The sequence below is a fragment of the Desulfosarcina sp. BuS5 genome (genome assembly GCF_028752835.1).
Lineage (GTDB): Bacteria > Desulfobacterota > Desulfobacteria > Desulfobacterales > BuS5 > BuS5.
This window is the reverse complement of record NZ_CP087952.1, coordinates 288358-346028: the sequence shown is the minus strand read 5'-3', so window position 1 is coordinate 346028 and position 57671 is coordinate 288358. Positions and strand designations below refer to the sequence as shown.

The 57671-nt window shown below is 41.4% G+C and carries 53 protein-coding genes (1 of these 53 running past the window's edge); 20 read left to right on the top strand and 33 right to left on the bottom strand.

What is annotated here, in order from left to right:
* Positions 1 to 107: 107 nt before the first annotated feature.
* The 3 genes from BuS5_RS01650 to BuS5_RS01640 all read right to left on the bottom strand — a co-directional run bounded on the left by BuS5_RS01650 (position 108) and on the right by BuS5_RS01640 (position 4323).
* Positions 108 to 1196, bottom strand: a complete 1089-nt coding sequence (locus tag BuS5_RS01650) for an IS1 family transposase (protein ID WP_274427956.1) — start codon at positions 1194 to 1196, stop codon at positions 108 to 110.
* A gap of 105 nt (positions 1197 to 1301) precedes the next feature.
* Positions 1302 to 1664 (bottom strand): sugar phosphate nucleotidyltransferase, encoded by a 363-nt coding sequence (locus tag BuS5_RS01645; RefSeq protein ID WP_274427955.1) that lies wholly within the window; start codon positions 1662 to 1664, stop codon positions 1302 to 1304.
* A gap of 22 nt (positions 1665 to 1686) precedes the next feature.
* The gene (locus tag BuS5_RS01640) at positions 1687 to 4323 is read right to left on the bottom strand and encodes a 1-acyl-sn-glycerol-3-phosphate acyltransferase (RefSeq protein ID WP_027354207.1); all 2637 of its coding nucleotides are present in this window, start codon (positions 4321 to 4323) and stop codon (positions 1687 to 1689) included.
* Between the two features lie 715 nt (positions 4324 to 5038).
* Between BuS5_RS01640 and BuS5_RS01635 the strand changes: the two genes are divergently transcribed.
* On the top strand, positions 5039 to 5317 hold the full coding sequence (locus tag BuS5_RS01635; RefSeq protein WP_027354206.1) for a hypothetical protein: 279 nt from the start codon (positions 5039 to 5041) through the stop codon (positions 5315 to 5317).
* Between the two features lie 51 nt (positions 5318 to 5368).
* Here BuS5_RS01635 and BuS5_RS01630 read toward each other — a convergent pair whose 3' ends face one another.
* From BuS5_RS01630 to rho, 21 genes are all read right to left on the bottom strand, one after another.
* The gene (locus BuS5_RS01630; protein WP_084446037.1) at positions 5369 to 6055 is read right to left on the bottom strand and encodes a ribonuclease HI; all 687 of its coding nucleotides are present in this window, start codon (positions 6053 to 6055) and stop codon (positions 5369 to 5371) included.
* Between the two features lie 11 nt (positions 6056 to 6066).
* Positions 6067 to 7251, bottom strand: coding sequence for an exo-beta-N-acetylmuramidase NamZ family protein (locus tag BuS5_RS01625; RefSeq protein ID WP_027354204.1), 1185 nt, complete (start codon positions 7249 to 7251; stop codon positions 6067 to 6069).
* Positions 7251 to 7454 (bottom strand): hypothetical protein, encoded by a 204-nt coding sequence (locus BuS5_RS01620; protein WP_027354203.1) that lies wholly within the window; start codon positions 7452 to 7454, stop codon positions 7251 to 7253. The genes BuS5_RS01625 and BuS5_RS01620 overlap by 1 nt, the downstream gene beginning before the upstream one ends.
* A 7-nt stretch (positions 7455 to 7461) precedes the next feature.
* Entirely contained in the window at positions 7462 to 7662 is a 201-nt protein-coding gene (locus BuS5_RS01615) for a hypothetical protein (RefSeq protein WP_027354202.1), read from the bottom strand.
* A gap of 8 nt (positions 7663 to 7670) precedes the next feature.
* A complete protein-coding gene (locus BuS5_RS01610; protein WP_027354201.1) occupies positions 7671 to 8360 on the bottom strand; it encodes a tetratricopeptide repeat protein in 690 nt (229 codons plus the stop codon).
* Between the two features lie 2 nt (positions 8361 to 8362).
* Positions 8363 to 9343 (bottom strand): adenosine kinase, encoded by a 981-nt coding sequence (locus BuS5_RS01605; protein WP_035265608.1) that lies wholly within the window; start codon positions 9341 to 9343, stop codon positions 8363 to 8365.
* A 17-nt stretch (positions 9344 to 9360) separates the two neighbouring features.
* Positions 9361 to 9819 carry an SH3 domain-containing protein gene (locus tag BuS5_RS01600; protein ID WP_035265606.1) on the bottom strand — a complete coding sequence of 153 codons (459 nt, stop codon included), beginning with the start codon at positions 9817 to 9819 and terminating at the stop codon, positions 9361 to 9363.
* A 16-nt stretch (positions 9820 to 9835) separates the two neighbouring features.
* On the bottom strand, positions 9836 to 10471 hold the full coding sequence (locus BuS5_RS01595; protein WP_027354198.1) for a metallophosphoesterase family protein: 636 nt from the start codon (positions 10469 to 10471) through the stop codon (positions 9836 to 9838).
* A 56-nt stretch (positions 10472 to 10527) separates the two neighbouring features.
* On the bottom strand, positions 10528 to 13527 hold the full coding sequence (locus BuS5_RS01590; RefSeq protein ID WP_027354197.1) for an AIR synthase-related protein: 3000 nt from the start codon (positions 13525 to 13527) through the stop codon (positions 10528 to 10530).
* A gap of 8 nt (positions 13528 to 13535) precedes the next feature.
* The gene (gene rseP, locus BuS5_RS01585; RefSeq protein ID WP_027354196.1) at positions 13536 to 14609 is read right to left on the bottom strand and encodes an RIP metalloprotease RseP; all 1074 of its coding nucleotides are present in this window, start codon (positions 14607 to 14609) and stop codon (positions 13536 to 13538) included.
* Entirely contained in the window at positions 14606 to 15760 is a 1155-nt protein-coding gene (locus BuS5_RS01580) for a 1-deoxy-D-xylulose-5-phosphate reductoisomerase (protein ID WP_027354195.1), read from the bottom strand. The genes rseP and BuS5_RS01580 overlap by 4 nt, the downstream gene beginning before the upstream one ends.
* A gap of 6 nt (positions 15761 to 15766) precedes the next feature.
* Positions 15767 to 16582 carry a phosphatidate cytidylyltransferase gene (locus BuS5_RS01575; RefSeq protein WP_035265605.1) on the bottom strand — a complete coding sequence of 272 codons (816 nt, stop codon included), beginning with the start codon at positions 16580 to 16582 and terminating at the stop codon, positions 15767 to 15769.
* Between the two features lie 163 nt (positions 16583 to 16745).
* Positions 16746 to 17516, bottom strand: coding sequence for an isoprenyl transferase (locus BuS5_RS01570; protein WP_255342821.1), 771 nt, complete (start codon positions 17514 to 17516; stop codon positions 16746 to 16748).
* The gene (gene frr, locus BuS5_RS01565; RefSeq protein ID WP_027354192.1) at positions 17506 to 18063 is read right to left on the bottom strand and encodes a ribosome recycling factor; all 558 of its coding nucleotides are present in this window, start codon (positions 18061 to 18063) and stop codon (positions 17506 to 17508) included. Before frr ends, BuS5_RS01570 begins: the two co-directional genes overlap by 11 nt.
* 7 nt (positions 18064 to 18070) lie before the next feature.
* Positions 18071 to 18784, bottom strand: coding sequence for a UMP kinase (gene pyrH / locus BuS5_RS01560; protein ID WP_051374844.1), 714 nt, complete (start codon positions 18782 to 18784; stop codon positions 18071 to 18073).
* Positions 18785 to 18817: 33 nt separating this feature from the next.
* A complete protein-coding gene (tsf, locus tag BuS5_RS01555; protein ID WP_027354190.1) occupies positions 18818 to 19414 on the bottom strand; it encodes a translation elongation factor Ts in 597 nt (198 codons plus the stop codon).
* A 36-nt stretch (positions 19415 to 19450) separates the two neighbouring features.
* Positions 19451 to 20329, bottom strand: a complete 879-nt coding sequence (rpsB, locus tag BuS5_RS01550) for a 30S ribosomal protein S2 (protein ID WP_027354189.1) — start codon at positions 20327 to 20329, stop codon at positions 19451 to 19453.
* 163 nt (positions 20330 to 20492) lie between these two features.
* On the bottom strand, positions 20493 to 21395 hold the full coding sequence (gene prmC, locus BuS5_RS01545) for a peptide chain release factor N(5)-glutamine methyltransferase (protein WP_027354188.1): 903 nt from the start codon (positions 21393 to 21395) through the stop codon (positions 20493 to 20495).
* The gene (prfA, locus tag BuS5_RS01540) at positions 21370 to 22449 is read right to left on the bottom strand and encodes a peptide chain release factor 1 (protein WP_027354187.1); all 1080 of its coding nucleotides are present in this window, start codon (positions 22447 to 22449) and stop codon (positions 21370 to 21372) included. Before prfA ends, prmC begins: the two co-directional genes overlap by 26 nt.
* 24 nt (positions 22450 to 22473) lie before the next feature.
* Positions 22474 to 22686, bottom strand: a complete 213-nt coding sequence (gene rpmE, locus BuS5_RS01535; protein ID WP_027354186.1) for a 50S ribosomal protein L31 — start codon at positions 22684 to 22686, stop codon at positions 22474 to 22476.
* Positions 22687 to 22696: 10 nt separating this feature from the next.
* Positions 22697 to 23944: a transcription termination factor Rho gene (gene rho, locus BuS5_RS01530; RefSeq protein WP_027354185.1), complete on the bottom strand. Its 1248-nt coding sequence runs from the start codon at positions 23942 to 23944 to the stop codon at positions 22697 to 22699.
* A gap of 573 nt (positions 23945 to 24517) precedes the next feature.
* Here rho and crcB point away from each other — a divergent pair.
* From crcB to BuS5_RS01515, 3 genes are all read left to right on the top strand, one after another.
* Positions 24518 to 24901, top strand: a complete 384-nt coding sequence (gene crcB / locus BuS5_RS01525; RefSeq protein ID WP_027354184.1) for a fluoride efflux transporter CrcB — start codon at positions 24518 to 24520, stop codon at positions 24899 to 24901.
* Positions 24902 to 24906: 5 nt separating this feature from the next.
* Entirely contained in the window at positions 24907 to 25269 is a 363-nt protein-coding gene (locus tag BuS5_RS01520) for a DUF190 domain-containing protein (RefSeq protein ID WP_027354183.1), read from the top strand.
* Positions 25270 to 25374: 105 nt separating this feature from the next.
* On the top strand, positions 25375 to 27102 hold the full coding sequence (locus tag BuS5_RS01515) for a YcaO-like family protein (protein WP_027354182.1): 1728 nt from the start codon (positions 25375 to 25377) through the stop codon (positions 27100 to 27102).
* Positions 27103 to 27116: 14 nt separating this feature from the next.
* On the opposite strand, the gene galE is transcribed toward BuS5_RS01515, so the two are convergent.
* Positions 27117 to 28100 carry a UDP-glucose 4-epimerase GalE gene (gene galE / locus BuS5_RS01510; RefSeq protein WP_027354181.1) on the bottom strand — a complete coding sequence of 328 codons (984 nt, stop codon included), beginning with the start codon at positions 28098 to 28100 and terminating at the stop codon, positions 27117 to 27119.
* Between the two features lie 310 nt (positions 28101 to 28410).
* Here galE and BuS5_RS01505 point away from each other — a divergent pair, with 310 nt between their 5' ends.
* From BuS5_RS01505 to BuS5_RS01455, 12 genes are all read left to right on the top strand, one after another.
* A complete protein-coding gene (locus BuS5_RS01505; protein WP_274427951.1) occupies positions 28411 to 29313 on the top strand; it encodes an IS1 family transposase in 903 nt (300 codons plus the stop codon).
* A 398-nt stretch (positions 29314 to 29711) separates the two neighbouring features.
* Entirely contained in the window at positions 29712 to 29846 is a 135-nt protein-coding gene (locus BuS5_RS20310) for an AAA family ATPase (protein WP_198012161.1), read from the top strand.
* The gene (locus tag BuS5_RS01500) at positions 29815 to 30051 is read left to right on the top strand and encodes a hypothetical protein (protein ID WP_274427950.1); all 237 of its coding nucleotides are present in this window, start codon (positions 29815 to 29817) and stop codon (positions 30049 to 30051) included. The genes BuS5_RS20310 and BuS5_RS01500 overlap by 32 nt, the downstream gene beginning before the upstream one ends.
* Positions 30052 to 30141: 90 nt before the next feature.
* Entirely contained in the window at positions 30142 to 31863 is a 1722-nt protein-coding gene (locus tag BuS5_RS01495; RefSeq protein WP_027352658.1) for an FAD-dependent oxidoreductase, read from the top strand.
* A 17-nt stretch (positions 31864 to 31880) separates the two neighbouring features.
* On the top strand, positions 31881 to 32507 hold the full coding sequence (plsY, locus tag BuS5_RS01490) for a glycerol-3-phosphate 1-O-acyltransferase PlsY (protein ID WP_051374504.1): 627 nt from the start codon (positions 31881 to 31883) through the stop codon (positions 32505 to 32507).
* A 292-nt stretch (positions 32508 to 32799) separates the two neighbouring features.
* The gene (locus BuS5_RS01485; protein WP_027352660.1) at positions 32800 to 33645 is read left to right on the top strand and encodes a hypothetical protein; all 846 of its coding nucleotides are present in this window, start codon (positions 32800 to 32802) and stop codon (positions 33643 to 33645) included.
* A 5-nt stretch (positions 33646 to 33650) separates the two neighbouring features.
* Positions 33651 to 34949 (top strand): BREX system ATP-binding domain-containing protein, encoded by a 1299-nt coding sequence (locus BuS5_RS01480; protein WP_027352661.1) that lies wholly within the window; start codon positions 33651 to 33653, stop codon positions 34947 to 34949.
* Positions 34950 to 35218: 269 nt separating this feature from the next.
* The gene (locus BuS5_RS01475; protein WP_198012162.1) at positions 35219 to 35626 is read left to right on the top strand and encodes a HEPN domain-containing protein; all 408 of its coding nucleotides are present in this window, start codon (positions 35219 to 35221) and stop codon (positions 35624 to 35626) included.
* Complete coding sequence (locus tag BuS5_RS01470) at positions 35605 to 35904, top strand: nucleotidyltransferase domain-containing protein (protein WP_027352663.1); 300 nt, start codon at positions 35605 to 35607, stop codon at positions 35902 to 35904. Before BuS5_RS01475 ends, BuS5_RS01470 begins: the two co-directional genes overlap by 22 nt.
* 103 nt (positions 35905 to 36007) lie before the next feature.
* Positions 36008 to 37276 (top strand): BREX system ATP-binding domain-containing protein, encoded by a 1269-nt coding sequence (locus BuS5_RS01465; RefSeq protein WP_027352664.1) that lies wholly within the window; start codon positions 36008 to 36010, stop codon positions 37274 to 37276.
* Between the two features lie 5 nt (positions 37277 to 37281).
* Complete coding sequence (locus BuS5_RS01460) at positions 37282 to 43266, top strand: DEAD/DEAH box helicase (protein ID WP_027352665.1); 5985 nt, start codon at positions 37282 to 37284, stop codon at positions 43264 to 43266.
* A gap of 107 nt (positions 43267 to 43373) precedes the next feature.
* Positions 43374 to 43655 carry a TIGR04076 family protein gene (locus BuS5_RS01455; RefSeq protein WP_027352666.1) on the top strand — a complete coding sequence of 94 codons (282 nt, stop codon included), beginning with the start codon at positions 43374 to 43376 and terminating at the stop codon, positions 43653 to 43655.
* 531 nt (positions 43656 to 44186) lie between these two features.
* On the opposite strand, the gene BuS5_RS01450 is transcribed toward BuS5_RS01455, so the two are convergent.
* A complete protein-coding gene (locus tag BuS5_RS01450; protein ID WP_027352667.1) occupies positions 44187 to 44744 on the bottom strand; it encodes a nicotinate-nucleotide adenylyltransferase in 558 nt (185 codons plus the stop codon).
* Positions 44732 to 46132 (bottom strand): alkaline phosphatase family protein, encoded by a 1401-nt coding sequence (locus tag BuS5_RS01445; RefSeq protein ID WP_274427948.1) that lies wholly within the window; start codon positions 46130 to 46132, stop codon positions 44732 to 44734. Before BuS5_RS01445 ends, BuS5_RS01450 begins: the two co-directional genes overlap by 13 nt.
* 174 nt (positions 46133 to 46306) lie before the next feature.
* Here BuS5_RS01445 and BuS5_RS01440 point away from each other — a divergent pair, with 174 nt between their 5' ends.
* The 4 genes from BuS5_RS01440 (at position 46307) to BuS5_RS01425 (ending at position 50744) form a co-directional block, all read left to right on the top strand.
* Positions 46307 to 47092: a sugar phosphate isomerase/epimerase family protein gene (locus BuS5_RS01440; RefSeq protein ID WP_027352669.1), complete on the top strand. Its 786-nt coding sequence runs from the start codon at positions 46307 to 46309 to the stop codon at positions 47090 to 47092.
* Positions 47093 to 47454: 362 nt separating this feature from the next.
* Positions 47455 to 48993 carry a serine/threonine-protein kinase gene (locus BuS5_RS01435; RefSeq protein ID WP_051374505.1) on the top strand — a complete coding sequence of 513 codons (1539 nt, stop codon included), beginning with the start codon at positions 47455 to 47457 and terminating at the stop codon, positions 48991 to 48993.
* 16 nt (positions 48994 to 49009) lie between these two features.
* Complete coding sequence (locus tag BuS5_RS01430) at positions 49010 to 49951, top strand: GGDEF domain-containing protein (RefSeq protein ID WP_027352670.1); 942 nt, start codon at positions 49010 to 49012, stop codon at positions 49949 to 49951.
* Between the two features lie 76 nt (positions 49952 to 50027).
* A complete protein-coding gene (locus BuS5_RS01425; RefSeq protein WP_027352671.1) occupies positions 50028 to 50744 on the top strand; it encodes an alpha/beta hydrolase in 717 nt (238 codons plus the stop codon).
* A gap of 9 nt (positions 50745 to 50753) precedes the next feature.
* Here the strand turns inward: BuS5_RS01425 and BuS5_RS01420 are convergent, their stop codons facing one another.
* The 6 genes from BuS5_RS01420 to BuS5_RS01395 form a co-directional block, all read right to left on the bottom strand.
* Complete coding sequence (locus BuS5_RS01420) at positions 50754 to 51971, bottom strand: aspartate kinase (protein WP_027352672.1); 1218 nt, start codon at positions 51969 to 51971, stop codon at positions 50754 to 50756.
* A 25-nt stretch (positions 51972 to 51996) separates the two neighbouring features.
* The gene (tsaE, locus tag BuS5_RS01415) at positions 51997 to 52467 is read right to left on the bottom strand and encodes a tRNA (adenosine(37)-N6)-threonylcarbamoyltransferase complex ATPase subunit type 1 TsaE (protein ID WP_051374506.1); all 471 of its coding nucleotides are present in this window, start codon (positions 52465 to 52467) and stop codon (positions 51997 to 51999) included.
* Positions 52427 to 54031, bottom strand: a complete 1605-nt coding sequence (locus tag BuS5_RS01410; protein ID WP_232222991.1) for an NAD(P)H-hydrate dehydratase — start codon at positions 54029 to 54031, stop codon at positions 52427 to 52429. Before BuS5_RS01410 ends, tsaE begins: the two co-directional genes overlap by 41 nt.
* Positions 54028 to 55923 carry an ATP-binding response regulator gene (locus tag BuS5_RS01405; protein ID WP_051374507.1) on the bottom strand — a complete coding sequence of 632 codons (1896 nt, stop codon included), beginning with the start codon at positions 55921 to 55923 and terminating at the stop codon, positions 54028 to 54030. The genes BuS5_RS01410 and BuS5_RS01405 overlap by 4 nt, the downstream gene beginning before the upstream one ends.
* A gap of 14 nt (positions 55924 to 55937) precedes the next feature.
* Complete coding sequence (locus tag BuS5_RS01400; RefSeq protein ID WP_051374508.1) at positions 55938 to 57194, bottom strand: histidine kinase dimerization/phosphoacceptor domain -containing protein; 1257 nt, start codon at positions 57192 to 57194, stop codon at positions 55938 to 55940.
* Positions 57195 to 57261: 67 nt separating this feature from the next.
* On the bottom strand, positions 57262 to 57671 hold the 3' portion of the coding sequence (locus tag BuS5_RS01395; RefSeq protein WP_027352675.1) for a pyridoxine 5'-phosphate synthase. It continues 310 nt past the right edge of the window; only the last 410 of its 720 coding nucleotides appear in the window; the start codon falls outside the window, past its right edge — the gene reads right to left on this strand; it ends in the stop codon at positions 57262 to 57264.

Genomic DNA, 57671 nt, shown 5'->3' with positions numbered 1-57671 from the left:
GATTTATTAAATCAATTAGTTAAGTTGTTTATGAACATTTTTATGATAAACAGAAACATATTTTTTTTATTTACTATTATTTTTTAATTTTCAGGATTATTTATAGCTCAAAAGCGCACCTTAAAAAACCTTGTTTTTTGTCTTGACAATGGGGAGTACCTTAACTTACAAGGTATTGGGACTGTAATGAGATATCTCCAGTTTAGTGGAGAATTCGTAAGTCCCATCTGCATTGATAGTGTATTATGGTTATACTTTTTTATAAATTTCTCGTTTTCATTGTTAATTCGTATTCGTAAGCTCTTATGAAATTGTATGTAATTATAGTTGAATAAGTTAATCCACATTACATTACTAAAATTCAGCTTGTTCTTGCAATACCCCAGGGTTTTTCTCTGAAGATAGGAGATATGTTGCCTTAGGGTAAGGTTCAGTCTCTCAATAAATGAGGTGTTTTGGCTTTTTCCGGGGAAATCTTTTACAGTACCTTTCACAAAATATTTTTTAACTGTTACAAGCCGACGCTTTATTCGGCGCTTAACAATTTGCAGGTAAGCATAAGGAATCTCAGGCATAATGTTTTCGAGCGCATTTTTGTAAGCCGCTAATTTATCTGTAGCGACCTTTAATATATTATCTTTTCCCCATTTGCCCAACTTTTTAACGCCCTTTACTAAACGGTTTGCAGTGTAAGTTATTCTTGAACCCAACTCGAAACCGATCCAGAATTTTGTTGCTGATTCAAGAGCGATAAAAACCCATAATTGTTGACTTTTATTTTTAAGGTAAGACCATAGTTCATCCATTTGGAGAAATACAATGGTAAGTCCGATAGTAAAACAAAGAAATAGGTGAAATTGCTGGCCTTTTTGTCCAATAGCTTTTTGCCATTGTTCAATTGTCCTTCGATCTTTTTGAAGTACATCGGCAATTGCATCAGTGCCAAGGCCGTAAGAGTTTAGCTTTGCCGTTTGATCATACTCTTTAAAGCTGCCATGCTTTCCAAAAAGATCGGAATATCCTGTTTCTGAGAATCTATGTTTGCCACCATTGCAGTAAAACATTTGTCTTGGCTCAAAATCGGATTTTGTTATGTAAACTCCATCCTTGGTGATTTTGTTCTCGGTTGATTGATAACATTTGCAGCTTTTCCTGGGACAAAAAAGTGTTAGGGCTGTATTTGCTGTATTTTGCATGATTGCGATCCTTTGAATAGAGTTTTAACCATGCTTCTACAAAATATATTGCTTTTGGTCTATAACAATCTTAATTTTTAGTAAAAATCTTTTTTATTCATGTTTTCAGAGACACTTTTTAATCACCTGCATTGTTTTGTAGGGACTACCTGAACTGTTAATAACCATAAAAGGGCCGCTGTCCCAGAAATCCTCAACATTCTTTATGGCGCCGCCGGTGCCTAAAATGGAGGATTCATGCCGAGTGTACACAGGAATAAAGTAATTCTGTGATAATATGTAAGATTCAATCGTTTCATGCAGATGATGGGTATTAACTATTATCGCTTCGCACCCTGCTTTTTGCAGATTGCGGATGGTGATATCAAGCAGGGGGTTTTGAGAAATTGTAAACAGGGGTTTGGGTATATTTTCAGTAAAAGGGCGCAGACGTGTACCGAAGCCGGCGGCCAGGATCATAGCTTTCATATTCAGTTCCAAGCTTTTCAAATCAAGACAAATAGTTCATATAATTTTGAATTTTTTCGGAATAAAAATCTATTTTCTCCTGATCATCCGAGCCCCTTATACCATGCTGAATAAAATAATCGGATGCGTTTTGAAAATTAACTCTTGAGACCGCTTCATGTAATTTGATTTCTTTTTTTTTGTACATGCGGTTGCCTAATGACTGTATTTTTTTTAAGCGATCTTTAGCTTTAACAGAGTTGTTGGGATAACGATTAAAGTAAGCTAAGACTACCCAGTATGACTCAAAATAAGCCTTTAGAAATCCGGAATATAATTTTAACTTCCTTAAACCTGAAGAAGTAATATTATATGTGTCGGCAAGAGTGGGATGCGGCATTAATATAGCGTCATCGATAAAAGCTTTAATATTTTTTCGTACATGGTTTTCCGGTGTTTTTAAGGGATCAGGTGTAAATTCATTCTTGAAAAATTCCTGGAAGAATTTGTAGCCGGAGTGAAGATCGACTGATGAGAATTGGAATGCATCTTTTTCAAGTATTGCCAGGGCTGTAAATGCGGCCGGAATAAAAAAAGCAATACAATTGTTTTTATAATATTCCATAGCAGATCTTTTATTTTCATTAACTTTAAATTGAGATTCTGCGGATAGAGTCTTTTCCCCCTTTGATACTGTTTCGATAAATTTTCTTTGCATATATGAATCTACAACCTGATCAATGACATGAGTCTGATCAAGCAACAGGGTATCTGCAAGTGTCGCTTCCTGGAGAGAGAGGTACCTGATATATGTATCTACAATCGATAGCAGGTGATCATAAGAAAAAAGATTTTTTGTACAGTTAAGTATGGCGGATGCCACAAGTGCATGGGGAGTAACAACAGTAACCTTATCTATGGAATGTAATAACCATGTACCGATTTTTCGACAGAGCGCGTTCTGTTCTTTAGAAGTCATCGTCCCAAGAGGCATGTCGTTTTCATTGACAAATTCCTTTAGGGTGACGGCTTCGCTAAATTTAATATATATTTTCCCGTACCTTTTTTTCAGAAATCTTCTTGCTTTTATAACCTGCTTAATGTTCTCATCTTCCTTTGATCCGCCTTCAATTTCATTAATATAAGCACTTTCCTCAAGCACCCTGTCATAACCTATATAAACAGGCACTAAATTCAGATCCTTACATGCTCCGTTTTTGCAGGCATTAATTATAATTGACAGGAGTCCGAGCTGTGGCCTGAGCAGTTTTCCGGTGCGGCTTCTGCCCCCCTCTATAAAAAGCTCGAGATTAAAACCTTCTTCAAGCAGCTTATATATATATTCTGTGAAAATTTTAGAATAGAGTACAGCCCCTTTGAAGCTGCGCCTTATAAAAAATGCCCCTCCTATTCTGAATAACGGCCCTAAGGGCCAAAAAGAAAGATTCTTGCCGGCGGCAATGTGAGGGCCCGGCATATTTTTCTTCAGCATGATATAGGATAATATAAGGTAGTCTATATGACTCTTATGGCAGGGAATAAAAATAAGCGGACCCTTTTGAGAAGCAGCCTTAATCCTGGCCAGCATTTCATAATTGACTGTAACGCCATCGAACATGAATCTAAGTATCCACCTTACAACTATGGCAAATAAACCCACCAGGTTTGAATTGTATCTTGCCGCAATCTCCTCAATATGCGAATCAGCCTGTTTATGCACATCCCAAATTTTCTGTTTATGCTTTGCTGCATATTGTTTCATGAACCCCTGCAGTCTTTCACCCGTCAGGATATTCTCCTTAATTTCCTGTTTCGACTTTTGCACAGGGCCCGTTATACTATGGCGATGACGATTTATTTGGCGCATAAGCTGCCGCCTCAATAGAATCGCCCTTTGATCTATACTCAACTCCTTGTTTTCAGTAAGCTTTATAAATGAGTTTAAATTGACGGGCTCGGATATTTCTACAAACGGCCTGTTCTTGTTGTTTAACATGGCCGCTAATCGCCTAATTTTTCCTGGTTTCTCTTTGGTCCCAAAGAGTATGTCCAAAAATGTCGGATGTGATTTGGGTGGTTTTTTACTGAAAAAAATAAGTTGCGGGACTAAATAGATCGGTCTGTTTATAGATGACTGCATCTCTATCAGATAATGAACAGGATCATATTTTGCCTTAACGAACCTTTTGTAAAAACCTTTTTTTTCCACAAGAGACAGCAGGGCTGATCTGCCGTTGACAAGTTCATCTTTAATGTACCCACTTTCATAAGGATTCGGAAAGACTTTTTCGTGAAGCAGATAATCTGTAAAAGCCAGAATTATTTTAAACAATCTCTTAACCGGCTGCCAGATTATAACTTTATAACCAAAACCTATTGCCGGAAACCTGACGCCTGCCTGTTTATATCGTGTGTAATAAAAAAGATACTCAAAATAACTTCTATATTGATTTACATAAACGACAATAGCATTTTCAGGAATTTTCCGAAGGACTGAATATTGATCCTCATCTATTTTTATACCTGAAAAAAAAAGCTTAAGAACCAGGGAAGAGAAAGAACCTGTTCGCTCGGGCATTAAGCATATATAGTGATTATGGGTATTTCCAAGGGTAGAGTCAATCCATTGCCTGATTTTTTGTCTGATTGTTCTGTGGTTTGATATTTGCTGTTTCGCCATGATTTGCTATATTATTTATTGTTTCCTAATTTTCATCAGGGTATTTGAATTATCAGAATATAATTTTCATTGCAATAACTTATTATACATGTTTAAAGACTATCCCCTGCGGGTGCAATATGAAAAAATTATTTTACCTTCGTTCCCAGGCAGAGCCTGGGAACGAAGGTAAAAAATGCTGCTTGTCCTGGATAAAAGAATAAAGGGTGCAATATGAAAAAGTTATTCGATTATCAGCCCTGAAAGGGCTATACATACCAGCCCAGGGCAACGCCCTGGGATTTGAATATCCTATAACCAATCAGCCCTGAAAGGACGTGACATATATTTATTTTTATGTATCGCCCTTTCAGGGCTCTTGGGGAATATATAATCTTTTCCTGGGGCGTTGCCCCAGGCTGGTATATATCGCCCTTTCAGGGCAGTCCGAAGAAGAAATACCCATATTAATTTGTGTAACTTTTTTGTATTGCACCCTCCCCTGCAGACTGTGAATGGATACAATAAATGTGAGGTGAAAATAATAAATTAGTCTTGCCTTGCATCATTTGCTGTGATAATATAAAAATTTATTATACAGGGTATTATTTAAACATCCTTGGCTGGCTCCCTAAGGGGTGTATTTTGCTTTCTGTTTATCACTGTAAACCTATAAACTATTTTTTCAAAAAATTTAAAAGATCAACTTATTTAAGTTAAAGGAGGATGTTTGTTCATGAAAACATTAATTGGTGGAGCGGTAGCAGCCGTTTTAGGGCTTATTGGAATATCTATTTGGTGGCAACCTTTTTTTAACCTTCTAGCCGGCACAATCCCTGTATTGCTCCTGGCCGGAGGCGGACTGGCTCTTTACCTGGGCTTTGATGAACTAAAAGATACATGGAAAAAAGGTGATGACACTGAGGCAACAGAAGATGATGACGCCGGTTCATACAAACAGAAGATAGACGAACTTGAAAAAAAAATAAAAACATTAGAATCAAAAGAAGCATAGCATTCTTCTAATCTCCATAAGAAACCCTGCATCTTAACATCGCAAGGTTTCTTATGGAAAATGCACGTTTTGATCCAATCCCTTTTTTATTGCTGAAGTTGCAAGATAATCAGCCCTTTCATTTTCGGCCATACCGGAATGACCTTGCACTTTGATAAATTTAATATTTTTGAATTCAGAAATTTTTTTTTGTATTTTTTCAACCAGTTGCACGTTCTTTTTTGCTTTCCAGCCGCTGACAAGAACGCCAAGGGCATAGCTGCTGTCAGTAAAGACTATCACCGAAAGGTCTTTTTTTTTTAAAACTGACAGTCCGGCCTCAATCGCTTTAAGTTCGGCAATGTTGTTAGTCGCATTTCCAATATATTTTGAAATCTCCTTTTCATGTTCTTTAAAACGCAACAAAACTCCTATCCCCGACGGCCCCGGATTTCCTGAAGACGCCCCGTCGGTATAAAGGCAAATTGCATTATCTAATTCAGCAGCATCATAATCTTCATATTCTCTTTTTGAACCGGTCTTTTTGCTTTTCCCTGATTTTTTATACTCACCTTTTTTTAATTCGCTCAAAGGGAGTAAACTCTTTTTGTTAACCCAGTACTCATAATCCTGATCAGTTTGGTACTTGATTAAAAATTTATCGTTTTTGACTAAAGGGTCTCCATTTTCTTCAAAAGCCTGCCAAACCTTGTTCCCTTTGAAAGCCATCCTTTTCCAGGATAATTCATTTTTTGCCAATTGAGAATACCTTAATATAAATGAAAAATGCGGCTGATTTTATCAAATTGTCTGAGATCATCTTCCCATGAATCTACTATCGTCTCAATTCTTTCACAATTCTCAATCATATATCTAATCCTGCTGTCACCTGTTATAAGATCTATGGGAAGTCTGTCAAAATCATACTCATAAGGAGGTTCCGCCCATTTAAACTTATCCTTGTGAATACAAGAAACCGCCTGCATCAGCTTTAATGTTGTCAAATAGGGCTGAAATAATTCAGCATTGGTTACATGAATTTGAAATCCATTGCATATAAACCCCATCCATTTATTCGAAGTCGGTTCAAAGGAAACTTGTCTGAGGTGTACTCCCGGTAAATTGTTTCCACCAATAAAAGAAAGAACTTTTTCTGTGTCGATAAACGGCGCTCCAAAAAGTTCAAAAGGTTGAGTTGTGCCTCTACCTTCAGAAATATTCGTACCTTCCCATAAAACCTGACCCGGATAAACCATTGCCGATACTGGAGTAGGGAGATTGGGAGAAGGCGGGATCCAGGCAAGACCTGTATCTGTAAAATACATACCTCTTTCCCAGCCTTTCATGGGTATCACCTCAAGATCACAGCCTATACTAAAATGTTCGTTGAATAGAAGCACCAGCTCCCCTATGGTCAACCCATGGCGCATGGGCAGAGGATATCGCCCCACAAATGAACTGTTCTCAGCTTTCAAGCAATTACCTTCCATGACATTGCCGCATACAGGATTGGGCCGGTCAAGCAGAATAACAGACTTGCTGAATTTTTTTGCCGCCTCAAGGCAATGGGAAATTGTATATATAAATGTATAAACACGTGTCCCCGCATCCTGCAGATCTACAAAAAGTAAATCAATATGGTCAAACATCTCTTTTGTGGGAATTCGTGTTGTGCCGTAAAGGCTGAAAACAGGTATATCCAAAACCGGATCAAAGGTATCATCAGACTCTATCATATTATCCTGTTTTTCAGCACAAAATCCGTGCTGTGGGGAATAGAGAGAAGTCAATTCAACTGGGAGCCTGCTTGATATCAATCCCCTGGCATGCCGCAAATGTCTGTCAACGGAAGCAGGATTGCACAAAAGTCCTGCCCGCTTCCCGAATATCCGTTTTGGCGGATCGTTCAGCAAATTCTCAAGGCCGGTTTGAACAACAGGGTTATCCGGCAGCATTATAATCGTCCAAGCCCTGCGTCAGCAGCTGCCGCCAAAGCTTCCTGAATTTCTTTTTCTGAAGGATAACGGGAAAGCTCTTTGACATTGTCAGCTTTTCCGCATGGTCGGTACTGGGGCATAATATTGACGTAGCTGTTTGGTGATATTTCTTTTGCTATAAATGACATTATTTCAGATGTGACGGCAAAATTTCCCGGCATGATAAGGTCATCTTATCCATAAACCACATGAGGATACAACGGCATTATGAGCTGTTTTACAAATACCGGTTTCCCCGGAAAGTCGATTAACAGCACATTCCCTGGGGCAAAGCATACAGGCTTGCAGGATATGGCGGGCTGTTTCGGCTCTTTCCTTAATCACGCCTTTTTTAAAAGATTCAACATAAACTGGTTCAAATCCGGACATATCTTAAATTACAATCCCTTTGCCTTGACAAGCCCAATATACAAAGAATCTGGATAGTTATCCCTTATACTCGCAAATGCGTTTCTACTCTTATCAGGCTCACCCATCGCCGCATAGAGGCGGCCCAGGTTGAACAAAGCCTCATCCTTCATAAATACATCATTCCCGGATACTATCATTTCAAAATATGAAACCGCTGATTTGTAATTATTTTTCTCTTCACATGAGCAGGCCAAGCTGTTTAGCATTAAATTATTTATTAAAGGATCATCACTAAAATCCTTAATCGCATCGGCATATAGTTCAATAGCCTTGTCAAAATCTCTATTTTGAAAATATATATTCGCCAAGTGAACTTTTGCAAATTTTTTGGCATGCATTACTGAATACTTATCCAGTATTCCGTTTAAATTATCATCAACTTGCTGCAATTTTGAATTGTTTTTATTCTCTTTCAGGGCAGCCCGATATTCAGCCATCGATTTAGCCATCAATGTAAAAGCTCTTTTTTCGGATTTAATGAAATATACCCTTATACCCACAAACATACTTATTATAATCAGAAAAGCTACAGAAATTAATAGTACCTGATTCTTGTTTTCAGCAACAAAGTTCAATATTTTTGCAGAAAATGCAATAAACTCATCAGGTTCTTTCAACTTTTTTTTTCTTGCCCGCGATATTCGTTTTTTTGCCATTATTACTCCAGTATTCCCTTAATCCTTTGCCAGCCTTTTTCAGGAATATCCGCCCCCATTACCTGACAGACTTCATATCCGCAGGCAGAAGCCAGTTTCCCGCATTTTTCAAGGGGATATTCATTTAATAAACCAAAAAGAAAACCTGATGCCCATAAATCTCCTGCTCCGGTTGTATCAATAGCCCCACCTGACCCCACAGACTCAATCTTTATTATATTACCTGTTCCGGCAATGTAACTGCCCCGTTTTCCAACCTTTAATACAGCAGTCCCGGCTTTTTCAGCAAGAGCTTTAATAGCTTTATGCTCATCCGCATAGCCGGTAAATGCCCGGGCTTCATCTTCATTGGCAATAATAATATCAACAAAATCATGCACAATCCGTTCAAACATATCATGAAATTCTTCAACCACGGTAAAACTTGCAAGATCGAGTGATATAAGCGCACCGACCTTTTTAGCATGCTTTAATGCCGTCATCATTAAATCGCCATTAAATATCAAATATCCCTCAAGATGTACTATGGTCGCATCCTTAAAGCATGCAACGCTTATATCATCCGGTTCTGTTTCTGAAGATGCACCCAGGAAGGTTAAGAGTGAACGCTGTGCATCGGGTGTAATAATTGAAAGCACCCGTCCTGTTGGTGATGACGACTTGAAAAGCAGCGGCTCGACTTGATTTTTTTTCAAATCATCCTCAAAAATACTGCCGTATTCATCCTCACCGCATTTTCCGATAAAGCGGGCCTGACCGCCAAGTTTGCTTACGCCTATAACAGTATTGCAGGCTGATCCACCTGGAACTAAAACCGGCTGCACGGGTGTGTTCTGCAGAACTTGATCTATAACATCATTCTCCACAAGTTTCATCCCGCCTTTTTGAATCTCTGCCTTTTTCAAAAAATCTTCGCTTTCCTGTAAAAGCAGATCCATCAACGCGGCGCCAATTCCCGCAATAACACCTCTATTATCTGTCATTTCCATATTTCATAACCTCACCATACGAGTCCATTATATATCCAGCCCTGATCTCCATCAGCATGCCTGATCTTAATCCACTCTCCCTGGCGTTTCAAGAGTCTGAAAGGAATCCCCTTTTCAACGGTGAAAATAATTTTATACTTGGTGCCAGGACCGGTTCTGATATTGCAATTATCTTTTTTTGTAATAACGGTTTTTACTTTCCCCACAAGGGATTTATGAATCCAGCCTTCATCTTTCTCGAAATCCCTAAAATGGTACCAGTTACCTTTTTTTTCTATAATTTCAAGTGGATGATCCTTTTCAACTTTCCAAATGATTACATTGTTTGTACCAGGACCGGACCGTATATTGGCAATGGAATCAGTAACCGCCAGACGTTCGGCAAATATATCTTCCGGGTGGAAGGCAAAAAAAACAATCATTAATAAGATAATTTGAAAAACCAGCAGTATTTTAGCGTTATGAAACATTTTTATTTCCAAGCCCTTACACCTGATAAAATTTCATATCAGGCAGCTCGATACACGTAAGCTTGTTGCCGTAAACAGCTCCGGTATCAATTCCGATTTTGTTTGGCTGTATTAAAGGTTCCTTAAAATATGTGTGCCCGAAAATAACCCGCTTTCCGAACTTGTACCTTGTACGGATAAAACCGTTGCGTATCCAAAGCAGGTCGTCAGTTTTTTGCTTTTCAAGGGGAACGCCTTTTTGTAAACCGGCATGTACAAATATATAATTTTCTGTTTCATAAAAAAGAAGAAGCGATTGAAAAAAATCGAGATGGCTGTGGGGTATCAAGTCTGCATCGTTCTCCCCGGAATGTAGCGAGTAACTTTCCAGCGTATTGTGACCGCCGTTCCTAACAAAATTCATTATTTCCATACCTTTGAGATATAGTTCCAGCATCTCCTCATGATTACCTTTTAAAAAGACTGTATTGCTGTATTCTTTTTTTAAATTTATAAGGTATTCGACAACTTTGAATGAATTCGGCCCGCGGTCGATATAGTCTCCCAGAAAGACAAGCCTGTCATGTTCAAAGTCTATTGGAACCTTGCCCATAAGCGCCTGGAGTTTATCATAGCATCCATGTATGTCTCCTATGGCAAAAATTCTGTTCATAGGCAATACCTTATTTGGTCCGGTCTCAAGCGAAGGGGAACTCCAACCCGCAACATTTACATCCTGTCGAGAAAAGGCTTTTTCCAGGAATCTTTCAGCCTTTTTACCGGAACTGAAATAATCGTATCACCCCTGATTCCCCTGATAACCAGGCTGCCGTTTTCTCCGGTCACTTTGCCTATACAGACACAATCCGTTCCTTTAAATATTTTATCAACCTCACTTCTTTTTTCAGGATCAATGGTTATTATAAAGCGCCCGGCCGATTCTGAAAAAAGGATATAATCATCGCGGAGATTTTTTTCAGCAGGCACAAGCCCCAAATCCAAATCCATGCCAAGGTTGCCTGCAAAGGCCTTCATGGCAAGATGCACACCCAGACCACCCCGGTAAATACCATGAGCTGAAGCGATCAATTCTTTTTGAATGGCAAGGGATAATAATTTATAAATAGCGGAAAATTTTTCAGGAAAAACTTCAGGCAGATTCAGCCCTGTATATCCGAAACAGTCATAATACTCGGAACCTCCGAGTTCGTTTTGTGTAAGCCCGACAATATAGACGAGATCCCCGGAAATTTTGCTATCCATGGTAACTGCTTTGGTTATATTATCCATAACACTTATGGCGGAGAACTGGAGTGTTTCCAGCGCTGAAACTTTATGGGTATCACCGTATCTGCCGGCAAGATAACCGTCCACATACATACTGTCCTTGCCTGAAAGCAAAGGGATCCCATATGCCATGCAGATATCACGCAACGCCCTGCAGGAACGTACAAGCTGAGCCGCCTTGAATTCACTGTCGGGATTTTTTTCAGGATGAAACTGAATATCAGGCCAGCAAAAGTTGTCAACTCCTCCGATATGTTCAAAATCCGCCCCAACTGCTATGAGCCTGCGAACTGCTTCATCAATAGTACATGAAGTCATATGATAAGCATCTATGGCGGAATAAAATGGAAGAAACGCCTGGGAAAACAGGAGCCCCTTTTCGGATTCCAGCACAGGTCTGATTACTACGGCGTCATTGTTAACATCCCGCGCGACGCCCGCAAGAGGCTTGACAACACTGGTGCCCTGAACTTCATGATCATACTGCCTGGTTATCCATTCTTTGGAACATATATTCGGCCGGGCAAGAATATCCAAAAGAAGCGAGTCGTAGTCATCCGGTTCATTGAATACTGGTTCAAACAGTCCGCGTTGGCCGGGTGTCGCCCATTTTGCGTCAAATTCCCACTGGGGGAAACCGGAAGCCAAAAAATCAATATCAATAAAAGCGCATGTTTCGTCTTTATATAAGATATGAAGTTTGCCGGTATCAGTATAGCGGCCTATAACAGTGCTCTCCACAGCATGCTTTGATGAAATGGCCATAAAATTTTCTAAATGTTCCGGTTTTACAGCTACTGTCATACGTTCCTGTGATTCGGAAATCCATATTTCCCACTGATCAAGGCCTTCGTATTTTAAAGGAACCTTCTCCAGATTAACTTCGCAGCCATTTGAAAAACGCGCGGATTCTCCTATGGAAGATGAAAGCCCGCCGCCGCCGTTATCGGTAATAAAGGTTATAAGCCCTTCATCACGGGCTTCCAGGATAAAGTCATGCATTTTTTTCTGGGTATAGGGATCACCAATCTGAACATGACCGGCAGGAGTATTTTCAGAAAAGACCTCGGAAGATGCCGTGACACCATGGATTCCATCTTTGCCTACTCTTCCACCGCACATTACTATCAAATCTCCGGGAGAGGTCTTTTTTGTCTCCGCCGGGCTGCCATTAACAAGCGCAGGCATTATGCCCACACAGGTAACAAATACGAGAGATTTTCCCATATAGCCGGGATGAAAGCAAACCTGGCCGAATGTTGTGGGAATCCCGCTCTTGTTCCCGCCATCACGAACGCCCTCCACAATGCCGTCCAGAAGACGCCTAGGATGCAGATGCGGAGCAAGATCGCCTGCATAATCCTGCATTCCGGTGCAAAAACCGTAGCTGCCCATAACAAGTTTCGAGCCCTTGCCGGTGCCGAGGGGGTCGCGGTAGACCCCGACTATGCCGGTTATGGCCCCGCCGTACGCTTCCATGTTGGAAGGTGAATTGTGAGTTTCGCCTGTAATTACATAATAGTGATCATTATCGAAACACCCTGCTCCGGCATTATCCCACAGAACAGATACAACCCAGTTTTTCTCTTCCTTAAGAGATAATGTGGGCGTCTCTATACATGTCTTAAAGAGATTATCAAAGGTCTCGGCCCTTCCTGTTGAAAGATCAGTATAATGAAAAAGTCCTCTGAATGTATTATGGTTGCAATGATCGCTTCTGGCCTGTGATATATATTCCAGTTCTATGTCTGTAGGATCAGACAGCCCTACCAGGGCACGTCCCTTTTTAACCTTATCATTTAAGAAATATTCTCTTATCACAGGTATATCATTGGAATTAAGCGCCAGGCCGCGTTCTTTGCTTATTTTCGCAAGCTTTGAATCGCTTTCCACTGTTATAGATGTAACGGAAGGATTATGATCAAGCATTACCTTGGGTATGATAAAACCTGTCCCTTTTGCCGAATTCCATTCATTCTTTGAAAATATTTTCCATTGCTCAATTATATCATTGGCAAGAAGTTCACCTGCTATCAAGTCCATGTCCTCCCTGTGGAGTCCCCGGCCTTTTAAACAGTATTCTTTTGAAGTATATACAGCTTCATCTTTTGCAAATTTAAAACCCAGGAGGTCTTCGATTGCTTCAACCGCCGTGCTGCCGGGGTTATCCCGGACACCAGGCCTGTAGCCGACCCATATAATCCAGTCAAAGTCAGCGGCAAGAGGAGTAAATGAGGAATTTTGTGTAACAGGATTTGTAAATATTTCCTCTTTTATCCTGATACATTGATCCACTGTAAATTCAGCATCAATCGTAACGATATTGATGATTTTAACCGATTCCAGGGAAAGTCCAAAATAGTCTTCGGCTTTGCGCCGCACTCCATCGCCTTCGGCATCAAAGAGATCATCTTTTAGTGTTATTTCAAGTCGGTGTGGCATAAAATAAATTATTTTTGAACTACAATACGCATAATATCATTATAAAAAGCAAATATCATCAGCATTACCAGTACGGCTATACCTATCTGCTGGGAAATTTCACGAAACTTAAGATTAAGGGGTCGGCCGGTTACAGACTCTATAATAAAAAAGAAAATATGGCCTCCGTCCAGAACAGGTATTGGAAGAAAATTAAGTATAGCGAGTGTAACGCTTAAAAATGCGATAAAAGAGAGAAAATTGGGAACGCCTTCTTTGTAAAAGTCTCCTGCCATCTGTGCAATCTGGATAGGCCCGCCAAGGTTATCCTTGGCAGAGATCGTCCCTTGTATCATTTTAACAATACCAAGAACCGTCAATTTGGATATCTTCCAGGTCTGAGCTACGCTTTCAACAGCAGCCTGGCCGAGGTTCAAGGGACGTTGAAAAACTTTGCCCGAGGATACGATTCCTATAAGATATCGCTCAGCATCTTCACCAAATAAATTTTTTGTTATTTGAAGTTCAGGTGTTAATTTAACAACCAGTGCAGAATCCCCGCGACGCAAATTCACCTCAAGCTCTTCTCCGTTACAGATTGATACAAGTTCGGCCATCTTTTCCCAGCTATCAACCGGTACTCCGTTAATAGCTTCTATAAGATCATCTTTTTGCAGTCCGGCAATATAGGCAGGGGTTCCTTCACCCACACTACCTACCACAGGTTTTAAAACCAGCATACCATAAAAACAAAAAAGGCCGAAGAAAATTGCAATGGTCAATATTAAATTAAATACAGGGCCTGCGGCAACTATCAATATCTTTTTAAAAATATGCTTATGGGTAAACGAGAAAGGTATCTCTTCAGGTAAAAGTTTCCCATCCGGTTCCTCGCCAACCATTTTTACATATCCGCCGAGTGGTATGGCCGAAATAAGGTATTCCGTCATGCCGATTTTTTTACCGACAACTTTTGGCCCGAACCCGAGTGAAAATTTTTCAACACCAACTCCGAATAATCTGGCAAAAAGAAAATGCCCCAGTTCATGAAAAAAAATCAAAACTCCCAATACAATAACAAATGCGATTATACTGGTACTCATAATATTTTAAGCCTCCCGGTCTCTTCCCTTGCCCACTTGTCTGCTTCCAGGATATCATCCAGCAACGGGTTTTCTACAACTCTATGCCTGCCCATTACTTTTTCTATAATACCAGCTATTTTAACAAAAGGGATGCGCTTGTCCAGAAACGCATAAACCGCTTCCTCATTAGCAGCATTTAGTACTGAAGTCATTGTTCCGCCTTTTTTGCATGCGCTATAAGCCAGACCAAGACACGGGAATTTGGTCAAGTCGGGCTTTTCAAAGGTAAGAGATCCAATATCAGTAAAATCAGGTGACGGCATTTTGATATCAAGTCTCTCCGGATACGATAAGGCATAGGATATGGCGCCTTTCATGTCTGGCACTCCAAGTTGCGCCATTACAGCTCCATCTTTATATGAAACCATTGAATGAACCACACTTTGAGGATGAATAACAACCTCTATATCATTAATATTAACATCAAAAAGATATTTCGCTTCAATAACTTCAAGCCCTTTGTTCATCAGTGTGGCAGAGTCTATACTTATTTTTTTACCCATTTGCCAGGTTGGATGGTTAAGAGCATCTGAAAGTTCAATTTTATCAAATTCATCAACAGATTTACGCAGAAAAGGACCTCCGGATCCTGTCAGTATAATTTTATGAAGATCTTTAATGTCGTTACCATGCAGGCATTGAAATATTGCGCAATGTTCGCTGTCAACAGGAAAAATTCTTGCCCCATTAGTCATAGCTTTTTCCATAACGATTTCACCTGCCATAACCAATGTTTCTTTATTGGCAAGGGCAACTGCTTTCCCTGCCTCAATCGCTGCAATCGTAGGGAGCAGGCCGGCAGCACCAACCATTGCCGAAACAACCATATCAACAGATTTAAAGGATGCCGCCGCCAAGTATCCTTCTCTGCCGCACAAAATTTCAACCGTTTTGTTATTCTTAAGTCTCTTTTTCAAGCGTACTGCATGCTGATCATCAAAGACAACGGCTAATTCGGGACTGAAACGCTCGATCTGTTCCGCCAGCAATTCGACATTATTCTTTGCGGCCAGTACCTTGATTATAAACCTATCCGGAAACATTTCAACAATCTTAAGGGTATTACAGCCTATTGAGCCTGTTGAACCTAATATCGCGAGCTGTTTCATCTCTTTCTATCCATGCAACAAATATACCTTAAAATAATATGCCGGCAGAGCCGCAAAAAGAAGCGCATCGATCCTATCCAGAATTCCGCCATGGCCCGGCAAACATGTACCTGAATCTTTAATCCCGCCTTCCCGTTTAAGCATGGATTCAAACAGATCACCCATGGGAGCCGTTATACCGATACAAAGAAAAAAAATAATGGAGCCTGCCCAATATAAGTCAGGGAGAAAAAAAAATTTAAAAAGAGCACCGGTAACCAGAACCGCGGATAGGCCTCCGACTGCGCCTTCTATGGTTTTCCCAGGGCTTACGGATGGACATAGTTTATGCCGGCCAAGGAAAGAACCTGTGTAAAATGCGCCTGTATCTCCTATAACAACAAGGAGCAAAAGGAAAAAAGTCCATATTATGCCTTCATCGCTGTTTCTAAGCAAAATAATAAACGAAAGTAAAACAGGAACATATAAAATCCCCAGAATCTCCTTTGCAATAATATCGATTATATGGAGCTCTGGTTTGTATGACAAAACAACAATTATTCCCGAGGCAATAAGATGGCAAGCAATAACAACAGGAATTAAATCTAAAAATCTCCAGTATGATAATAAAATAATTATAATTCCGGTTAAATAGCATAACCATATAAGCAAGCTGAATTTCCGCATTTCTCCCTTGGTAAATACAATGCGGAAATATTCCCATAAAGCTATTATCGATACACCGCTTATGACTATTGAAAATAAAAAAGCCCCACCCTTGTAAATAAGGAAAATTACAAAGGGGAGGGCCACAAAACTTGTAATCCATCTTTTTAAATGCATAAACGCTGATTTATTTTTTATATAGATTTTTAGATAATTACCTGATTTTAAAATTTGGCACAAGGCCAGAGGGAGTAGGGGTTCAAAATCTTGAGTAGGGGTTCAAAATCTTGAACCCCTACTTCGACAACCGATGATGTGTTGAAATTATTCATATAAAAAACTATACTTTACCGAACCGGCGCTCTCTGTCTTGATAGTCTTTAAGAATGCCTATGAATTCTTTACTGTCAAAGTCAGGCCAAAGAGTATCTGTGATAAAAATTTCTGCGTACGCTATCTGCCATAAAAGAAAATTGCTGATACGCATCTCACCGCTGGTTCGTATAAGAAGATCAGGATCCGGCATTGCCCTGGTATAAAGGTGGTCTGATATTAAATCTTCAGTGATCTCATCTTTCCTATCATCAGGATCAATTATCCCATTTTTAACTTTTCCTGCAATTTTCCGAACTGCCCTGACTATCTCATATCTTCCTCCATAACTTATAGCAAGGTTTAGGAGGAGACCCTTATTGTTTTTTGTTAATTCCATGGCATTGCGCAAAGCATCCCGCACTTCCCCAGACAAACGTTCTATCTGTCCGATTACATTGAGACGGATATCGTTTTCCATCATCTCCTTCTGCTCTGTCACAAGGAATCTCTTAAGAATAGACATAAGCGCAGCCACCTCAACTTTTGGACGCTGCCAGTTTTCTGTGGAAAAAGCAAAAAGCGTAAGAATCGGGATACCGATTTTCCGGCAAGTTTTAACGATTGCCCGTACAGTATTCGCTCCTTTTTCATGACCTTTTATTCGATTTAAAAGCCTCTTTTTGGCCCATCTGCCGTTACCGTCCATTATAATGGCAACATGTTTTGGAATATATTCAGGCCCAAGCTCTGGAGCAGCAGTCGAGGAAATTGTGGAGCCCCTTTTATCAGAATTCAAGAATTTCTTTTTCCTTCTCTTTATAAATTTCGTCTATCGACTTGATATTCTCGTCGGTTATCGTCTGAATCTGATCCTGGGCCTTAAACGCGACGTCTTCTGCAATATCGCCATCTTTTTTAAGACCCTTTAACACCTCGTTTGAATCCCGCCTGATATTACGTACCGCGACCTTGTAATCTTCACACTTCTGGTGAACAATTTTACCAAGTTTTTTCCGCCTCTCTTCCGTAAGCGGAGGAATGGAAATACGAATAATTTTCCCGTCACTTGAAGGAGTTAATCCTAAATCGGATTTTAAAATCGCCTTTTCTATATTTTTAATCGCCGAAACATCCCACGGCTGTATAGTTATGAGGCGGCTTTCAGGCACGGAAAGAGATGCCATCTGGTCAATCGGGGTAAGTGTGCCATAATAATCGACCCGTATACCGTCAAAAAGATTGAGGGATGCCCGCCCTGTTCTTACACGCACTAATTCATTCTTCAGTGCACTTATTGACTTGCCCATCTTTTCCCTGGTTTCCTCATAAATAGATTCAATCATGGTTTTTTTACCTCATCATATCGTGTATGTTAGTGTTAGTGATCAATGTGCCGATTTCCTCACCGCATATAACATTCCTTATGTTACCGCTTACATTAAGGTTAAAGATCACAAGTGGCAGTGAATTGTCCATTGCAAGAGAAACAGCAGTTACATCCATGACTTCAAGCTGCTTTCGCAGAACATCCATATAGCTGGTTTTTTTAATAAAAATGGCATCATGATTCTTTACGGGATCAGAATCATACAAACCATCTACTTTGGTTGCCTTTAGAAATATTTCGGCGTGAATCTCCTGCGCTCTTAAAACAGCGGCTGTATCGGTAGTAAAGTAAGGATTACCTGTCCCGGCTCCAAAAATAACAACCCGGCCCTTTTCCAAATGCCTTACAGCTTTTCGCAGTATATAGGGCTCTGCCACTTTGTTAATCGATAATGCGGTCTGAACACGGGTTTGGATTCCCATTCTTTCCAAAGCGCCCTGCAGCGCAAGACAATTTATTACAGTAGCCAGCATACCCATATGATCTGCTGCCGTTCTATCCATTCCATATGAACTTGCCGCAATCCCCCTGAATATATTACCGCCGCCAACGACTATGCCCGTTTCTACACCAAGATCGACTATCTCTTTAATCTCTCCGGCCACATTGTTTATCATTTCAGGGCTTATGCCGAAGCCCTGATTTCCCATCAGAGCTTCACCACTCAATTTTAACATAATTCTTTTATAACGTGGATCTGACAATGCTTATTATTCCCCCGCCTGGAATCTCACAAAACGTTTTATCGTTATATTTTCCCCTATTTTAGCTATCATCTCGTTTATCAAGTCCGATACAGCCATATTGGGATCACGCACATAAGGCTGACTCAACAGGCAATTCTCCTTGAAAAATTTATTAAGCTTCCCTTCTGCTATTTTGTCCAGAATATTTTCAGGCTTGCCGGTTTCAAGCGCCTGGGCACGGTAAATTTCTTTCTCCTTATTAATTACATCTTCCGGAACATCTTCCGGCCTGATACCAACAGGATTTGTAGCTGCAATATGCATTGCAATATTTTTTGCAAATTCAAGAAAATCTTCGTTTTTTGCTACAAAATCGGTCTCACAATTTACTTCCACAAGAGTCCCGAGTTTCCCGCCCATATGTATATAAGATGCAATAACACCTTCACTCATTGATCTGCCGGCACGTTTTGCAGCAGTTGCCAACCCTTTTTTTCTTAAAAAATCAACTGCTTTAGATACATCGCCACCGCATTCGGTCAGCGCCTCCTTGCAGTCCATCATGCCGGCTCCGGTTTTCTCCCGAAGCTGTTTAACCATTGCAGCGCTTACTTTAGTCATTATCTGTTATCTCCTTATGGTTTATATCAAGCTCCGTTACTCTGTTGCCCCAGGTGAACCTCCAAGTTCGATATTATCCGCTGCAGAAGCCCGTTTAATTATTTCAACAACAGGTCCATCCGTACCGTCAGAAATTATTTTTCTTTCTCCTGGCTGCAAATCCGTATCGACTATAGGTTCGACTATCTCTTCTTCAACATCCTTATCAGCTGCAGCCTGCTGCTTTTCTTCAAAAAGCTCCCTTCCTTTAATACAGGCATCTGCTATCCTTGATGCTATCAAACGGATAGCACGAATTGCGTCATCATTGCCGGGTATAACGTAATCAATAGAATCAGGGTTACAGTTGGTATCAACGATGGCGATAACAGGTATACCCAATCTGTTTCCTTCACGAACTGCGATTGCTTCGTTTCTGGAATCGACAACAAAAATAGCGCCCGGCAGATGATTCATGGTGCGTATCCCGCCCAGGGTATTATCGAGTTTTACTCGTTCTTTACCAAGTTTCAATCTTTCTTTTTTTGGAAATAGATCTATTGATCCGTCATTTTCAATTCTATTAAGATAATTCAAGCGGTCTATACTTTTTTTAATAGTCTGGAAATTAGTCAGCATTCCTCCCAGCCACCTGTTATGCACATAAAACATTTCGCATCGATTAGCCTCTTCATAAATTGATGCTCTGGCCTGTTTTTTGGTGCCGACAAAAAGGATAGACTTACCATTTGCTACCGAATCACTTACAAAATCAAGTACTTTTCTGAACATGTGAACGGTTTTTTGTAAATCTATAATATAGATGCCGTTTCTTGCCCCAAAAATATAGGGTTTCATTTTGGGATTCCAGCGTCTGGTCTGATGGCCGAAGTGTACTCCTGCTTCGAGTAGTTCCTTCATTGTGATTTGTGACATAAAATTCTCCATGTATCGGTTATTCGAGGCTTAAACCTCGATTCTTCCATCTCTTTCCGCCCTGTGTTTAACTTTATCAAAAAGCACCGGGACACAGGTCCAGAGACGTGTTAGTTATTACAAATTTTTAAGTTTAACAAATAAATGGGTGTTTAGCAACCTGCTAATTAATATTTTTTATTGTTTTCTTCATAGAAACAATTCTATAAAATCCACTGTAATCCTTTATAAAAACTATATTATCATATGCTCCGCATTCCTCAATGATTGCCCATAGGGCATCTTTTTGATCATGCCCTATTTCAAGCAGCAATCTTCCTTTTTCTTTAAGGTAATTATGTGCACTTATCACAATATGCCTTAACGCAGAAAGTCCGTCTTTGCCGCCGTCAAGGGCATTTATAGGCTCATATTTCCAAATCTCCGGCTCAAGGCTTGGAATAATCGCAGATTTTATGTATGGAGGATTCGAAATAATAATATCAAATTTTAAGAGATCACTCTTCAATGGGGCAAACCAGTCTCCTGAAAAAAAATTTATAGCTGGGCCAAAACCATACTGAACAGCATTCTTCCCGGCAAGCATAACGGCATCAATAGAATTGTCGGATGCAAAGAAGATATTTTTTGGTTTCTCTGAAGCTAATGCAATAACAATAGCGCCTGAACCGGTGCCAAGCTCTAAGACCCGGGCAGGCCCAGGCAAGTCTTCCGGCATTAATGCAAGCGCTGTCTCTACAAGGCATTCGGTCTCCGGCCGGGGGATAAGTGAATGTTTTGTTATTGAAAAATCAATTGACCAAAATTCCTTATGGCCTGTAATATATGCAACAGGTTCCCTGTTCCTTCTTCTCTTAATCAAAGATTTGAAAAGAGAAAGCTCTGCCTTGTCAAGCGGCTTGTCAAATTGCAAATACAAATCAATACGTTCTATATTTAAGGTATAAGCCAGCAGTATCTCTGCTGTTGATCTGGGGCTGTCTATTCCGTGGGATTTAAAATATGAAGTGGTCCATTCAAGGATTTTCAGGATGGTCCATTCAGGCGGCTTCGACTGATTCTGCATTCTGTAATGCCCGAGCCTGATAAAAGGTTGTAAGTTCGTCTATAATTTCATCAATATTTCCCTGCAAAATCTCTTCAAGCTTATAAAGAGTAAGTCCCACTCTGTGGTCTGTAACTCTTCCCTGGGGAAAATTATATGTCCTTATTCTACCGCTTCTGTCTCCGGTTCCTATCTGGTTTTTACGCTCCTGGGATCTCTTTTCATCCTGCTCCCTGATCATACTGTCGAGCAGGCGGGCGCGTAATACTTTCATGGCCTTGTTTTTATTTTTTAATTGCGATTTTTCATCCTGGCAGGTTACTACAAGATTGGTGGGCAGGTGCGTAATCCGTACAGCCGAATCAGTGGTATTGACACTCTGACCGCCCGGACCTGTTGCTCTGAAAACATCAATTTTAAGTTCGCTCGAATCTATCTGAAGCTCGACATCTTCAGCTTCCGGAAGAACCGCAACCGTAACTGCTGACGTATGTATACGTCCCTGCGTCTCGGTAGTCGGGACTCTCTGAACACGATGAGTACCGCTTTCGAACTTGAACCTGCTGTAAGCCCCTTTCCCATGGATCATGGCAATGACCTCTTTGAATCCACCGACACCAGTCGCGTGGTGGGACATGGCCTCCACTTTCCAGTTTCTGTTTTCAGCATACCTGTTATACATTCTGAAAAGATCACCGGCAAAAAGGCCGGCCTCTTCGCCTCCGGTACCGGCTCGTATCTCTATGATAACATTCTTGTCGTCATTAGGATCCCTTGGCAGCAGAAGCTGCTTTAACTCGGCTTCCAATCCGGTCTTTTGTTCTGTTAAAGCATCAACATCATCCCTGGCAAGTTCTTTAATTTCAGGGTCACTGTCTTTTAAGAGTTCCAGGCTGTCTTCCAGATCAGCAAGAATCTGCTCATAATTCCTTAATACAGAAACAATATTGCCAAGTTCAGCATGTTCTTTACTAAATTGTTGAAATGCATTGCGATCCGATACAATTTCAGGGCTGCTTAACAGATTTTGTAGTTCCAGAAAGCGTTTTTCCACACCTTTTAATTTTTCAAGCATAGGTATAATGGCAAATCAAAAGAGTTAATCCTGTTTCTGAAATTTAGCATATTTCTTGCGAAAACGTTCAATTCTGCCGGCTGTATCGATAAGCTTCTGTTTTCCCGTAAAAAAGGGATGGCATTTTGAACAAATTTCAACCCTGATATCCGGTTTGGTTGAACCTACCTCTATAACATTTCCGCATGCACAGCTGATTGTTGTACTAAAATACTCCGGGTGAATATCTGGTTTCATTTTTATATCCTTATGTATTCATTGAATCCAAAAAATTTGTATTATCTTCTGTTCCACTCATTTTATCAAGTAAAAATTCCATACTGTCTACCGGGTTCAATGATGAAAGCAGTTTTCTTAAAATCCATACACGATTCAGAACTTCGCCGCTAATAAGCAGCTCCTCCTTGCGGGTGCCCGATTTATTTATATCTATTGCAGGGAAGACTCTTTTATCCGCCAAACGGCGATCCAACTGTAATTCCATATTGCCGGTTCCCTTGAATTCCTCAAAAATAACTTCATCCATGCGGCTGCCTGTATCAATAAGCGCAGTTGCAATAATTGTAAGGCTTCCGCCCTCTTCAATATTACGAGCCGCGCCGAAAAATCTTTTCGGACGCTGCAGGGCATTGGAATCTACTCCTCCTGATAAAATCTTGCCGCTTGGCGGTATAACTGAATTATATGCACGCGCAAGCCTTGTAATGCTGTCGAGCAAAATAACTACATCTTTTTTATGTTCTACAAGTCTCTTGGCCTTTTCTATAACCATTTCCGCAACCTGAACATGCCTTTCGGCCGGCTCGTCAAATGTAGAGCTGATTACTTCGCCATCAACAGATCTGGCCATATCTGTAACCTCTTCCGGCCTTTCGTCAATTAAAAGCACAAACAGAACAATATCTTTATGATTTATGCTTATGCTGTTTGCTATTGCCTGCAACAGCATCGTTTTTCCGGTTCTGGGAGGAGAGACAATCAGCCCTCTCTGACCAAACCCTATAGGAGTCATCAGATCCATAATTCGTGTAGAAAAATTATCCCGATCGCTTTCGAGCATTATTTTTCTTTCCGGATAAAGAGGCGTAAGATTATCAAATAATATTTTTTCCCTGGCAATTTCGGGATCTTCGTAATTTACCGCTTCGACCTTCAAAAGAGCAAAATAGCGTTCAATCTCCTTGGGCTGGCGAATTTGCCCTGACACAGTATCTCCTGTTCTCAAATTAAAACGGCGTATCTGTGAAGGAGAGACGTAAATATCATCCGGACCCGGCAAATAATTTGAATCTGCTGAACGCAAAAAACCAAAGCCGTCGGGCAGAATTTCCAGTGTGCCGTATCCGAATATCATGCCATCCTTTTCGATCTGTGCCTGCAGCAGAGCAAACATTAATTCCTGTTTCCTCATACCTGCGGCCCCGCCGATTTTATATTGTTTCGCCATGCTGGTCAGTTCGCTTATTTTTTTTTCTTTCAGTTCAACTATATTCATTACAAATCTATCCTAGTTAATATTAAAATTGCATCAAAGAATTGTGAGACGGTAATCCTCGAAATCAGAAGCTCAGAAGCATATGGATATTTATACGATCGCAAACTGATCAACTAAAACATCAAGGTTTTTGGCACAACATATGAATTTATATTTTAGAATTAAAATTAATTGTGAGCTGAATTCCTGTTGGTTTTTTTTTGGAGGAATATGGACGCTTCAGAATTTATATTAGGAGAATTATGTTTGGCAATATCTCCAGCCAGTGGACATCGAACTACTATTTAATAGTAAATAAAATAATAAAGCATTCTTTATAAGTTGTCAAGCATAAAAGTTTTCTTGATCGCCAAACAAACAAATGCTATTTTCCCGATGTCTGAATCGACAATTTTCAATCTATATAGATTGTCAGATAATAACCTGATTTTAAAATTTGGCACAAGGCCAGAGGTGGTAGGGGTTCAAAATCCTGAACCCCTACTTCGACGACCGATAACGCAGTGAAATTATTTATGTGACAATCCATAGAACTCTTAATGTGAGGAGTAGGGGGGGGGCGTCCCATTCAATATGCACAAAATCATTCTGATAGGTGTCGGCGGTTTTATCGGTTCAATTCTGAGATATTTGGTTAGCGGTTATATACAAAATTTATCGAAAAATATTTCCATCCCATACGGGACTTTTGCAGTTAATGTCATCGGGTGTTTTCTTATCGGGATGTTTTCTCATCTTGCTGAACTTCAGATCGGAATGACATTAGAAACGCGCTTATTGCTGATAGTCGGGTTCCTAGGCTCTTTTACTACTTATTCCACTTTCGGCAATGAAACAATGACTTTATTGCAAGACCAAAGATTTTTTTTGGCTTTGTTAAATATCGGCGCTCATATAATAGCTGGATTATCAGCTGTATTACTCGGCAGATTAATCATAAATGCAATATGGAGATAATATAAATGAAAATTCCATCTGAAGGCCAGCTCCTCCGTATTTTTATTGGTGAAAGTAATAAATATAAAGGAAAACCATTGTATGAGTGGCTCGTTATCAAAGCAAAAGAACAGGGGTTGGCAGGCGCTACGGTTCTTAGGGGTATAATGGGATTTGGAGCCAACAGCCGGGTTCATACCTCAAAAATATTGAGACTTTCTCTTGATTTACCGATTATCGTTGAAATCGTTGACACACATGAAAAAATAAGAGATTTCCTTTCTTACATTGAAAATGCGATTCAAGAGGGCTTGATAACACTCGAAAAAGCAGATGTTCAATTTTACAGGAGCTCCAATAATGATAAATATAGACCGTCACATAAATAATTTCACTGCGTTATCGGTCGGAGATATACTGTTAGTATTATCTCCTAATTCTATCCTTTTGCAATTAATTATTTATAAGGTCTATAGTGGGAGAAAATTAACCATATGAATTCCAAAATTATTCTAAACGATGCATTTAAAAGTTTCACCCTGGATCAGGATAAAATATTGCCGCCGGAAGAGACTGTAAAGAGGTTCAGAAAAAAACTGGCAGAGACCGGTCTGCACATTCTGGACAGTACGGAAAGGATCGATAACGGCAGGCTTGGCATTCCTGTTTATTTCAGTAATTGCGGAAAAGATGCAGCAAGAGTGATCGGAACAAAAAAGCAAATGGGAAAGGGCGCAACACCCCAGCAAGCTGAGGCCAGTGCTGTGATGGAACTTGCAGAGAGGTTCAGCCTATTTAGCTTTGCGGATGATCAGAAAAATTTTATTACTGGGAAATATGCCGATCTGAAAAATGAAGCGCTTTCTTTTGAAATGATCGCCAAATCCGTGCATGATGATTCCCGGGATCTGGAACAGGCAAAACAAATCTTTGAGGAACTCCCCTTGAAATGGACAACAGCTTACAATCTTACCCGCAACAAGGAAATCCTGGTTCCGTTTGACTGGTTTTTTGCAATAAATGAGTTTAACGGCCCTTCTGCGGGAAACTGTGCGGAGGAGGCTGTCCTCCAGGGGATGTGTGAAATTGTCGAGAGGCATGTTTCATCAATTATCAGCCGCGGCAACCTTAATGTGCCTGGAATCGATGCTGACACTGCCACCGATTCCATGGTAGTTGAAATGCTGAAAAAATACAGAAACGCCGGTATAAATTTGTATATATCCGATTTTTCACTCGACATGGGACTACCGAGCGTTGGAGTTATGGCTTTTGATCCTGCAAGCTTCCCGGAAACCAGCGAAATAGTCTGGACAGCCGGCACAACCCCGGATCCGCAAAAAGCCTTAAGCCGGGCCCTGACAGAGACAGCCCAACTCGGAGGCGACTTTAATACATCCTCCAACTATGTTGCCAGCGGTCTGCCTAAATTCACGGCAATTGAACATGCAAAGTTTATAACAAATCCCTCTAAAATAGTCGCAATATCCAGTTTGACCGATCTTTCAAACAATAACATCAGAATTGAAATAGAAAATTGTATATCAGCGCTGTCAAAAAAAAAGATGGAAGTATTTCTGATTAATATAATGCATCCCGAACTTAAAATCCCCGCATTTTATTCAATCATTCCCGGAGCACATTTCAGGGAAAGATCCAGGGACACAAGCGTGGGAATGTTCTCTGCCAAAATGATAACGGAAAGATTCGATCTTTTAGAGGCCGTTGCTAAACTCCAACAAGCGGACAAGACGCTTCCGGGAAAATATTACATAAAATTCTATATCGGCACGAGCCTGGCCAATACAGGAGCCCCGGAAAAAGCTTTAAGCTGTTTTCATCAGGCCCTTGATTTAGAGCCTGACGAACAGGAGCTGCCTACTATATATTCATATATGGGCGTCTGTCTTAAAGATCTGGGCCGGTATAAGGAGGCCCTGGAAGCGCTTAAGCATGGAGAAAGATTAGATCAGGAGAGAACTGATATCTATAATTTGATGGGTTTCTGTTATTTTAAACTTAAAGAGCATGAAAAGGCGATAGAATGTTTTAAAAAAAATATCCGACTTGATCCCGGCTCAGCCATAGATTATGCCAACATTGCCTCCAATTACAGGGACATGGGCGAAAAAACAAAATCAATTCAATATTATACAACAGCACTATCCATTGACCCGACGATTGAATTTGCCAGGGAGAATCTTAAAAAGCTGAATGGATAATTTAAAAATTATTTTCAGTATTTACCCTGCTTATGCCACTCCCAGGCTGTGCTGATCATAGTTTCCAGATCTTCACGCTGCGGTTTCCAACCCAGATCTTGCTTTATTTTATCCGAACCTGCTATCAGAACAGCCGGATCTCCAGGCCGCCTCTCCGACTCAACAACCGGAATCGGAAGACCTGTTATTTTTCCGGCAACATCTATTACCTCTCTTACGGAATACCCTTTGCTGTTGCCGAGATTATAGACCGCACTCGGTTGGCCGGCAAAAAGAGCTTCCAGGGCAAGACTGTGAGCCCGAGCAAGATCATTTACATGAATATAATCCCGTATGCATGTTCCGTCAGGAGTAGGATAATCCGTTCCAAAAATGCTGATATTTTCCCGCTCGCCTAACGCGGCTTTAAGTATTAATGGAATAAGATGAGACTCCGGTTCATGCCGTTCCCCTATTTTACCTGACTCATCCGCGCCCGCAGCATTAAAATAACGAAGGCTCACATATTTAAACCCATAAGCCGTATCACAATCCCGCAACATCCGCTCCACAGCGATCTTGGTTGCTCCGTACGGATTTGTAGGTCTTGGGGGGTGTTCTTCTGTTATCGGTGTTTCAACAGGCTCACCGTACACAGCTGCTGTTGAGGAAAATATAAAATTTTTCACCCCGTTCCTTATCATCCCTCTAATCAGCTCAAGTGTACCGTAAAGATTATTTTTATAATACTTAAGCGGATCAATAACAGATTCACCCACAAGTGAATAAGCGGCAAAATGCATCACAGCATTGATCATGTTTTCTGAAAAAATTTTATCAAGCAAAGCCTGATCATCCATGCTCCCTTCATAAAATTTACCGCCACAAACCAGATCACGATGCCCTTTGGAAAGATCGTCCAGTGTAACAACTCCAGAACCCCCATCCAGCAGGAATTTAACCATGTGGGAACCGATATAACCTGCACCGCCAACAACAAGAACATTATATTGTTTCATACACCCCTCATACTTTACCCTGAATTTTAGTAGTCCCTACAAAACAATGCAGGTGATTAAAAAGTGTCTCTGAAAACATGAATAAAAAAGATTTTTACTAAAAATTAAGATTGTTATAGACCAAAAGCAATATATTTTGTAGAAGCATGGTTAAAACTCTATTCAAAGGATCGCAACCATGCAAAATACAGCAAATACAGCCCTAACACTTTTTTGTCCCGGGAAAAGCTGCGAATGTTATTAATCAACCGAGAACAAAATCGCCAAGGATGGAGTTTACATAACAAAATCCGATTTTGAGCCAAGACAAATGTTTTACTGCAATGGTGGCAAACATAGATTCTCAGAAACAGGATATTCCGATCTTTTTGGAAAGCATGGCAGTTTTAAAGAATATGAGCAAACGGCAAAGCTAAACTCTTACGGCCTTGGCACTGATGCAATTGCCGATGTACTTCAAAAAGATCGAAGGACAATTGAACAACGGCAAAAAGCTATTGGACAAAAAGGCCAGCAATTTCACCTATTTCTTTGTTTTACTATCGGACTTACCATTGTATTTCTCCAGATGGATGAACTATGGTCTTACCTTAAAAATAAAAGTCAACAATTATGGGTTTTTATCGCTCTTGAATCAACAACAAAATTCTGGATCGGTTTCGAGTTGGGTTCAAGAACAACTTACACTGCAAACCGTTTAGTAAAGGGCGTTAAAAAGTTGGGCAAATGGGGAAAAGATAATATATTAAAGGTCGCTGCAGATAAATTAGCGGCTTACAAAAATGCGCTCGAAAACATTATGTCTGAGATTCCTTATGCTTACCTGCAAATTATTAAGCGCCGAATAAAGCGTCGGCTTGTAACAGTTAAAAAATATTTTGTGAAAGGTACTGTAAAAGATTTCCCCGGAAAAAGCCAAAACACCTCATTTATTGAGAGACTGAACCTTACCCTAAGGCAACATATCTCCTATCTTCAGAGAAAAACTCTGGGGTATTGCAAGAACAAGCTGAATTTTAGTAATGTAATGTGGATCAACTTATTCAACTATAATTACATACAATTTCATAAGAGCTTACGAATACGAATTAACAATGAAAACGAGAAATTTATAAAAAAGTATAACCATAATACACCGGCAATGCAGATGGGACTTACGAATTCTCCACTAAACTGGAGATATCTCATTACAGTCCCAATACCTTGTAAGTAGCTGATTTTTCGGACCTGCATTGTTTTGTAGGGACTACCGATTTTTTCATAAATAATTTCATTGCGGTATCGGTCGTCGGAGTATTATAATTAAGTATTTCTACCTCTGGCCTTGTGGCAAATTTTAAAATCGGGTAATTATCTGAAAATCTATAGGGTTACAGAAATATTCTGGAATTAATTCGATTCATGTGGTGTGAGGAATTCCCAAAGGCGCCGATTATGTGCAAAAAAATTAAAGGAGGCGTGATGCCGTCCCACTCTAGAGTATGGGAACCAGGCAAGAACCAACATCTAAAAAGTGTAAAGTACTCTTGAAGTGATATGAGGATTGAACAATGAAATTTCCATACGGTATATCCGACTTTAAAAGTCTTATTACAGAAGGGTATTTTTATTGTGACAGGACAGACAAAATCTCAATTATTTATCCGTCCCAGGCGTTTTGGAAAAAGCCTTGTTCTTTCAATGCTGGAAAATTATTATGATGTGGCAGCAAAGGATGAATTTAAAGCGATTTTTCGGCGGTCTTAAAGTCGGAAAAAATCCCACGAAACTGCGCAATTCATATTATATTTTGAAATTTGACTTTTCCTGCGTTGATCCGACCGGAAGCGCTGTGTTTCTTCCGTCAACCGGAGATATCCAACTGGCAATAAAAAATTTTCCAGCCCAGCATGGCGGATATGAGCGTTTTAATTTGCATGATGAGTTATATCGCAGTATTATTAATTTTTAAGTATCAATGTATTATGAATACATTCGGAACAGCTATCCTAACTTAATGACATTGCAACATATTTCTTAAAATAGTTACGAGGTGAACATTATGGCAAAACGTGTGGTAATTGTCGGTGCAGTTGCATTAGGCCCCAAGGCGGCCTGCAGAATAAAACGAATTGCTCCTTCTTTTGATGTTGTATTGCTTGATAAAGATGATCTTATTTCTTACGGGGGCTGTGGGATCCCATATTATATTGGCGGAGATGTTGATAATATAGAGGCTTTACGCTCAACTAGCGCCCATGTTCTCAGAGACAGCAATTACTTCCAAAATGTTAAAGGGCTTGAGGTGCGGACCAGGACAGAGGCGATTGCTATTGACCGCCGTAACAAAAAATTAAAAATTCGAAATCTGGTTGATGGCCGCGAAGAACAGCTTGATTATGATAAACTGGTTTTGGCCACCGGCGCTACTCCGGTAGTACCTCCTTTACCGGGAATTGATCTGCCGGGAGTAAGTGTAATAAGCAATTTACATCATGCCAAAACAATAAAGGATATGGTTTCCAAAGGCCAGGTGGAGCGAGCCGTAGTCATTGGCGGCGGGGCAATCGGGATAGAAATGGCGGAAGCCCTGACCGATCTTTGGGGAGTTGAAACAACTCTGATAGAAATGATGGATCAGCTTTTGCCCACGGCCCTTGGCAAGGATATGGCCCTGCCTGTAAAAAAACATATGGAAAAAAATGGAATCCGGGTACTGCTTGGCGAAAGGGTTAACAGGATTTTAGGCGATTCTGTTAATGGAGTTCAAGCCGTGGAGACCTCCAATTCTAAAATACCTTGTGAACTCGTGATTCTTTCCGTGGGCATAAGACCCGGTTCAACCCTGGCCAGCGAGGCTGGTTTGGCAACCGGCATGTATAACGGTATTCTGGTTGACAAGTGTTTGAGAACTTCAGATCCTGATATTTATGCTGGTGGTGATTGTGTTGAAATACCTCATTTGGTAAGCGGTCATAATTTGCCAATGCCGTTGGGATCCCTTGCCAATCGTCAGGGAAGGGTAATCGGCACAAACATAGCCGGGGGATGTGAACATTTTAAAGGTACTGTGGGCACTTTTTGTCTTAAAATATTTGAACTTGGTATTGCAAGGGCCGGGCTGACAGTCAAACAGGCCAGTGAGGCCGGCTTTGACCCGGTCCATACAGTTGTGGTTCAGGCTGACAGAGCGCATTTTTATCCTGATATGCAATTAATGTATATAAAATTGATTGCAGACCGCAAGACCAAAAAGGTTTTGGGTATTGAGGCGGCCGGTTCCCATTTGGATGCTGTGAAATCCAGGGTAGATGCCGTGGCAGTTCTTCTAGGACAGGGGGTTGGTCTTGAAGAAATTACAACCATGGAAGTCGGATATGCACCCCCTTTTGCTTCAGCCATGGATATCATAAATAATGCCGCCAATTCTCTGGACAATATTATGGAAGGCTATCAGGTTCCGATTGATGTCATAGACTTTTTAAAAGAATTTAAAGGAAATAACGGCATAGTACTTGATGTTCGGAGTCCGGTTCAGGCCGGCCCTTTTGTCGAAAAATACGGCCGGCAGTGGTTGAATATAGATGAGGGGGAACTGAAGTCCAGGCTTGCAGAGATACCGCAGGATAAACCCCTTTTACTGGTTTGCGGCTCAGGGCCGCGTTCTTATGAAGCCCAGCTTCTGCTGCGTAGTCAGGGGATTAACAATGATACCAAAAATGTCCAGGGCGGAATAGGAATGATTATGTTCAGCGATCCGGAATTTGCTCCCAAGGATTATTAAAAAAGCATCCATCCAAAATGAATATTTTTATAATATTAAAATTTTTGGGATTAATAATTACAGCTTACCTGCTAGGTTCAATCCCTTTTGGCCTTATCTTGACCAGTCGCTTTACATCTATAGATATAAGAAAAAACGGTAGCCGAAATATTGGCGCGACCAATGTAAAAAGACTCGCAGGCAAAAAACTTGGTATCATTACCCTTGCAGCGGACATGCTAAAAGGCGCGATTCCTGTATATTTTGGCTGTGCGCTCTCAAACGCAACCGGGAATTATGATGCAACCTGGGGACAGATAGGCCTCTCCATGGTTGCATTTTTCGCATTCCTGGGGCATCTTTATCCTGTTTACATGAAATTTAAAGGCGGCGGAAAAGGAGTTGCCACAGCAGCAGGCTGTTTTTTTGTGCTTTCACCTATGGCATCATTTACAGCTCTACTTATATTTATTCTGTTTGTTTGCTGTTTTAACCGTGTATCAGTCGGATCTCTTGCCGCAACTGCCGTGCTTCCCCCGGCTGTATGGAAATTCTCAGGATCTTTGATCATAACAGAATTTGCAGTAATTATTGGAATTTTAATATATTATAGGCACCGGGAAAATATAAAACGCCTGCTGGCAGGTTCGGAACCTGTTATGTGAATAAGTTTTAGATTGTAAGTTTTAGGAAATACACCATCAAAATTGACAAAAAATTAAATTTTTGAAAGTTGTGCGGGTAGAAGGATTTCGTCGCCCTGTGCATGAAAATAATTAGCCACCCGCTCGCTATGCTCGCTCGACCCACACAAACACACGCGGACTACCATATGTCGGCAGAGCAAAATGTTTGTGTGCGTCTGTGGCTAATAAATGTATTTTTAATGCACAGATCAAATTTTTGCAAGGTATTGGTTATTTATAAAATAAAAACCGGAAGAAGAAAGGGTAATGAATGATAGAAGATACAAACTTTCTTGAAAATATTCAAGATGAGTTAAAACAGATAGTACAGCCCTATCAAAGAGATCTTAATCAGAAAATAAAAAAGTCTGAATTTATAAAACTATGCATCCGGTGTGCCGACAGAGACGATTTCCTCAGGCTGGATGAATTACTTAAAAGCAAAATTGCAGAAGATATCAAAGAAGATGAAATTCTTGAAACCTGTGTACCGATTTTTGAATCATTAGGCAGTTATGCAAATGAGAAAGTGGAGCAATACAGGATTGAGCTTATTGAAGATTTGACTAGGCTTTGCCAGGAATCTGAACTTGAAATCCAGGTGGATTTCCCCAAGTTTGCTGTTCTTAAAGGTATTAATGGCGAAATTGATTTTAGCGGCCGTTGCACCAAACTTAATAAAAAAGTGCTTAAATCCATTGATCCCAGGCGTATTTTAACGGCAATTTTAAGACTTAAGCATCAGCTTTATGACCGTCCTTATGATCCTCAAAAATTTATTGATTCCCTTTGCCGGGTTTATTTGGAATTAATTGAAAAGGAAAAATTAACTTTAGGCGATCCGGTTTCCATTCAAAAGTTTTATTTTGAGTATGTCATGTTTTTACAGGCAAAAACTTTTTTCCAAAACATGGACAAAGGCAAATTCAAGGGTTACAGCCTGGATCAGTTTTCCGTTGATATATGGCGCTATTTCCAGGCCGGCATCGGCGGGACACTCAAAGAAGGGTATGAGCTTCAGCTCACCCCAGGGCGTGGTCAATCTCTGTGGCTCATTGACAGTCAGGGAGAATCAAGGCGGATCACATCAATCTCCTTTCATAACCAACAGGAATAACAGCAATGATATCAAAGGAAGACGTCAATCAGTTAGAACCCTTTCAGGCACGTTCCATTATTGAGCAGCTTCGCAAGGGCAGTGTGCCAATTGACTATGTTCCCCTTTTTACCGTGGGACGGCAAAACTGGCTTACCTTTATTGAGGATGATCTGGAACATTACATTGGTAAAGGCGGGTCCAAGGTTCGCTTTATCAGCGGTGATTATGGTGACGGAAAAACTCATTTTATGTCGGTGATCAAACATCTCGCCATGGAAAAAGGGTTTGCTGTCTCTTTTGTGGTACTCACACGGGAAGTTCCCATACATAAGTTTGAAACCGTTTACCAGACTATAGTAAGCCAGCTTCAGGGTAATTTTAAAGGGACCGGCATAAGAAACATGCTGGAGGAATGGCTTCAAAATTTAGCACTGCCCCCTATTCAGGGCCAAAAGGATGAAGCCCAAAAAGACAGGGTTGCCCTTACCGATGAGTTCAGAAATATTCCCGGCATGGATATCAATTTTGCCAATGCCCTGGCCGCACTTATAAACAACCGTTTTGCCCCTTTGCCCCATGAAGAGGAAGAAAAGCGTGATGCTGATCGTGAGGTTCTTTTTCACTGGTTTGAAGGTGGCAAGGTTACCAAACGGGAACTAAAGCCTTTTTGCGTCTATGAGTTTCTCAACAAAGCCAACAGCAAGCAGTTTATGAACTCGTTGATCTTGTTTTTGCACCACATCGGCCACAATGGTTTAATTCTGCTCCTGGATGAAATGGAAACCGTGATGGGCCAAAGCACTTCCATTCGCAATGCAGCCTATGAGAATGTACGTCTTCTTATTGATAACAGTGAATCATCTCAATATCTTCACATTTTTTTCTCTATTATTCCCGATATATTAATGTCTGAAAAAGGCTTTAAGTCCTATGATGCTTTGTGGAGCCGTGTACGATCAATCGGAGAATCCGGAAAACTCAACTATAGGGGCGTCTTGGTGAATATCCATCAAACCCCTCTTAAAACAGACGAGCTGGTCGATCTTGGCAGGTGCTTACGAACCATCCACGGCATTTCCTACCGCTGGGATCCAATGGATTTGGTAAGCGATGAGCTAATGGAAAAGATATGCACAAACCAAAAACGCATGGGTGTTATAAGTGAGGTTCGCCTTTTCATTAAACAATTAATCCATATCCTTGATATGGTTGAACAGGGACAGACCCCTGAAGATATGGATATGGGGAAACAGATTATTGAAACCAAACGGGAAATGGATGCTGAAAAAATTGAACAACTCCAGCCTTCATGGGATACTTGATGGGAGGCGGGAGGACGGGTGCTTTGAATTTTCAAGCCCTGCTGAACAATGCAGATAATTTTGAACTTGAAGAAATAGGGGCGAAAAAATATAAGGGACGTTCCTAAGGGTTCGTACAAAAATAAGTTAGCAATTTTAAGTGTTGAGGCGCCTGGCTGGAAAGGCGCGAAAGTGTAGGAATATCAAGATATTTCTACGCTTTCGTAACGCAGCCAGGCAGGATGCATCGACGCTTAAAATGTAAAGTTATTTTTGCGCGAGCCCTAAGCATGATTGGAGAAACTGGACAGATGTCAGGTCAAATAAGATATTGGGTAGAACTATCTGAATATGATATTGAAACAGCCATTGCAATGTTAAAAAGCAAGCGATATCTTTATGTTGGGTTTATGGCTCATCAATCTATTGAAAAAATACTAAAGGCTTATTATGTAAAAACCAATGGAGAATCAGCTCCATTTTCTCATAGTCTTTCTTACCTTGCAAAGAAAGCAAAAATTTATGAGTATTTTTCAGAAGATCAGAAGCTTTTTATAGATATGCTTGAACCAATGAATATTGAATGCAGATATCCGTCTCATAAAGAACAATTAATGAGAAGTTTGACAGAAGAACGGTGCAAAGAAATTGTTGATAATGCAAAGGAACTACAGCTATGGATAAAGCAGAGGTTATAACAAAACTTAAAAGATATAAAAAACTTTTATCACAACATATATCATTTGATAAAATGATTTTGTTCGGTTCTTATGCAAGAGGGAGTCAGAGAGAAGACAGTGATGTGGATGTCGCGATAATTGTCGATGAAATGCAAGGGGATTATTTTTCTACAAGACCTCTGTTATGGAGAGTTAGAAGGGAAGTGGATGATAGAATCGAACCAATTTTTTTTGAAACAAAACACGACGAAAGCGGTTTTTTAGAAGAAATAATGAGGAATGGAATTCTGATATGACCAAAACATGGGGGCTGAAAAAATTGAACAACTCCAGCCTTCATGGGATACTTGATGGGAGGCGGAAGGATGGGCGCTGAGGCCGGAGATAGGGAAATAAAAAATGGATGATTTGAATTTTCAGGCCATGCTGAACAATGCAGGTAATTTTGAACTTCGCAGGGCAGTGGAGCGTTTGCGTGAAGGGCTTTTTGACCCTTTGGGGATTCGGTTGCTCACAACGGGTGAGGCAAAGTTAAATAAAACTTTTCACGAAGGTGTAAACGCCCTTGACAGGGACAAACCATCCCATTTATGTATTTGTGGTGCATATGGACAAGGGAAATCCCACAGCCTTAACTATATTAAACAGCAGGCATTGGGTCTCAATTTTGTGGTAAGTTATATTAATCTTGATCCAAGGCAAGTGCCTTTTCACGATTTTAAAGGTGTTTACAGGGCATTGATGGGGGGAATGAAATTCCCCAATTCAGAAAATTCCTTTGTCAATGTTTGGAAAACCTGTGCCCATAAATGGTTGTCTTTGCCTGGAAACAGCAAAAAATCCTGCCGGGATCTTATCCCGGAACAGATTCCCCACCGATTTAAGGCGATTTTAACCGCCATGGCCCAGAAAAACATTTCAATTTCCCCTGAAAAAAGAAAATTAAAAAAACATGCCGGATTTAAACCCAAAGAATTTTCCTGGATTTTAAAAAACGCCCTTATGGGAAAGGATATCCCTTCATGGCGGCTACGTTCTGTTTTTTATTATCGCCAGGTATCTTTTTATAAAGAAAATTCTCTGGTTTGCCATGAGCAGGAGGAATATCTTGCCATGGTTCAAGGCATGGCTCAACTGTTCCGAAAAATTGGATTTAAGGGATGGCTTGTCTTGTTTGACGAAGGGGAATCCATTGTACAAACCCGTATTACCAGTCGCAGTAAAAGTTATGATTTTCTCAATAAAATTTTTTATCCCAAAACAACCTCTCATGGATTTTACCCTGTTTTCGCCTTTACCAATGATTTTTTTACCTATATTGCAGATGAAGCATATGACCGGGTCAGGATTAAAAAAAATGGTAAAAATGAAACTTCTCCAATACCGATTCCCTATTTTAACACGAACTACAGCAAGGCCTGGGAAAATATTAATATCCACACACTACATGATCTTTCAGCAAAGGAATGGAAAATTTTGATCAATAAACTTATTGCTGTCCACGCCGGCGCCTATAAGTGGGAGCCCCCTGCTGCTTTAATGCAAAGTCAAATGAACCTTGCGCTGTCCAAATTATCAGGAGTTGAGGCACGTCTGAAACTTAAATTTTTGGTAAATCACCTTGATCTTGTACAGCAAAGCCGGATTATAGAATATCAGCTTGACTAATCTAAATGTTTGACTCACTTCTTTTACAACTTCCCAATACATTCCGTGCCTTTTACGGTGCTTTTGAAAGTCTGTACAGCATCCAGAAAGATGCTGTTCTACCCATCCTTTCCGGTCAGGATCTGGTGCTGCAGGCTGCCACTGGATCAGGCAAAAGCGAAGCAGTGCTTGCTCCATGCCTGGAACGGGTGATCAGCTCCGGCAGAAAAACTGCTGTTCTATATATAATCCCCACCAGGGCTCTTGCCATGGATTTAAAAAGGCGATTTGAATCTGTTATTACAGAACGGCTGGGGCTCAACCTTGCCATTCGAACCGGTGATATCAAGCGCGCAGGAGGAAAACGTCCTGATATAATGTTCACCACCCCTGAATCCCTGGATGTGATGCTGGGAAGCGCCAATGCTGTTTTCAAGGGCTTTTTATTTCGGGTGGGAACGGTGATTATTGATGAGGTTCATCCATTGATTCACCAGTACAGGGGGCGTCATCTTGTTTACCTTTTTACCCGCCTTGAACGGAGAACAGGCCGGGTGCTCCAGAAAATAGCCATGTCAGCCACTATTGCCCGAGTAGGTGCTGTTATTGATTTTTTTGATTTCAGTGTTAATACAGAGCGTATTATTACAAATGTGAAAAGAAAGATAGTTGCACGCCTGCTTCATATTAAACAGGAGAAATCCGAGATTCCGGCTCTGCTCAATGACCTGTATGATACCTGGCAGTATCGGAAAGTACTTGTTTTTGTCAACAGCCGGGCTGCCTGCGACAGGCTGTTTGGCATTGTCAATAAAACTGGAAGATTTCAAGGTGTTTCAGAATTACATTATTCCAATCTCAAGCCCCTGGAACGAAAAATGGCTGAAAAAAAGTTCCGCAGGAGACCTCATGCCCTGTGTATTGCCACCAGCACTCTTGAACTGGGCATTGATGTGGGGGATGTGGATGCAGTGCTTTTATATGAGCCCCCCTGTTCAGTATCAGCCTTTCTTCAACGCATTGGCAGGGCCAATCGTCGTGAAGACCGGATCAATTTCTGGGGACTTTGTTGCGGTGAACGTTCCGGAGATCAGGTGGTGCGTTTTCTTGCTCTCCTTGAGTTATCCCGTAAGGGAATGATTGAATCCCCATCCGACAAGAGACTGCCCAGTGTATTGAGTCAGCAGGTAATATCCTGCCTTTATGAAAAAAAAAGGATCACTCTTTCGTCCCTGCAATCTCTTTTCCCGGATCGGCATGAAATTTTGCCTTTTCTGTTTGAATCACTTGAAAAAAAACGATGGCTAAAAAAATCTAAAATAAATGGTCTCCTTGGAGGTGGCTGGCAATACCGCAACCACCTTTTTGATTATAAAATCTGGGGAAACTTTCCCGAAGCAGAAGAGGAATATATCCTGGAGGTATCTGAAAAAGCCATTGCAGATATTCCACAATCCATTGTTTCCCAGATGGAGGTGGGAGATAGAGTTTACATTGCCGGAAGGCGTCTCAGAATTTTAAAAATTGATACAGGCGAAAGAAAAAGAGTGCTGGCACGGCCTTCCAAAAGCCGGGACGAAAAGCAACTGGCCTGGATCGGTATGGGTGCCCATATTTCCTATGAAGTGACAAAGGCCATGGGCAATATCCTTAAAACAGGTAAAATTGAAGATAAAAACTGTCTCTTTGCCCGGACAAAAAAGCTTTTCCGCAGAGAGCTGAAACAGGGTAAAAAAAAAGTTGTTCTGGAAAATGGCATTGAGGTTGTACCTGGCAAAAAAGCTTCCTTTCGCTATCGTACATTCATAGGTTCCGCAGGTAACCTGGTGCTGGAGTGGAGTATCAGGGAAAATCTTAAGGATGATGAGCTGTTTATAACATCTGATGAGATCGGCCTGGAATGTTCAGACTGGCTCAGCTTTGAGGATATAAGGCTGCCGGTAAATCAGGAAGAGTTTCAAACCTGGGTCAAGAAACATTTTAAAATACTGCGCAGCCTTATCCCTTTGAATCTGTTTTGTAAGACTCTACCCAGAGATTTGCTTATACAGGAATTGACGGATTTTTTTTTTGACCACCGGGTGGCACGCACATTTGCCCATTATCTTGATAGCACATCAAAAATTATTTCAGGTGATAAGGCAAATCTTCTCCTTGAGGCTTCTGTTCAGGGTGAGCCGGAAAATTATAATCAGGAAACTTATAATCAGAAACCATGGGCCATTGATATTATGCCCGGGGATTCTTTATTGGAGATGGAAAAAGACAAAATCAGACAAGATGGAGTTGAAAAAGCGCTTAATTTTTTCCATGCAGAGCAAGGCAGGCAACCATGCCTTAATATAAAGAATGCTGTCACCCTCACCGCAACCATGGTCAGTGATTATTTTTTTCATGCACAATGTCAAAGGCGGTTTTGTTTTAAATTCCTCGGCCTGGATTCCCTGATTCAAACAGGGGGTTCTTCAAACCATGACAAGTTTAGAACTTTTTTAATGAACCAGGGAATCATCCATGAAGAACAGGTGCTGGGAGATCTGAAGAAACAAGGGGCAACTATCATCTCCATGAAAACTACAGAATCGCAGGATTTGTGCTTTAAAGCATTTATAGAACAGATTGACAGGTTGATTCCAAAGATCATATCCCATAATCCTGCCAATGATAGTTATGGCACAAAACCTGTTTTTCTTTCACAATGCCTGCTCAAGGTGGATGACCTGTACCAGGAGAATTTGAATCAGGACGGCTTGGATATGAACGGGATAGGGGTTCCTGATCTTCTTATCTTATCAGCAAAAAAAATTAATGGGATAAAAAAAGCTGTAATTGAAGTGGGAGATATCAAAAGCAGCACATCCCCGCGTTTTCATCATAAATGGCAGGTTGCATTTTATGCATGGCTTTTGGAAAAAATAATAAAGTTCCATGACATTTCAGCCAGGGTGGCAGGGACGGGATTTTTAATCATTCGCTCACCTGAAAAAAACAGACAATATGAAAAGCACAGGTTTGATCTTAAAGCTTATCTTGCTGCTTTTCCCATGCTTTTTCAAACCATTCAATTTTTTTGCTCCCAACCGGCATCTGCTGCGGATCACAGGCTCCAGTCCCATTGTATATCCTGTGACTGGTATCCAGCCTGCTATCAGAATGCCCTTGAAAATGAAGATATACAATTTTTACCAGGATTAACCGTGGGGGAATTATTAAAATTGCGTAAGATGGGATGCGCTGCCATTGCCCAAACCCACGCAGCCCTTGAAAAAATATCCCCTAAAAATTATAGGGCTGAAGATCCCGAAGGCAGGGAAACAGGCTTTACTTTAGAACAGAAAAAACAGGTTTTATGGCGTTGCGCAGCTTTTTTGGAAAATCGAATCTTCCTTATAAAAAAGAAGACCCGCCTTTTTCCTTCTAATATTTCACGGGTCTTTTTTATCCATCTGACAAAAGACCCTTTGACCGGACTTCCATGCGCTCTTGGATTACAGGTGATAGATCCAATTGATTTTTTGGGTACTCCGATTGAATCCCATGTGTGGATAATGGGAAACGAACAAGAACGAAAAGAAGCATGGCATAAATTTGCCGGGCTGCTTTCAAATTTATGGGAAAAAAGCATATTTAATAACAAATGTCCCCATATTTTTCATTTTGGTTCGGGATCCCGGCTGGATCTTCTTCAATGGGGAGAGGCCGAACAAGGAAAGGAACCCAGGTTTTTATGGCAGACCCAGCCCAGCCCGTGGACAGATTTGCGAAGGGTTTTTAAGGCTCATTTTTACATGCCCGCCCCTGGAGTTGTTTCTTTATTCACCCTGGGTCATCTGTTTGGGTGCAATGCTGAAGTTGGCCATCCCGAAACCCTGTTCCATAATCATGGGGCGGGTGGCCCGGAATTAGCCAAATTAGAATTAGCAGGGTTTAAATCAATGGTCAAATCCAGCCTGTCCATTATGATTGAACTATATGCAAAGGCATGCCTTTATCTGGAAAGTCAATGGGTACAGGAATGGGATTCAAGCCTGGAAAAAGACCCCAGAGTTTTGCCGTATCTGGGATTCATCAAAGAGGAGCAACGATTACAGGAGAATGATATATTAACACTCCAGGAACTAACACTTCAGGAAAGGATGCTGAGATTCAGGGCCATCGGGTACTTAAGCTTTCTCCATACAAGGCTGGATCATGAAGGACGTTTTCTTTATATCTTAAAAACATCCGATAGAACCTGCCCCTCAAAGTTTCGTAAAGGAGATTTTCTCAAGCTTACACCCCATGGTATTTTTGATATCCAAAATGGTTTTCCTGTTATCATGGCTGAATATGATATGGAGGCAGGAGAAATATCACTTCTTTCCAGATCCGGGAAAATACATTTAAGTAGAAATCTTTTATACTCCATAGAAGAGGATATCAGCGACTGGAACCAGGCAAAGCTGATCCATGTTGCAACAACTCTTTTTACAGCCACTCATTCTACAGAAGGCCGGCCCCATTCTTTGCAGCAACTGCTCGCAGGAGAATCTTTGGGCCGACAATCTTATGATTCATTGACCTGGCTGAAAAAATGGCTGACCCGCAATAATACCGGTCTGAACCCTTCCCAGCAATCTGCTTTGGCCCTCCCCTTCCAATACCGGAGCAGTATGATACAAGGCCCTCCCGGAACAGGCAAAACACATCTGCTCGGCTGGATTTTAATTGCCTTGATTATGCAGGCCCATGAAGCGAAAATGCCCCTTCGCATCGGCGTGAGCGCTTTGACCCATCAAGCCATTGATACAGTATTGAAAAAGGTAGTCTTGCTTGTGAATCAATATTTGCCGGACATTTTTCCTGGCCATTGCATAAAGTGGGGAAAGGCCAGCCAGCCTGAAAAAAGCCCGTCCGAAAAGATTCAGCCTGAAAAGATTCAGTCTGAAAAGATTCAGTCTGAAAAAATAGATGAAAAAAACAGCAAATTGATGGAGGTGGAATTCCGGGGTGATGCAAGCGATGCAGATGATCTCCTGGCCAAACCCTGGCTGATTCTGGGTGCCACAGGATATGGCTTTTATAATCTTTTTAACAGCAAAAACAAAGATTTTCCCTCGGCCCTTGACTGGGTTATTTTTGATGAAGCCTCCCAGGTGCCGGTGCCCCAGGCTCTGCTGAGCCTGATTTACAGCAAAGGTAATTTTCTGTTTCTGGGGGATGTCAATCAGTTGCCGCCCATCGTGCTGGGGGATTATGGGGAATATCCCGAAGAACCGGCCGGTCTGCTTTTGAACCGATCCATTATGGCAAATTTTCTGGATATATATCCTGAATCACACCAGGAGACACTTAATATTACCTATCGCATGAACAAGGAAATCTGTGCGTTCCCCGGCAGAACATGGTATGAAAGTATGCTGCACCCGGCGCCTTCCAATGCCCATGCCAGGCTTGCCCTGAATAAGCCTTTACATAATATGGTCACTATAAATCCTGAGTTAACGCATCAATATGACAAGATCCTTGACCCTGCAAAACCGGTTGTACTGATATTAACTGATCATCAGGGATGTTCCCGGAAATCAGATATGGAAGCAGAACTGATGGCCGCACTGGCCCACAGATTAATGGCACATGGAGTGCCGTCTGATCAAATGGCTTTGATTTCACCCCACAGAGCCCAAAACAATGCCATTATCAAAAGGCTTGGTGATAAAAAAATGCCGGAAGATTTACAACTTCCTCTTGTGGATACCATTGAACGTGTTCAGGGAGCAGAGCGGGATGTTATTATTTTTGGAATAACCTCATCTGACCCGGATCATCTGCTCAGTGAGTTTCTAAACAGCCCCAACCGCCTCAATGTAGCAATGACCAGGGCAAAAACCAAATTGATTGTCATTGGAAGTAGTGCCTTTTTTTCTATTATACCTGACTCGGAATCCATGTTGGAGAAAAACAGATGCTTTAAGCAATTGTTGACCCATTGCCAAAAACAGAATGCTGTTTTCCATTTTTCATCAATCTGACGGTCTATATTTATGTTCAGACCATTGAAAAAGCGCAATTTATGGCCTTGCAAGGTATAAGTTTTTATGCTATTTTGTTAATAACCTATATACAAAAGGAGGAAAAAATGTCAGTATCGTATCCAAAAATCGGCAACAAAGTGGTAGCCAAGGTCATTGAAACAAAAAGTAGCTGTACTATTGGAATGAAGGTTGGAGATGAATTTGAATTGAGCCTTCATAAATGTGGTGAATTTTGCGGGTATTTCTATCACAATATTTTGGGGTGGGTGAAAACCTTGCAGTTTGGAGGCACTTTTCCCTTTGGTGAGGATCCTGATGTTCAAATATGGGAATGCCCTAATTCAAAGAATCGAGTCAAAATTGAGCTCAGGAGGATCAAAGAGTAAAACGAAATATAAAAATCCCATCACGCTGACACCCAAAGCCGTGATGTTTTTGCATTTGCGTATGCCTTGTTAGAAGTCGTATTTGCTAAAGTTTTTTTTCTTGGCTTCGGGTGTCAGCGTGAATGGGAGGCATTGTAAACCTATCGCAGGCTTAATTTTGAGGTTTGTTTTTCACAATTACTTTTGCGAACAGGAGTTGAAAAAATTTGCCGGTTACCGCTTTTACCAGCGTTTTTTCCATATTTATGAGCGCCAGCTCAGGCAAGCATTTTCCATACTTGATCAATCCAGGCCTCTATCTGGTCTCTGTAATCATTTAGTGTTGTTTCCATTCCGCATGACCTGCAGACCACACGAGCATTAGATCACCTACCCCGGATCTCTGCCACCTTACCACAAAAAATACATTTAAGTTCATCCATCTGAGTTTAAGCCTAACCCGGGTAAACCGGTTAAAATTTACAAAAAAACAAGGAACTATTTCAATTTGCCTTTGTTGCTTCTATCCATTCTTTAACAATATCGTATCTCTTAGGCTTTTAGTCTGGCCACAATATTCCATTTTTTTATGAGCTCCGAGACACTCGGAGGAACCAAATGTTCCCAGGGCTCTCCATTTTTTATGCCTGCCCTGACATCACTTGCGCTGATTCCTTTTTTTTCAGGAGGAACTTCCCACAGCAGATTGATTTCAAGTCCCTGTGCCTTAAACATGTTTAATTTTTTTTTGCCCCATTCATCATATATTGAAAGAAAAAATACAGCATCCATGGGCACATAGTATTTGTAAAGCTCGGGGAGGCTGATCGGAAAGGGTACTATTGAAAATTCCCTGGGACTTACCCCTGCTTCCTCAAGAGCTGAGCCTACCATAACATAGCGTTCATAATAGGTTAAAGGGTTTGCCTGGGGAGCATTTCTGTTTGGATCTGCATCTTCCTGTCTGGTTAAAAACGGGTCAGGGTTCGTTATTCCCACCACAAGATGTCTGCACATTTTTTTTCCTGCCAGAAGATATTTTATATGATCATTGTGCAGGATCTGAAACCTGCCATGAATTACGCCTGTTTTATACTCTATTTTTTGCATTTGATACTATTATCGAAGGGCTCACATACGCCAGGCCAGTAGGGCTGATCGACAGGTGTGTCCATTATCCCATGGAGCTTTGAACGATCAAGATGATTTAAAATCATATAAATAAGCTCCTTTCCCCGTAAATTTCCCAAGACTCCCGGGGCGGCACTGATCTCATTAAATTCACTGACATTATCACGCCTCACCCCGGTTCCGTAAAACATAACAGGAACCGACTCACCAGAATGGATAAGTGGCCCGGAGCTTGGTGTTGAATGATCTGCAGTTACAACCAGAAGAATATCAGGATCATTTTTAATAGATTCTATTTCCAACCCTATCCCGGCGTCTATGGCCTCAATTGCAGCTTTTTTTGCAGCGGGATCTTTAGTATGGGCGGCTTCATCGGCAACTTTTGTATGCACATGCACAAATTCGTATCCATCTTTTATCCTCTTATGTGCCAGCGCTAAACGTTTTGCCATATCATCGGCAGGATCTTTTGTATCTGTAACTTTTTCAATATCCATGCCTACAAAGGTGCTAATGCCCCAGTAAACCAATCCTGACGCGATGGAGAGTCCTTTTAAGCCGTAACGAACTTGAAAAGGCGTTATTTTTTTCAACCGTCCCGACCGCTGGGTTACAATCCCGTTAATCGGCATTTTCCCTTTATCTGTACGCATCCGGTTTGCTGGATGATCTTTTAAACGCTGATATACCCATGCAAGATATTTATTAAGTGCGGAAGCCGCGTTTAATGAAAAATTATCATTTCCGTAATTCAACCACGGCGCCACTGAAATCATGTTCATGCCGGTTATAAATGGATCTGAATCAGTAATATAAGGAGCCACATCTCCGGAAAGGATAATTATTCCGCGTATTCCTCCTGTCGGCACAAAACTGATTTTCACATGACCTGTTTCATAAGCAGATACGGTTTTTATAAACTCTGAAGTCTCCTCTGCCGTTACTTCAGGTTTGTTGTCCTCTACTGTAAGGTGTCTGCCAAACTCCCTTAAGCTGACGAAATGAGATAGTATGGCAACATCATCATTGGAAATATCAATTCCTGCGCCCAGGGCTTCGAGTGCCCCCCTGCCCGGAAAATCGGTAATATCATAGCCAAACATAAGAAGGTGAGCGTTTTCACTGGGAAGAGCCTGGCCTATCAATGCAGCATGGTAAAGACCGTTTGCACTGTTTTTTGACAATGAATCGAGCACAGGAGTTCGAGCGGCCTGCAGAGGTGTTTGATGATTAAATTGCCTGTACGAACGATCCCCTATTCCATCCAGGAGAATGAGAATACACTTTTTTGAAATATTCTTTTGCATTATGTATCGAGAAATTACACAAAATCCCTTTAAATCCCTGTTTATAATAAAATATAGCATTCATGCAGCATTTTGTAAATTTTGAAATTCGTAAATTTTTATTTTGATAAATCGGTTTTAATCAATTGCCGCAAAATATTTATCGGAAATTCAAATTTGACTTATCAGAGTTTTAAACATATTGTTTCAAGTATTAACTAATTTATAAAAATATCTACCCAAAGGTGAATCACAGTGAGGCCTAAACTTGTTTTATGCAATTTTTTAAATGATATTAATGAACTTAAGGAATTCGCCATGGTTCATGGTTTTTCAGGGATAGACTGGTCTTTTGATCTGGATAACCTCCCCAAAACCCCGGAGGAAGAGTCAGCGTGGGTAAAAAAAATGTCATTTTTTCATCCCCTTGAAATTCGTTTTCACTGTCCATTCAACCGGATGGACTTCGGGCATAGCGACTATGCAAAGTCAAAAGCAGCTATTGATGTTTTCAGTAGCATAATTCGTCTTGTCGCAAAAGCTGATTTTGATCATGTAACGGTTCATATAGGGCTTGGGCATAATTCCACACAACTTCTTTCCTGGAAAGATACCATCGTTAATCTAAGACAAATAGTTCAACTTGGAGCAAAACAAGGGGTCAAGATCTGTCTTGAAAATCTTGCCTGGGGATGGACAAGCAAGCCCAACTTGTTTGAAAAACTTATCCGCAAAACCGGAGCTTTTGTAACATGCGATATAGGCCATGCGCATGCTTGTGAATCCGTATGCACCCAGCAGTATGCTGTTAGCGATTTTATCGCTCCCCATTCCGGCAATATTTTAAACGCACACATATACCACACTGAATTGGCAGGAGTCGGGCATGTGCCCCCTGAACAGATCAATGATATCAGACATCGTCTCGATCTCCTGCAAGATGCAGGATGCAGATGGTGGGTCATAGAAATAAGGGAGCCTGATGGCCTGCTTCAAACAAAAAAGCTGATCGACGGATATCTGGCGGATCAGGGTGTGTAATTTTTCAGGAGCGGGATACAGGATCACTTCCAACAGTAAGAATCCTATAGATTATCACATAAATCAATAATTTCACTGCATTATCAATCATCGGAGTGTTACGATACTCCTTCCGCCCCATAGCCTTGTGACAAATTTTCAAATCGGGTAATTATCTGACAATCTATAGTATTTCATATTACATATGTTTTAGTGGCTTCAGGCATGTTTTTTGCTTAGCATTATTTAAATATAAATAAAAAAATATTAAATCTGTCAATACCTGAAAATATAAATTTATTTTTAGTAAACCCAAAGAACAACAATGTTATAATAAAAAGGTTATCTTTTTAATTATACCTCGAAAGAGCTTGATTATACTTATGAGTGCGCTTCAACCTGAAAGATTCGGAAAATATTTGTTGCTGGATCGGATAGCAACCGGCGGTATGGCCGAACTCTATCGCGGCAAAATAACTGGCGACGAAGGATTTGAAAAACTTGTTGCGGTTAAAAAAATTCTGCCCCATCTGGTAGGTGAAAAAGGTCTGATAGAATCGTTTATTAATGAAGCCAGACTTGCAGCATTTCTTCAGCATGAAAATATCATTAGAACTCATGATTTCGGCAAAATGGGTAAAGATTATTTTATTGCTATGGAGTACCTCTTCGGTAGGAATCTTCGATCCATAATCGGTACTCTAAAAAAGAAGAACAGGCTGTTTGATCTTGAAATAGTCCTCCAGATTATTTCATGTGTCTGCAATGGACTGGATTATGCTCATACACTAAAAAATTTTCAGGGACAACCGCTTAATATTATACACAGGGACATCAGCCCTCCCAACATCTTTATCTCTTATGAAGGAGAGGTAAAAATTATTGATTTCGGAATTGCCAAGGCCTCCAGCCAGAATCAAGCCACGCAATTCGGACTGATCAAGGGCAAGGTCGGGTATATGTCACCTGAACAGGCCGAGGGAAAAAACCTGGATATTCGCTCCGATATTTTTGCAATCGGAGCTGTTTTGTACGAAATGGCGACCGGAGAAAGGCTATATAAAGGGAATACTATGGAGGTTCTGGCCAGAGCCAGAAAGGCTGAGTTTGAGCCCCCTGAAAATCTTGTTGATAAACTGCCGCCTGCGATCAGTAGAATCATACATCGAGCCCTTGCAAAAGATCTTGAAAAGCGATATCAGTCTTGCGGGGATATGCTGACAGATGTGGAGACATCTATCCGTGAGCTCTCATTAAGGCCGACTATGTGGGGACTTGCCAGGTTTATGAAAAACCTGTACAAAAAATCAATCCCTGTTGAAGAGCAGGCCATGATGAAGGCTGCAAGCCTGACGATAGAGGCTGATAATCAGAAGTATGATGCCACAATTTTTATCTCTGATGACAGTATTCCGAAACCGGTTATAAAAAAGAGAATATCTGTTTTCGGAGCCCTTGCTGCCGGCAAAACAAGCATAGCGAGGCGTTTTGCTTATGGAGCCTCTCCTGGGAAGTATAATTTTACATTCGGCGTTACAGTTTGCAAAAAAGAGATAAACTATGAAGACCGAAAAGTGGATCTCGATATATGGGATTTTGGAGGAGAAGACAAAGTTAGCGAAATAAGTCCGAATCTTATGAGTAATATGGAGGGTTATATTATTGTAATCGATTCCACGCGATTTTTCACCCTTAACAGGGCGGTCTCTATCCGGAAAAGGGCGGAAAAAATTTCGGCCAAAATTCCGTTTATTTGTGTCGTAAACAAATCCGATCTTTCAAAAGAGTCTGAAATAACCAAAGGGACGCTGGCCGGCTTGAAAGCCATGGGCTGGACTGTAATAAATACAAGCGCCAAAACCGGCCTGGGTGTTAACAAGGCCTTTATGTTGCTGATTGCAAAAATGCTTAAAAACCCTTGAAAAACGGTGAGATTATATGAGCAAACCTGCAAATGTAAATTTTTTATCAGCCATGGATATGGTTGTGATGAAACATGAAAATAAAGGGTCATTTACTCTGCCTGACGAAATTCCGGCCTGCTTTAAATGTTTTTTTTTATCAGACAATAAAGAAGAGAGAATAGTTAATCCTGCCGATATCTTTCCATTCCTGACAGGTTTCATAGATGATTCCGGTTTTTTAGTAAATGGAAAACCAGAGCTTGCAGGAACCAGCGAGTCAGGATGGTGGACTGAAATAGACAAGGATGATGAAGCCCATTATCTTCAGGCAGTCTCAACTTCTCTAGGCAAAAATAATTATCTGCTTATCAGGCATGCATCCGCTTCTTCCGAAATCATTGGATTACTTCGACAATACAGGGAAGCGATGATTGAGTTTGAGCACATGCTGGAAGAGAAGGATAATGATGCGGACAATCCCGAAGTTATGCCTGATTTTTTATTAAAAGACAGCCTGACAGGATTGCACAACAAAAGGGCATTTCTCCTGCTTGCGGAACAGCAGCATAATATGGCCAAGCGTAACAAAGTAGCTACATTAATTATGATGTTGGAGTTTGCCGATCTCGAAACAATTACAAAAAAATTCGGTGAAGCTGAAGCCTCCAACTCCATAAAAGCAGCAGCCAATATATTAAAAAATACTTTCAGAGGAACAGATGTAATCGCCAGATTCGGAGAGGATGGGTTGTTTGTTGTACTGGCGCTGGAGATTGTTCAAAATGGGGAAAAGGCCATCATGGCAAGGTTAAAAAGCAATATTGAGCGGCACAATAAATTTTCATTCAAAACATATGATATTGCTTTTACTACCGGGGTTGTCAATTATGGCTTTGACCAGCCAGGCACCATGAAAGAACTGCTTCAGATAGCCAGGTTACGGTTAAAAGAAAACAGGATTTCAAAAAAGTTATAGATTTCCACATAAATTTCACTGCGTTATCGCCAAAAAACCTTCATAGGGCACGATGCATCGTGCCCCTACGTGAGAAATGAAATTTTTTCAAAAAAATATTGTCTTTTCATCCGGCGGATATCTCCTTAAGGGGGTTCTGCATATGCCGGATATTCTCAGACCATCGGTTGTGATAGGTTCCCACGGCCTTTTAAGCAGCGGTAATTCGCCCAAACAGATTGCCCTGGCACGGCAGTGCAATGAGGCGGGTCTGGCTTTTTTCAGGTTTGATCATCACGGGGCAGGTCAAAGCGAAGGCAATTTTTATGAAGTTACAACACTCGCATCCAGATGCCAGGACCTGTCATCTGCTGTCAAGCTTATGCATGAGAGGGACGACACAGGAGACCGTACCGGTCTTTTCGGAAGCAGTATGGGAGGTGCCGCCTGTTTATGCACAGCGCTTGAGCTTGATGCCGAAGCCATAGTTGTTTTTGCAGCTCCTGTAAGAAGCGGACCCATAGTGGATGCAGCCGCAAGCTCTAAGAAAACCAGACCCGAAGATCTGCGGTTTTACAAAAAAAACTTGATTTTTGATTTATCAGACAGTCTTGGGCAATTGCGTAATATTCTTATATTCCATGGTGATGAAGATGAAATTGTGCCGCCTTCAGACGCTGAGGAAATCTTTTTAAAAGCATCAAAACCTAAAAAACTGATCATTCAGAAAGGAGGGGATCATCCCATGAATAACCCCGCTCACCAAAGGGAGTTTGTAAGGGAGTCTATCGCCTGGTTCAGACGGATCCTTTAGAGAAAATTCCTAATCTTTATCAAGCCCGAAAGCCGTATGAAGCACACGCACGGCAAGTTCGGAATACTTTGCTTCAATTACGCATGATATCCTGATCTCAGAAGTGCTTATGAGTCTTATATTGATATTCTCGGCGGCAAGGGTGGCAAACATTTTAGCGGCCACTCCGGAATGATTCTTCATTCCAACCCCGGTTACGGATATTTTTGCAATATTTTCCGCTATCAAGACCTCCTCAGCTCCAACCTCTTCAGCCACTTTCCTGGATATCTCTATGGCCTTGTCAAAATCGCTCCGAGGGACAGTAAAAGTAAGATCAGTCTGTCCCCCGGAGCGGGTGTTCTGAATAATCATATCAACCAGTATCCCTGCCTCGGCTATGGGAGAGAAAAGTTTAGCCGCTATTCCAGGCTGATCGGGAACTTTTTTAAGTGTTATCCTGGCTTCATTTTTTTTGCAGGTTATGCCTGACACGACAAGACTTTCCATATTTAAAGCTTCATTAACTACCATTGTTCCTTCCTCCTTGCAAAATGATGATCTGACATGTACAGGCACATTATATTTTTTCGCGAATTCAACCGAACGGATTTGTAAAACCTTGGCACCCAGACTAGACATTTCAAGCATCTCATCATACGATATTGTATTCAATTTTTGCGCTTTTGAACATACGTTGGGATCAGCCGTATAGATACCCTTTACATCGGTGAATATTTCACACACATCAGCTTTTAGGGCTGCTGCTATTGCTACTGCGGATGTATCCGATCCCCCCCGGCCTAGAGTTGTTATGTCTCCATCGAAATTACAGCCCTGGAATCCGGCCAAAACCATTATGTTTCTTTTTTTGATAAGTTTTTTCATACGGTCGGCGTGAATAGCAAGAATGCGAGCCTTACCGAATGCATCATTGGTACGAATGTTTGCCTGGTATCCAAGCATTGACATGGCCGGATAGCCCATATCTATTAATGCCATTGCAAGCAGGGCGACAGTTGTTTGTTCTCCTGTGGATAGAAGAACATCGAGTTCACGGCTTTCAGGAGCGTCAGTAACCTGGTTGGCGAGCTTTGTCATGCTGTCTGTAACTCCTGCCATAGCGGAAACCACAACGATCATATCATTCCCCTTATCGTATTCTTCCGCTACACGCTCTGCCACATTGCGAATCCTGTCAGTATCGGCAACTGAAGTGCCACCGTATTTTTGAACAATTAAAGCCATGGTTATTCCTTCACTAAAGCCCTTTTTAAGCCAACTTTTTTAACAGATTAATAGCATTCGGTCCATATGCAGTTATTTTTATTTTTCGTTTTTGATCATCGATTATCTTGAGATGAATGGATAGATATTCAGCCGGCATTGATTCTTTCAGCCTCTCCGCCCATTCTACCGCCGCAACTTCGCGGCCGGAAAGTATTTCGTAAATCCCGATATCTTCGAAATCATTTTCAGAGTTTATCCGGTAAAGATCTATATGAAACAGCCTGAGCCGGCCGGGATACTCGTTTATCAAGGTGTAGGAAGGGCTTGTTACATAATGCTCCGAAGGTACATCCAACCCTGAAGCAAGGCCCTGAATAAATAAGGTTTTTCCCGCGCCGAGATCACCGATTAAAGCTATAACAATCCCGGATTCAATGGCCGCACCGATTTTTTGCCCCAGACTTTTGGTCTCTTCAGGCGACAATGTTGTTAAATGAACATCTTCTATATTCACTCATCACTCTTTTGATCTGTTGTGGGATTTCATCCATAACCTCGGTTGCAAGAAAGCCTGTTGGGCCAATTTTTTCAACCAGATGATCTGCGGCCGCGCCATGCAGAAAAACACCGGCCTGAGCAGCTTTTTTTATAGGAAGCCCTTGCGTAATAAGTCCGGCGATTATTCCTGTGAGCACGTCACCCATTCCGCCCGATGCCATACCCGGGTTACCTGTGGGATTAATATATATACTTCCATCCGGATGCGCGATGACCGTGCGTGTACCTTTAAGTACAAGATGGACATTGAATTTTAAGGCAAATTCTCTGGCGCAGGATATCCTGTTGCTTTGCACTTCACGGGTGGTTATATTCGCCAAGCGCGCCATTTCTCCCGGATGCGGCGTCAGTACAGCCGGTGCTTTGAGCTTGTTCAGAATATCAGTTCTGCCAACCAGGCTGTTCAACCCGTCAGCATCAATCACAATCGGGATTTCGCATGCCTGGATAATCCGGCATATAAGTTCTATGGTATCGGGATCGGTTCCAAGACCGGGTCCTGTTGCCAGGCATTGTTTGTCTGCCATTAGCGCCATAATTTTGATAAATGCATCCCCCCCCAGGATCCCGGCTGCTTTTTCAGGCAGCGGAAAGGTCATCGCCTCTATGAGCTGTGTTTCCAGAACAGGATTTAATGATGCGGGAATTCCGAGGGTAACCAGACCTGCTCCGGCACGTATGGCAGAGCCCGCCGCCATTGTTGCGGCTCCTGTTTTTCCGGTAGAAGCGGCTATAACAAGCAGGTGTCCGGTATCGCCCTTATGAGCATCCTGTTTTCGCGGCCGGATATGGGAGCGTACCATATCCGCTGTTATGAGATATTGCCGGGGCCCAACCTCATCGGCAATATGCGGCGGAATACCGATATCGACTATTTCCAGATCACCGGTATATTCTGCTCCAGGGTAGAGAATTTGCCCTGTTTTGGCAAATGCAAAAGTTGCCGTTGCATTTGCGCTGGCAGCTATACCGCAGGGCAGACCTGTATCGGAATTAAGCCCTGAGGGTATGTCTACCGAGAAGATATATTTTTTTGAACTGTTTATAAATTCTATTATTTCCCTGAAGAAGCCCTTTACATCGGATTTCAGGCCTGTTCCGAGAATCGCATCAATCCATATGTCGTGGTTGAGCATTAACTCTATATATTTAAAAAACTTTTCCCGATCTGTCAGTTCGATCATCGGTACTTCAAGGGGCTCAAGCAGGCGTAGGTTGGCGGCCGCGTCCCCGGCGACTCTCTTCCTGTCGGCCAACAGATAAACAGCTACCTTTATTCCTTTTTGAACGAGATAGCGCGCCATAACAAATCCATCTCCGCCGTTGTTGCCGCGTCCCGCTATAATGCCGATACTTTTATTGTAGATATCGGGTTTTTTCCTTAATAATATTTCGGTTGCTCCCCGTCCGGCATTTTCCATCAGTACCCGGCCCGGGATACCAAAGGCTTCAATCGTCAGACGATCCATTTGCTGCATTTCAGCCGCATAAACAAGATACATTGGCTCATTTATTTTCATATTTCATTAACCCTGTGCAAAGTTTTACTCAGAATTTCAAGCTTGTAAGGCTTTACAAGCACATCAATAAACCCGTATTCTTCAAACTTTGCCATGGCGGAATCGACTGAATATCCACTCGATACAATCGCTTTTACTTGCGGGTCAATTTCAAACAATCTTTTTACTGCTTCACGGCCGCCCATCCCGCCTTGCACGGTCAGGTCGAGAATAACCATATCGAACGGCTTGCCTGTATCCATAGCTTCTTTATATTTTGCAACAGCTTCGGACCCATTTTCGGCAAAGGCGGTTTCATAACCGAGTGATTTTATCATAGCCCCGGAAACTTCCAGAACCATAGCTTCATCATCCATCACCAGTATCCGGCCTTTTCCGGTAATGATATTTTTTTTCTTCTTTTTATGAATAACAGTCTCTGTAAAAACAGGCAGATATATGAAAAAGGTTGTCCCTTTTCCGATCTCTGATTCAACAAATATATATCCATTGTGTCTGTTTATAATCGAAAAGACGGTGGCCAGCCCCAAACCGTTTCCAGCCTGTTTGGTAGTAAAATACGGGTCGAAAATTTTTGCAAGATATTTATTCGGGATTCCATGGCCCGCGTCTTTTACGGTTATTTTTATATATTGGCCGGGCTTTATGGAAGGGCCTGATTTGTGATCTATATCAATGTTTTCAAGCGTTATTTTGATGGTCCCGCCCTGGGGCATGGACTGGTTGGCGTTGATAACCAGATTGGAGATAACCTGACTTAACTGGCCGGCGTCCGCCTTTAAAGGCCGGAGGTCGTCCGGAATAATAAAATCGCATTTAACATTGGAGCCGCATAATGCAAAATATGCCGATTCGTCAATAATTTCCCGGACAGATATGGTCTCTTTAACCGGCGCTCCGCCCCTTGCGAATGTCAGCAGTTGCCGGGTCAAATCCCTGGCTCGCAAAGACGCTTTTTCAGCATCTTCGAGTTTGCTGTAAGCCTTATCATTTGCATCAAGATACATTTTTGACAAGGTTATATTTCCGAGAATCCCGGTTAATATATTATTAAAATCATGGGCAATGCCTCCGGCAAGAATTCCGAGGGACTCGAGTTTCTGTGTTTTCAAGCGTTGCTGCTCTATCCGTCTTCTTTCAGTAACATCTCTAAAAACAAGGACAACACCGGAAACGTTGCCCTTTTCATCCTTGACCGGGGCGGCGCTGTCGTCGACAGGTATGATTGAGCCGTTTTTTGAGATAAGCATGGTATGATTGGCCAGACCCACTATAAGACCGGTTTTCAGAACTTTATCCACCGGATTTTTAACAACGGCATGGGTCTGTTCATTAACTATGTTAAAAATTTCGGTCAGCTCCTCTCCGGTTGCATCCTCCTGGCGCCAGCCGGTAAGATTTTCAGCTACCGGATTCATAAATGTCACCCGGCCATTATTATCCGTGGCAATCACAGCGTCACCGATGCTTTTAAGCACAGTCATCAGCCATTCTTTTGATTCTTTCAGCTCCATCTCCATCTTGTGTTTGTACAGTCCTATCTCTATGGCGGTATGCAGTTCTCTTTCGTCAAAGGGTTTGAGAATATAACCTAATGGAGTGGTTATTTTGGCACGCTTTAAGGTATCGTCATCCGCATATGCTGTAAGATATATAACCGGCAGATCAATCTCCTTCCTTATCTTGGCAGCAGCTTCAATCCCGTCCATATATCCCTTTAGCATAATATCCATCAGCACTAAATCGGGAGATAATGCCAAAGCTCTTGCCACTGCTTCTTCACCTGAGGCTACCACATCATCAACCTCATAGCCTAAATTTTCCAGGCTGTTTTTCAGGTCTCGCGCTACAATAGCCTCATCCTCTACTACAAAAATTTTAATCCTGGACATTTTTTTCTCCCAGTCTATGCCGCAAAGATAATAGTAACTTCCGTGCCCTCGTCTCCGGTTATGTCTAAACTTCCATCTATCTGTTCCACAAGCATTATAACCAGTTCCAGTCCAAGAGAATCAGCATTTTGCAGATTAAAGTCTTGGGTCAGTCCGATACCGTTATCCTTGATATTCAATAGTAGCTTTCCATTATCATCTTTATCCAGTTTAATGATTATCTGCCCCTTCATATCATCAGGAAAGGCATATTTCAAGGCATTGGAGATCAGTTCATTTGTAATCAAACCACAGGGCACGGCCTTGTCGATTCCGATATAAAGATCGTCGGCATCTATTTTTAACTCAATTTTGCCTGAGGCAATGCTGTACGATCTCATCAGGCTGCCGGTGAGCTGCGTAATATAATCTTTAAGATTAATATAAGCCAAATCTCTGCTTCTGTACAACTGGTCATGCACAAGGGCCATAGATCTGATTCGGTCCCTGATTTCGTCAAACATATTTTTGTAATCCTGATCCTCTATCCGGCCGGCTTGAAGGTTGATCAGACTGGAGATCACCTGCATATTATTCTTGACCCGGTGGTGAATCTCTTTCAGCATCAGCTCTTTTTCTTTAAGAGCTTTCGTAATATTCCTGCTAGCCAGTTTACGCTCTATAACAATCGCAAGCATACCTGCAATTATTTCAAAGAAGTCTCTGTCTTTATCGGGAATTTTCTTTGGCAAATGCGAAACCAGCGTGACCACACCTATAATTTTTTGTAAAGAATCATGCAAAGGCCATGAGATAAGCGCTTTACACATGAATTGATCAATCCGCTTGCCATACGTCCGCATGATTTCATGTGTGCTTGTATCAGGAGCAAAAATCGGTTTTTCGCTGTTGGCAACAAACGTTGCGATACTCTCAGGATCATCATGAAGAAATTCTATTGTGGTTTTGTCCAGCCCCGTTGAAGCCACCATCTCCAATGAGTTCTCCTGCCCGGTTTTTAATCGAATAACACCTGTGTCGAATCTCAGGATTTCCACAAGTCCGACAATAACCATTCGGCATAGATCGAATATGTTTTTTGCATAAACCGTGGCTTTGGCCATCAACGCAAAGGCTTTGCGTTCACGCATCAGCAGTTCCTTCTGTTTTTTAAGCGTTGCGATCATTATTTTTTTTTCTTTGAGTGATTCGGTCACCAGCTTTTCATTTGTTACCATTTGAACAATCTCTTCACACATCGGCACCGGATTTTCAAAACTGTCATACTCCATTTACTCCTCTACCCTCAAGCGAAGCGCCTCTAAAGGCCGCAGGCCGCTCCTCAAGCAAAGCGCTCCCTCAAAGCTCCTTAACCAGCGCCAGCATCTCCTTTACCGCCGCCTTCATACCGACCAACACCGCCCTTGAGACAATACTGTGCCCGATACTGAATTCATCTATTTCATCAAGGCCTTTAAAAGCTTTGATGGTTTTATAGCAAATTCCATGACCGGCATTGATCCCTAATTTCAGCTTATGGGCCAGCTTGACCCCATTGACTATATCTGTAAAAGTCTGCTCTCTTTTTTTGATGGTAGTGGCATCGCAGAAAGCTCCGGTATGAATTTCCACCATGGTTGCGTTGATCTGATGAGCGACCTTAATCTGTTCCGGAGCCGAATCTATAAAAATGCTGACAGGTATGCCGCTATTTTGAAGGGTACCGATGGTTTCGGCGATGGAGTTTTTATGCACGATCAGATCAAGCC

Coding starts and splice junctions, on each gene's coding strand:
- BuS5_RS01495 (WP_027352658.1), top strand. CDS start 30,142: ATGGCAAAACGTGTGGTAATTGTCGGTGCAGTTGCATTAGGCCCCAAG.
- BuS5_RS01640 (WP_027354207.1), bottom strand. CDS start 4,323: ATGGCGAAACAGCAAATATCAAACCACAGAACAATCAGACAAAAAATC.
- rho (WP_027354185.1), bottom strand. CDS start 23,944: ATGAATATAGTTGAACTGAAAGAAAAAAAAATAAGCGAACTGACCAGC.
- BuS5_RS01405 (WP_051374507.1), bottom strand. CDS start 55,923: ATGTCCAGGATTAAAATTTTTGTAGTAGAGGATGAGGCTATTGTAGCG.
- plsY (WP_051374504.1), top strand. CDS start 31,881: ATGAATATTTTTATAATATTAAAATTTTTGGGATTAATAATTACAGCT.
- BuS5_RS01615 (WP_027354202.1), bottom strand. CDS start 7,662: ATGTCCGGATTTGAACCAGTTTATGTTGAATCTTTTAAAAAAGGCGTG.
- tsf (WP_027354190.1), bottom strand. CDS start 19,414: ATGACTAAAGTAAGCGCTGCAATGGTTAAACAGCTTCGGGAGAAAACC.
- BuS5_RS01650 (WP_274427956.1), bottom strand. CDS start 1,196: ATGCAAAATACAGCAAATACAGCCCTAACACTTTTTTGTCCCAGGAAA.
- BuS5_RS01460 (WP_027352665.1), top strand. CDS start 37,282: ATGTTTGACTCACTTCTTTTACAACTTCCCAATACATTCCGTGCCTTT.
- BuS5_RS01480 (WP_027352661.1), top strand. CDS start 33,651: ATGATATCAAAGGAAGACGTCAATCAGTTAGAACCCTTTCAGGCACGT.
- frr (WP_027354192.1), bottom strand. CDS start 18,063: ATGATTGAATCTATTTATGAGGAAACCAGGGAAAAGATGGGCAAGTCA.
- BuS5_RS01595 (WP_027354198.1), bottom strand. CDS start 10,471: ATGAACAGAATTTTTGCCATAGGAGACATACATGGATGCTATGATAAA.
- BuS5_RS01635 (WP_027354206.1), top strand. CDS start 5,039: ATGAAAACATTAATTGGTGGAGCGGTAGCAGCCGTTTTAGGGCTTATT.
- BuS5_RS01465 (WP_027352664.1), top strand. CDS start 36,008: ATGGATGATTTGAATTTTCAGGCCATGCTGAACAATGCAGGTAATTTT.
- BuS5_RS01450 (WP_027352667.1), bottom strand. CDS start 44,744: ATGCAAAAAATAGAGTATAAAACAGGCGTAATTCATGGCAGGTTTCAG.
- BuS5_RS01485 (WP_027352660.1), top strand. CDS start 32,800: ATGATAGAAGATACAAACTTTCTTGAAAATATTCAAGATGAGTTAAAA.
- crcB (WP_027354184.1), top strand. CDS start 24,518: ATGCACAAAATCATTCTGATAGGTGTCGGCGGTTTTATCGGTTCAATT.
- BuS5_RS01600 (WP_035265606.1), bottom strand. CDS start 9,819: ATGTTTCATAACGCTAAAATACTGCTGGTTTTTCAAATTATCTTATTA.
- BuS5_RS01445 (WP_274427948.1), bottom strand. CDS start 46,132: ATGCTATATTTTATTATAAACAGGGATTTAAAGGGATTTTGTGTAATT.
- BuS5_RS01520 (WP_027354183.1), top strand. CDS start 24,907: ATGAAAATTCCATCTGAAGGCCAGCTCCTCCGTATTTTTATTGGTGAA.
- rpsB (WP_027354189.1), bottom strand. CDS start 20,329: ATGTCACAAATCACAATGAAGGAACTACTCGAAGCAGGAGTACACTTC.
- BuS5_RS01515 (WP_027354182.1), top strand. CDS start 25,375: ATGAATTCCAAAATTATTCTAAACGATGCATTTAAAAGTTTCACCCTG.
- BuS5_RS01435 (WP_051374505.1), top strand. CDS start 47,455: ATGAGTGCGCTTCAACCTGAAAGATTCGGAAAATATTTGTTGCTGGAT.
- BuS5_RS01645 (WP_274427955.1), bottom strand. CDS start 1,664: ATGAAAGCTATGATCCTGGCCGCCGGCTTCGGTACACGTCTGCGCCCT.
- BuS5_RS01625 (WP_027354204.1), bottom strand. CDS start 7,251: ATGCTGCCGGATAACCCTGTTGTTCAAACCGGCCTTGAGAATTTGCTG.
- BuS5_RS01455 (WP_027352666.1), top strand. CDS start 43,374: ATGTCAGTATCGTATCCAAAAATCGGCAACAAAGTGGTAGCCAAGGTC.
- BuS5_RS01410 (WP_232222991.1), bottom strand. CDS start 54,031: ATGAAAATAAATGAGCCAATGTATCTTGTTTATGCGGCTGAAATGCAG.
- BuS5_RS01500 (WP_274427950.1), top strand. CDS start 29,815: ATGAATTTAAAGCGATTTTTCGGCGGTCTTAAAGTCGGAAAAAATCCC.
- BuS5_RS01470 (WP_027352663.1), top strand. CDS start 35,605: ATGGATAAAGCAGAGGTTATAACAAAACTTAAAAGATATAAAAAACTT.
- prmC (WP_027354188.1), bottom strand. CDS start 21,395: ATGCAGAATCAGTCGAAGCCGCCTGAATGGACCATCCTGAAAATCCTT.
- BuS5_RS01575 (WP_035265605.1), bottom strand. CDS start 16,582: ATGCATTTAAAAAGATGGATTACAAGTTTTGTGGCCCTCCCCTTTGTA.
- BuS5_RS01505 (WP_274427951.1), top strand. CDS start 28,411: ATGTTTTACTGCAATGGTGGCAAACATAGATTCTCAGAAACAGGATAT.
- BuS5_RS01475 (WP_198012162.1), top strand. CDS start 35,219: ATGATTGGAGAAACTGGACAGATGTCAGGTCAAATAAGATATTGGGTA.
- BuS5_RS01430 (WP_027352670.1), top strand. CDS start 49,010: ATGAGCAAACCTGCAAATGTAAATTTTTTATCAGCCATGGATATGGTT.
- BuS5_RS01425 (WP_027352671.1), top strand. CDS start 50,028: ATGAAATTTTTTCAAAAAAATATTGTCTTTTCATCCGGCGGATATCTC.
- BuS5_RS01400 (WP_051374508.1), bottom strand. CDS start 57,194: ATGGAGTATGACAGTTTTGAAAATCCGGTGCCGATGTGTGAAGAGATT.
- BuS5_RS01605 (WP_035265608.1), bottom strand. CDS start 9,343: ATGACAGATAATAGAGGTGTTATTGCGGGAATTGGCGCCGCGTTGATG.
- BuS5_RS01610 (WP_027354201.1), bottom strand. CDS start 8,360: ATGGCAAAAAAACGAATATCGCGGGCAAGAAAAAAAAAGTTGAAAGAA.
- galE (WP_027354181.1), bottom strand. CDS start 28,100: ATGAAACAATATAATGTTCTTGTTGTTGGCGGTGCAGGTTATATCGGT.
- prfA (WP_027354187.1), bottom strand. CDS start 22,449: ATGCTTGAAAAATTAAAAGGTGTGGAAAAACGCTTTCTGGAACTACAA.
- BuS5_RS01590 (WP_027354197.1), bottom strand. CDS start 13,527: ATGCCACACCGACTTGAAATAACACTAAAAGATGATCTCTTTGATGCC.
- pyrH (WP_051374844.1), bottom strand. CDS start 18,784: ATGTTAAAATTGAGTGGTGAAGCTCTGATGGGAAATCAGGGCTTCGGC.
- rseP (WP_027354196.1), bottom strand. CDS start 14,609: ATGAGTACCAGTATAATCGCATTTGTTATTGTATTGGGAGTTTTGATT.
- BuS5_RS01580 (WP_027354195.1), bottom strand. CDS start 15,760: ATGAAACAGCTCGCGATATTAGGTTCAACAGGCTCAATAGGCTGTAAT.
- BuS5_RS01420 (WP_027352672.1), bottom strand. CDS start 51,971: ATGGCTTTAATTGTTCAAAAATACGGTGGCACTTCAGTTGCCGATACT.
- rpmE (WP_027354186.1), bottom strand. CDS start 22,686: ATGAAACCAGATATTCACCCGGAGTATTTTAGTACAACAATCAGCTGT.
- BuS5_RS01620 (WP_027354203.1), bottom strand. CDS start 7,454: ATGCCGGGAAATTTTGCCGTCACATCTGAAATAATGTCATTTATAGCA.